55 protein-coding genes and 1 pseudogene (2 of these 56 cut by a window edge) are annotated in these 56,482 nt (G+C 60.8%); 28 read left to right on the top strand and 28 right to left on the bottom strand.

What is annotated here, in order from left to right:
- Positions 1-1,146: the 3' portion of an LLM class flavin-dependent oxidoreductase gene (locus FHT29_RS30845; RefSeq protein ID WP_168600890.1), read on the top strand. The gene continues 243 nt to the left of window position 1, outside the view; 1,146 of the gene's 1,389 nt are visible here — the last part of the coding sequence; the start codon falls outside the window, past its left edge; it ends in the stop codon at positions 1,144-1,146.
- Positions 1,147-1,182: 36 nt separating this feature from the next.
- Here FHT29_RS30845 and FHT29_RS30840 read toward each other — a convergent pair whose 3' ends face one another.
- On the bottom strand, positions 1,183-1,854 hold the full coding sequence (locus FHT29_RS30840; protein WP_092574301.1) for a TetR/AcrR family transcriptional regulator: 672 nt from the start codon (positions 1,852-1,854) through the stop codon (positions 1,183-1,185).
- A 106-nt stretch (positions 1,855-1,960) separates the two neighbouring features.
- On the opposite strand from FHT29_RS30840, the gene FHT29_RS30835 reads away from it, so the two are divergent.
- A complete protein-coding gene (locus FHT29_RS30835) occupies positions 1,961-3,328 on the top strand; it encodes a cytochrome P450 (protein WP_047555521.1) in 1,368 nt (455 codons plus the stop codon).
- A gap of 67 nt (positions 3,329-3,395) precedes the next feature.
- On the top strand, positions 3,396-4,400 hold the full coding sequence (locus tag FHT29_RS30830; protein ID WP_168600889.1) for a glycoside hydrolase family 5 protein: 1,005 nt from the start codon (positions 3,396-3,398) through the stop codon (positions 4,398-4,400).
- A gap of 85 nt (positions 4,401-4,485) precedes the next feature.
- Here FHT29_RS30830 and FHT29_RS30825 read toward each other — a convergent pair whose 3' ends face one another.
- On the bottom strand, positions 4,486-5,523 hold the full coding sequence (locus FHT29_RS30825) for a dipeptidase (RefSeq protein ID WP_092574296.1): 1,038 nt from the start codon (positions 5,521-5,523) through the stop codon (positions 4,486-4,488).
- Positions 5,524-5,737: 214 nt separating this feature from the next.
- On the opposite strand from FHT29_RS30825, the gene FHT29_RS30820 reads away from it, so the two are divergent.
- The 7 genes from FHT29_RS30820 (at position 5,738) to FHT29_RS30790 (ending at position 13,304) form a co-directional block, all read left to right on the top strand.
- On the top strand, positions 5,738-7,336 hold the full coding sequence (locus FHT29_RS30820) for an ABC transporter substrate-binding protein (protein ID WP_168600888.1): 1,599 nt from the start codon (positions 5,738-5,740) through the stop codon (positions 7,334-7,336).
- Positions 7,333-8,346, top strand: a complete 1,014-nt coding sequence (locus FHT29_RS30815; RefSeq protein WP_037191488.1) for an ABC transporter permease — start codon at positions 7,333-7,335, stop codon at positions 8,344-8,346. The genes FHT29_RS30820 and FHT29_RS30815 overlap by 4 nt, the downstream gene beginning before the upstream one ends.
- Positions 8,343-9,245 carry a nickel transporter permease gene (nikC, locus tag FHT29_RS30810; RefSeq protein WP_047555519.1) on the top strand — a complete coding sequence of 301 codons (903 nt, stop codon included), beginning with the start codon at positions 8,343-8,345 and terminating at the stop codon, positions 9,243-9,245. The genes FHT29_RS30815 and nikC overlap by 4 nt, the downstream gene beginning before the upstream one ends.
- Positions 9,246-9,248: 3 nt before the next feature.
- The gene (locus tag FHT29_RS30805; protein ID WP_168600887.1) at positions 9,249-10,076 is read left to right on the top strand and encodes an ABC transporter ATP-binding protein; all 828 of its coding nucleotides are present in this window, start codon (positions 9,249-9,251) and stop codon (positions 10,074-10,076) included.
- On the top strand, positions 10,073-10,822 hold the full coding sequence (locus tag FHT29_RS30800) for an ABC transporter ATP-binding protein (protein WP_168600886.1): 750 nt from the start codon (positions 10,073-10,075) through the stop codon (positions 10,820-10,822). The genes FHT29_RS30805 and FHT29_RS30800 overlap by 4 nt, the downstream gene beginning before the upstream one ends.
- A gap of 20 nt (positions 10,823-10,842) precedes the next feature.
- Entirely contained in the window at positions 10,843-12,351 is a 1,509-nt protein-coding gene (locus tag FHT29_RS30795; RefSeq protein WP_168600885.1) for a serine hydrolase domain-containing protein, read from the top strand.
- A gap of 68 nt (positions 12,352-12,419) precedes the next feature.
- A complete protein-coding gene (locus FHT29_RS30790) occupies positions 12,420-13,304 on the top strand; it encodes a LysR substrate-binding domain-containing protein (protein WP_037191495.1) in 885 nt (294 codons plus the stop codon).
- A gap of 25 nt (positions 13,305-13,329) precedes the next feature.
- Here the strand turns inward: FHT29_RS30790 and FHT29_RS30785 are convergent, their stop codons facing one another.
- The 3 genes from FHT29_RS30785 to FHT29_RS30775 form a co-directional block, all read right to left on the bottom strand.
- Positions 13,330-14,196 carry a D-amino-acid transaminase gene (locus tag FHT29_RS30785; RefSeq protein ID WP_168600884.1) on the bottom strand — a complete coding sequence of 289 codons (867 nt, stop codon included), beginning with the start codon at positions 14,194-14,196 and terminating at the stop codon, positions 13,330-13,332.
- Between the two features lie 39 nt (positions 14,197-14,235).
- Positions 14,236-15,279, bottom strand: a complete 1,044-nt coding sequence (locus FHT29_RS30780) for a P1 family peptidase (protein WP_168600904.1) — start codon at positions 15,277-15,279, stop codon at positions 14,236-14,238.
- 161 nt (positions 15,280-15,440) lie between these two features.
- Positions 15,441-16,322 (bottom strand): alpha/beta hydrolase, encoded by an 882-nt coding sequence (locus tag FHT29_RS30775; RefSeq protein WP_246703187.1) that lies wholly within the window; start codon positions 16,320-16,322, stop codon positions 15,441-15,443.
- 499 nt (positions 16,323-16,821) lie between these two features.
- Here FHT29_RS30775 and FHT29_RS30770 point away from each other — a divergent pair, with 499 nt between their 5' ends.
- The 3 genes and pseudogenes from FHT29_RS30770 to FHT29_RS30760 form a co-directional block, all read left to right on the top strand.
- Entirely contained in the window at positions 16,822-17,973 is a 1,152-nt protein-coding gene (locus FHT29_RS30770) for an AraC family transcriptional regulator (protein ID WP_037191506.1), read from the top strand.
- A 278-nt stretch (positions 17,974-18,251) separates the two neighbouring features.
- The gene (locus FHT29_RS30765; RefSeq protein WP_037191508.1) at positions 18,252-18,473 is read left to right on the top strand and encodes a hypothetical protein; all 222 of its coding nucleotides are present in this window, start codon (positions 18,252-18,254) and stop codon (positions 18,471-18,473) included.
- Between the two features lie 214 nt (positions 18,474-18,687).
- Positions 18,688-19,101 (top strand): annotated as a pseudogene (locus tag FHT29_RS30760) (VOC family protein); the annotation flags it as partial.
- A gap of 138 nt (positions 19,102-19,239) precedes the next feature.
- Here FHT29_RS30760 and FHT29_RS30755 read toward each other — a convergent pair.
- Complete coding sequence (locus FHT29_RS30755) at positions 19,240-19,596, bottom strand: hypothetical protein (RefSeq protein WP_047555513.1); 357 nt, start codon at positions 19,594-19,596, stop codon at positions 19,240-19,242.
- 313 nt (positions 19,597-19,909) lie between these two features.
- On the opposite strand from FHT29_RS30755, the gene FHT29_RS30750 reads away from it, so the two are divergent.
- On the top strand, positions 19,910-20,140 hold the full coding sequence (locus FHT29_RS30750; protein ID WP_168595914.1) for a hypothetical protein: 231 nt from the start codon (positions 19,910-19,912) through the stop codon (positions 20,138-20,140).
- A 9-nt stretch (positions 20,141-20,149) separates the two neighbouring features.
- On the opposite strand, the gene FHT29_RS30745 is transcribed toward FHT29_RS30750, so the two are convergent.
- From FHT29_RS30745 to FHT29_RS30705, 9 genes are all read right to left on the bottom strand, one after another.
- The gene (locus FHT29_RS30745; RefSeq protein WP_037191517.1) at positions 20,150-20,581 is read right to left on the bottom strand and encodes a hypothetical protein; all 432 of its coding nucleotides are present in this window, start codon (positions 20,579-20,581) and stop codon (positions 20,150-20,152) included.
- A 124-nt stretch (positions 20,582-20,705) separates the two neighbouring features.
- The gene (locus FHT29_RS30740; RefSeq protein ID WP_168600883.1) at positions 20,706-21,530 is read right to left on the bottom strand and encodes a hypothetical protein; all 825 of its coding nucleotides are present in this window, start codon (positions 21,528-21,530) and stop codon (positions 20,706-20,708) included.
- Between the two features lie 225 nt (positions 21,531-21,755).
- A complete protein-coding gene (locus FHT29_RS30735) occupies positions 21,756-22,613 on the bottom strand; it encodes a transporter substrate-binding domain-containing protein (protein WP_113118579.1) in 858 nt (285 codons plus the stop codon).
- A 35-nt stretch (positions 22,614-22,648) separates the two neighbouring features.
- Positions 22,649-23,416 carry an ATP-binding cassette domain-containing protein gene (locus FHT29_RS30730; protein ID WP_092574278.1) on the bottom strand — a complete coding sequence of 256 codons (768 nt, stop codon included), beginning with the start codon at positions 23,414-23,416 and terminating at the stop codon, positions 22,649-22,651.
- A complete protein-coding gene (locus FHT29_RS30725; RefSeq protein ID WP_168600882.1) occupies positions 23,413-24,150 on the bottom strand; it encodes an ABC transporter permease in 738 nt (245 codons plus the stop codon). The genes FHT29_RS30730 and FHT29_RS30725 overlap by 4 nt, the downstream gene beginning before the upstream one ends.
- A complete protein-coding gene (locus FHT29_RS30720) occupies positions 24,150-24,869 on the bottom strand; it encodes an ABC transporter permease subunit (protein ID WP_037191545.1) in 720 nt (239 codons plus the stop codon). Before FHT29_RS30720 ends, FHT29_RS30725 begins: the two co-directional genes overlap by 1 nt.
- An 81-nt stretch (positions 24,870-24,950) precedes the next feature.
- Positions 24,951-25,805, bottom strand: a complete 855-nt coding sequence (locus FHT29_RS30715) for a transporter substrate-binding domain-containing protein (protein ID WP_168600881.1) — start codon at positions 25,803-25,805, stop codon at positions 24,951-24,953.
- A gap of 64 nt (positions 25,806-25,869) precedes the next feature.
- Positions 25,870-27,546 carry a M28 family peptidase gene (locus FHT29_RS30710; protein ID WP_168600880.1) on the bottom strand — a complete coding sequence of 559 codons (1,677 nt, stop codon included), beginning with the start codon at positions 27,544-27,546 and terminating at the stop codon, positions 25,870-25,872.
- Entirely contained in the window at positions 27,539-28,963 is a 1,425-nt protein-coding gene (locus FHT29_RS30705) for a M20 family metallopeptidase (RefSeq protein ID WP_168600879.1), read from the bottom strand. Before FHT29_RS30705 ends, FHT29_RS30710 begins: the two co-directional genes overlap by 8 nt.
- Positions 28,964-29,142: 179 nt before the next feature.
- On the opposite strand from FHT29_RS30705, the gene FHT29_RS30700 reads away from it, so the two are divergent.
- A complete protein-coding gene (locus FHT29_RS30700) occupies positions 29,143-29,784 on the top strand; it encodes a GntR family transcriptional regulator (RefSeq protein WP_037191551.1) in 642 nt (213 codons plus the stop codon).
- Between the two features lie 13 nt (positions 29,785-29,797).
- Here FHT29_RS30700 and FHT29_RS30695 read toward each other — a convergent pair whose 3' ends face one another.
- Both FHT29_RS30695 and FHT29_RS30690 read right to left on the bottom strand, forming a co-directional pair.
- On the bottom strand, positions 29,798-30,211 hold the full coding sequence (locus FHT29_RS30695; protein ID WP_113108354.1) for a hypothetical protein: 414 nt from the start codon (positions 30,209-30,211) through the stop codon (positions 29,798-29,800).
- Positions 30,212-30,312: 101 nt separating this feature from the next.
- On the bottom strand, positions 30,313-31,356 hold the full coding sequence (locus FHT29_RS30690) for a LacI family DNA-binding transcriptional regulator (protein ID WP_168600878.1): 1,044 nt from the start codon (positions 31,354-31,356) through the stop codon (positions 30,313-30,315).
- 179 nt (positions 31,357-31,535) lie between these two features.
- Here FHT29_RS30690 and ltnD point away from each other — a divergent pair, with 179 nt between their 5' ends.
- The 6 genes from ltnD (at position 31,536) to FHT29_RS30660 (ending at position 37,008) form a co-directional block, all read left to right on the top strand.
- Positions 31,536-32,432, top strand: a complete 897-nt coding sequence (ltnD, locus tag FHT29_RS30685; protein WP_113102137.1) for an L-threonate dehydrogenase — start codon at positions 31,536-31,538, stop codon at positions 32,430-32,432.
- Between the two features lie 3 nt (positions 32,433-32,435).
- Positions 32,436-33,710, top strand: coding sequence for a 3-oxo-tetronate kinase (gene otnK / locus FHT29_RS30680; protein WP_168600877.1), 1,275 nt, complete (start codon positions 32,436-32,438; stop codon positions 33,708-33,710).
- On the top strand, positions 33,707-34,357 hold the full coding sequence (gene otnC / locus FHT29_RS30675) for a 3-oxo-tetronate 4-phosphate decarboxylase (protein ID WP_047555501.1): 651 nt from the start codon (positions 33,707-33,709) through the stop codon (positions 34,355-34,357). Before otnK ends, otnC begins: the two co-directional genes overlap by 4 nt.
- Positions 34,358-34,359: 2 nt before the next feature.
- Complete coding sequence (locus FHT29_RS30670) at positions 34,360-35,124, top strand: TIM barrel protein (RefSeq protein ID WP_168600876.1); 765 nt, start codon at positions 34,360-34,362, stop codon at positions 35,122-35,124.
- 124 nt (positions 35,125-35,248) lie between these two features.
- On the top strand, positions 35,249-36,235 hold the full coding sequence (gene denD, locus FHT29_RS30665; protein ID WP_168600875.1) for a D-erythronate dehydrogenase: 987 nt from the start codon (positions 35,249-35,251) through the stop codon (positions 36,233-36,235).
- The gene (locus FHT29_RS30660) at positions 36,232-37,008 is read left to right on the top strand and encodes an SDR family oxidoreductase (RefSeq protein ID WP_168600874.1); all 777 of its coding nucleotides are present in this window, start codon (positions 36,232-36,234) and stop codon (positions 37,006-37,008) included. The genes denD and FHT29_RS30660 overlap by 4 nt, the downstream gene beginning before the upstream one ends.
- A gap of 12 nt (positions 37,009-37,020) precedes the next feature.
- Here FHT29_RS30660 and FHT29_RS30655 read toward each other — a convergent pair whose 3' ends face one another.
- The 3 genes from FHT29_RS30655 to FHT29_RS30645 all read right to left on the bottom strand — a co-directional run bounded on the left by FHT29_RS30655 (position 37,021) and on the right by FHT29_RS30645 (position 40,937).
- On the bottom strand, positions 37,021-37,983 hold the full coding sequence (locus FHT29_RS30655) for a trypsin-like peptidase domain-containing protein (protein ID WP_168600873.1): 963 nt from the start codon (positions 37,981-37,983) through the stop codon (positions 37,021-37,023).
- A gap of 154 nt (positions 37,984-38,137) precedes the next feature.
- Complete coding sequence (locus tag FHT29_RS30650) at positions 38,138-39,721, bottom strand: diguanylate cyclase (protein WP_348644911.1); 1,584 nt, start codon at positions 39,719-39,721, stop codon at positions 38,138-38,140.
- A gap of 139 nt (positions 39,722-39,860) precedes the next feature.
- The gene (locus FHT29_RS30645; RefSeq protein WP_047555496.1) at positions 39,861-40,937 is read right to left on the bottom strand and encodes a LacI family DNA-binding transcriptional regulator; all 1,077 of its coding nucleotides are present in this window, start codon (positions 40,935-40,937) and stop codon (positions 39,861-39,863) included.
- A 220-nt stretch (positions 40,938-41,157) separates the two neighbouring features.
- On the opposite strand from FHT29_RS30645, the gene FHT29_RS30640 reads away from it, so the two are divergent.
- The 6 genes from FHT29_RS30640 (at position 41,158) to FHT29_RS30615 (ending at position 48,017) form a co-directional block, all read left to right on the top strand.
- A complete protein-coding gene (locus tag FHT29_RS30640; RefSeq protein ID WP_168595898.1) occupies positions 41,158-42,111 on the top strand; it encodes a sugar phosphate isomerase/epimerase in 954 nt (317 codons plus the stop codon).
- Positions 42,112-42,171: 60 nt separating this feature from the next.
- Positions 42,172-43,404 (top strand): ABC transporter substrate-binding protein, encoded by a 1,233-nt coding sequence (locus FHT29_RS30635; RefSeq protein WP_168600871.1) that lies wholly within the window; start codon positions 42,172-42,174, stop codon positions 43,402-43,404.
- A gap of 71 nt (positions 43,405-43,475) precedes the next feature.
- Positions 43,476-44,363, top strand: coding sequence for a sugar ABC transporter permease (locus FHT29_RS30630; protein ID WP_047639709.1), 888 nt, complete (start codon positions 43,476-43,478; stop codon positions 44,361-44,363).
- On the top strand, positions 44,363-45,247 hold the full coding sequence (locus tag FHT29_RS30625) for a carbohydrate ABC transporter permease (RefSeq protein WP_168600870.1): 885 nt from the start codon (positions 44,363-44,365) through the stop codon (positions 45,245-45,247). Before FHT29_RS30630 ends, FHT29_RS30625 begins: the two co-directional genes overlap by 1 nt.
- A 4-nt stretch (positions 45,248-45,251) precedes the next feature.
- Positions 45,252-46,334, top strand: coding sequence for an ATP-binding cassette domain-containing protein (locus FHT29_RS30620; RefSeq protein ID WP_168600869.1), 1,083 nt, complete (start codon positions 45,252-45,254; stop codon positions 46,332-46,334).
- Positions 46,335-46,364: 30 nt separating this feature from the next.
- A complete protein-coding gene (locus FHT29_RS30615) occupies positions 46,365-48,017 on the top strand; it encodes a GMC family oxidoreductase (RefSeq protein WP_168600868.1) in 1,653 nt (550 codons plus the stop codon).
- A gap of 160 nt (positions 48,018-48,177) precedes the next feature.
- Here the strand turns inward: FHT29_RS30615 and FHT29_RS30610 are convergent, their stop codons facing one another.
- A complete protein-coding gene (locus tag FHT29_RS30610; protein ID WP_037191599.1) occupies positions 48,178-48,426 on the bottom strand; it encodes a hypothetical protein in 249 nt (82 codons plus the stop codon).
- Between the two features lie 292 nt (positions 48,427-48,718).
- On the opposite strand from FHT29_RS30610, the gene FHT29_RS30605 reads away from it, so the two are divergent.
- A complete protein-coding gene (locus FHT29_RS30605; RefSeq protein ID WP_168600867.1) occupies positions 48,719-49,942 on the top strand; it encodes an ROK family transcriptional regulator in 1,224 nt (407 codons plus the stop codon).
- Between the two features lie 89 nt (positions 49,943-50,031).
- Here the strand turns inward: FHT29_RS30605 and FHT29_RS30600 are convergent, their stop codons facing one another.
- The 7 genes in view from FHT29_RS30600 to FHT29_RS30570 are tightly spaced (at most 27 nt apart) and all read right to left on the bottom strand, a layout consistent with a single transcriptional unit that may run on beyond the window.
- Complete coding sequence (locus FHT29_RS30600) at positions 50,032-52,053, bottom strand: beta-N-acetylhexosaminidase (protein WP_168600866.1); 2,022 nt, start codon at positions 52,051-52,053, stop codon at positions 50,032-50,034.
- 27 nt (positions 52,054-52,080) lie between these two features.
- On the bottom strand, positions 52,081-52,551 hold the full coding sequence (locus FHT29_RS30595; protein WP_168600865.1) for a GNAT family N-acetyltransferase: 471 nt from the start codon (positions 52,549-52,551) through the stop codon (positions 52,081-52,083).
- Between the two features lie 12 nt (positions 52,552-52,563).
- On the bottom strand, positions 52,564-53,490 hold the full coding sequence (locus FHT29_RS30590) for an ABC transporter ATP-binding protein (RefSeq protein ID WP_168600864.1): 927 nt from the start codon (positions 53,488-53,490) through the stop codon (positions 52,564-52,566).
- Positions 53,487-54,302 carry an ABC transporter ATP-binding protein gene (locus FHT29_RS30585; protein WP_047639700.1) on the bottom strand — a complete coding sequence of 272 codons (816 nt, stop codon included), beginning with the start codon at positions 54,300-54,302 and terminating at the stop codon, positions 53,487-53,489. Before FHT29_RS30585 ends, FHT29_RS30590 begins: the two co-directional genes overlap by 4 nt.
- Positions 54,299-55,201 carry an ABC transporter permease gene (locus FHT29_RS30580; protein ID WP_047555486.1) on the bottom strand — a complete coding sequence of 301 codons (903 nt, stop codon included), beginning with the start codon at positions 55,199-55,201 and terminating at the stop codon, positions 54,299-54,301. The genes FHT29_RS30585 and FHT29_RS30580 overlap by 4 nt, the downstream gene beginning before the upstream one ends.
- A complete protein-coding gene (locus FHT29_RS30575) occupies positions 55,201-56,181 on the bottom strand; it encodes an ABC transporter permease (protein ID WP_037191631.1) in 981 nt (326 codons plus the stop codon). Before FHT29_RS30575 ends, FHT29_RS30580 begins: the two co-directional genes overlap by 1 nt.
- Before the next feature lie 22 nt (positions 56,182-56,203).
- Positions 56,204-56,482 carry the final stretch of an ABC transporter substrate-binding protein gene (locus tag FHT29_RS30570; RefSeq protein WP_168595891.1) on the bottom strand. It continues 1,416 nt past the right edge of the window, so 279 of the gene's 1,695 nt are visible here — the last part of the coding sequence; its start codon lies off the right edge, out of view — the gene reads right to left on this strand; the stop codon is at positions 56,204-56,206.

The raw sequence follows: 56,482 nt of genomic DNA, 5'->3' as shown, positions 1-56,482 counted from the left end.
GTCAACGATCCGCTGCAGCTTATCCCGACCATGGCCTATGAGACGGAGCATCTTGGCTTCGGGCTGACCGCCTCGCTCTCCTTCGAGCATCCCTACACCTTCGCGCGACGCATCTCGACGCTCGATCACCTGACCAAGGGGCGGGTCGGCTGGAACATCGTCACTTCCTATTTGAACAGCGGCGCGCTGAATATAGGCCAGTCTGCGCAGACGCAGCACGATGACCGCTACGGCTTGGCGGAAGAATATCTCGAAGTCTGCTACAAGCTCTGGGAAGGCAGTTGGGAGGACGATGCGGTTATCCGCGACCGGGAAAAAGGCATCTTCACGCGGCCCGAGAAAGTGCATCCCATCCGCCATTCCGGCAAGCATTTCGCCGTTCCCGGCATTCATTTGAGCGAACCCTCGCCTCAACGGACGCCGGTGCTCTATCAGGCAGGAGCCTCCAGCCGCGGCAAGGATTTCGCCGGCGCGCATGCCGAATGCATCTTCGTGGCAGCACCCTCCAAGCCGGTGCTGAACCGCTATGTCGCCAATGTTCGCGAAGCGGCCGAGCGTGTCGGGCGCAACCCGCGCGAAATCCTCGCCTTCAACCTCCAGACCGTGATCCTTGGCGAGACCGACGCGGAAGCGCAGCGCAAGTTCAACGAATACCGGCAATACGCCTCCTTCGAAGGCGCGCAGACGCTGATATCAGGCTGGACCGGCATCGACTTCGGCCAGTTCTCGCCTGACGAGGTGCTTCGCCACCGCCATACCAACGCGGTGCAGTCCGCAGTCGAGACCTTCACCACGATCGATCCGAACAAAGAGTGGACCGTGCGCGAAATGGCCGACTGGGTCGGCATCGGCGGTTTCGGCCCCGTCTTTGTCGGCTCGCCGCAAACGGTTGCCGACCTGATGCAGGAATGGATAGAGGATACCGATGTCGACGGCTTCAATCTGGCCTACGCCGTGACGCCCGAAAGCTTTGAGGATGCCGTCGATCTTCTGGTTCCCGAGCTGCAGAAGCGCGGCGTCTACAAGACCGACTACCGCTCGGGAACACTGCGGGAAAAACTCGGCGGCAGCGGACCAAGGCTTGTCGCACCGCATCCGGCGACAGGCTATCGCAATCTTCGCGATGCTGTTGCGCGCGCATCTTAACCTCGCGGGTCACCCAGCTATGCCGGTATTCAGAGTTCAGGCAAGGGGCTCTGAAAGCATCTCCTCGAGATCGGCCTTTGCCTGGGGTGAAAGATAGGGACGCAAGAGGCTCGCGACCTGGCTCAGCCCCCAATGGACGTGCTGCGGGCTTAGGTCGCGAACGCCTTCCTGCAGCCCGAGATAAACGGCCCAATAGGTTGAGACGATCCAGACATTGGCCAATAGCGGCTTCCTGTCATCCGCAGCGACGCTGATGAGACCGGCTGTTTCCATGCGCTGAAAAATGACATCGACCGAAAGACGCATGCCGGCACTGACAGCCAGAATCGGCCCCCTCAATCCCGGCGCGGTCGCCAATAGGCCCGGAAGGTCGCGAAAGAGGAAGCGATAGGTCCAGACGAGGGAGAACCATTTGCGCAGAAAGCCGGCATAGGCTTTCGAGTCGGGCGCGGGCACGGCATCCGCCTCGGCGACGAGCGCCAGCGCATCGGCCTCGAACCGGGAAAACAGGGCCACTACCAGGGACTCCTTGGTGCGGAAATGGTAGTAGAGATTGCCCTGATTGATACGGACAGCCTCTGCGATTTCCGCCGTTGTCACTGCCTCGGGGCCTTTTTGGTTGAAGAGCGATAATGTCGAGACAAGGATCCGTTCGCGCGTACTGGGCCGTGCTGTCGGCTCCGTTCTTTTGCCTTTGTTTTCCGCCACGCTTTTTTCCTCTTGAATGCCTAAGGTATTCACCTTACCTGTTCTAAGGTAAATGCCTTAATCCTGATCTACAGGCATTCGTGGAACTGAACAAGGAGGCGGAAGGATGAATGCACGCGTAAACACGGCCGATCCATCGCCGGGCGCATTTCCCCTGACGCCACGGTCGATGCCGCATGTGCTCCTTTCACTGATCCGCAATCCCCTTGATGCGCTGCCACCCGAGATCTTCGATGAGCCAGTTGTCTTTACGCGGTTAGGCGGAAAATTACGGGTCTATCTCGCCGATCCAGAACTTATCTACCAGGCTCTCGTGAGGAATTCCGATGCGCTCGGCAAGGGCGAGGATGTTCGCCGCCTGCTCGGCCCAGCGCTCGGCGATGGCATCCTGACCTCGGATGGCGCTCATTGGAAATGGCAGCGTCAATCCGTGGCCGGTGCCTTTCGCCACGAAAAGCTTCTCGAACTTCAGCCAGCCATGATCGCAGCCGCCCAGCGCAGACGCGATCTTTGGCTCACGCATAAAGACGGCGCTCTCGACCTCTGCCAGGAAATGATGCGCACCACCTTCGACATTATCGTCGAGACGATGATGTCTGGCGGCGAAGGCATCGATGTCGACAGAGTCGAGCGTAACATCACCGACTATCTGAAGCCGACTGGCTGGAAATTTGCGCTGGGCCTGCTCGGCGCGCCGGAGTGGATGCCGCATCCAGGCAAGGAAAAAGCAAAAGCGGCCGTGACCTTCCTGCGGGCGACCCTTGCTAAAGTGATTGCCGAACGGCGGCGCAGTGGTATCGAGCGCAGCGACCTCGTGTCCATGCTGCTTGGTGCAGCCGACCCGGAAACGGGTCGCACGATGAACGACGAAGAGATCATCGACAATCTGATGACCTTCATCACCGCCGGACACGAGACGACGGCGCTCGGCCTTGCCTGGACGCTCCATCTCCTGGCCCGCCATTCGGACTGTCAGGCCAGGCTCTTCGACGAGATCGCCGCTGCCACAGATGGCGGCCCGCTTCTTGCCGAACATGTCGGCAAACTCACCTATGCCCGACAGGTCTTTTCCGAGGCCATGCGGCTCTACCCGCCGGCCCCGATCATCTCGCGCGCGGCACTGCGCGAATTTACCCTTGGCGCCTATACGATTCCGGCCGGAACGATCCTCTATGTGCCGATCTATGCCGTGCATCGTCACGCCTCCATCTGGGAGGACCCGCTGGTTTTCGATCCCGAGCGCTTCGAACCCGAGACTGCCAAGAGCCGCCATCGCTTTGCCTTCATGCCGTTCGGTGCCGGCCCGCGTGTCTGCATCGGCAATGGCTTTGCCATGATGGAAGCCGTTGCGATCCTTGCCGTCCTGCTGCAAAGGTTCCGCGTCACCGGTCCGAACGAACCTTCGCCAAAGCCGATCATGAAGGTCACGCTGCGGCCGATGCACCCTTTGCCGATCCATCTGGTCGAACGATAGGCGCTGGAGCACCCTATTTCGGACACAAGGCGGGCTGAAGTTCGCTTCAGATGTCATGGAGGTGAGCATGCGCCTGTTCCTGTCTGGCCTTTTTACGCTGCTTGCCATCACCGCCGCCGTTGCCGCACCTTCGATAAAAGCAGGCCAGGCCGCCACAAAACTCGGCCGAGGCGTCAACGTTCTCGGCTATGACCCTCTCTGGACCGATGCCGGGAAGGCTCGCTTCAAGCCCGCCTATTACAAGATGCTGCATGACAGCGGCTTTCAGAACATCCGCGTCAATCTGCAAGCCTTCTCGCATATGGATCAGTCCGGCCACCTCGACGCGCAATGGCTCGCAAAGCTTGATGACGTGGTGAAACAGGCGACCGGAGCGGGTCTGAAAGTCATCCTCGACGAGCACGACTATCGTGCCTGCGCTGAGAACGCCGAGGATTGCAGATCGAAGCTGATTGCCTTCTGGAACCAGATCGCACCACGCTATGAGGATGAACCTGATAGCGTTCTCTTCGAGATCTTGAACGAGCCGAACAAGGCGATAACCCCGGATATCTGGAACGGGTTGCTGCGCGAAGCGCTCACTGTCATTCGCAAGACGAATCCCGATCGCAGCGTGGTGATCGGACCGGCAAATTCCAACAACTTCCATTCACTCGACAAGTTGTCGCTTCCCGAAGACGACCGCAATATCATCGTGACTGTTCACTATTACGATCCCTTCGCCTTCACGCACCAGGGTGCGACCTGGACAAATCCAAGCCGTGAAAAGCTGATCGGCGTAAAATGGGGCAGTCCAGCCGAGCACGAACAGATCGCCCGAGACTTTTCAACGATCGCCGCGTGGTCGCGCAACCATGATCGCCCGATCCTGCTTGGCGAGTTCGGCGCCTACGACAAAGGCGATATCGCATCGCGGGCGGCATGGACCGCAAGCGTGGCGCGGGCAGCGGAAAGCAACCATTTTGCCTGGAGCTACTGGCAGTTCGAAGGCAGCTTCGGCGCCTACGATATCGCTACCGACAAATGGGTGGCGCCGATCCATCAGGCGCTGATGTCGAGCCAGCAGAACTGAGCCGAAGGGCAAGGCGCTACTCCCGCTTGGATAAGGTGCAGCGTCTCGCAGGTTCAAAGCTCTACGCGCGGCGCCGCCGCGGGTTTCAGGCGCCCCAAGTGCGTTCGAGCACGCGGATCCAGTTTTCATGGGCAATCATTCCGAGCGCCTGATCGTCAAAACCATGGGCGCGCAGGGCGTCGATGAGCTTCGGCAGGCCGCTGGCATCGCCAAGCGACTGCGGGATGGTCGTGCCATCGAAATCGGAGCCGAGCGCCACATGCTCGATGCCGATCCGCTCGGCGATGTAAGCGATATGACGGACGAGGAGCTCAATCGGCGTATCGGCATTTCTGACGCCATCATCACGCAGGAACAGCACGCCGAAATTGATGCCGACCAGACCGCCGGTATCGCGGATCGCATCGAGCTGCTTGTCCGTCAGATTGCGGCTGTGGGGCGAAATCGCGTGTGCGTTGGAATGCGAGGCGACAAGGGGCGCCTTCGACAATTTCGCGATATCCCAGAAGCCCTGCTCGTTCATGTGCGAGAGATCGATCATGATCCGCAGTTCATTGCAGGCGCGGATCAGATCCTTGCCGGCATCGGTCAGGCCAGGCCCGATATCCGGCGTCGAGGGAAAGCGGAAAGGCACGCCATAAGCGAAGACGTTCGGCCGGCTCCATACCGGACCGAGCGTACGCAGCCCGGCTTGATGAAGGACATGGAGCGCATCGAGATCGGCCGCGATCGCTTCTGCCCCTTCGATATGGAAAACAGCGGCGAACCGGCCATCGGCGATGGAACTACGGATGTCGTTGGCCGACCGGCAAACCTTTACTGCGCCATCGGACTGAGCCTCGATTGCGAGAAGAAGGCGAAACATCGCCAAAGTCTCGTTCAGCGCCTGAGGCTGCGAGGGAGCCGGAAAGTCACCATTCCCATCGCGGGGTTGATCCGGAGACGGAATGAACACCGCGCAAAGCCCGCCTGCAAGCCCGCCGCGACGCGCGCGCGGCAGATCGATATGCCCCGCAGCCTCGCCATTCAGAAAGGCGTTGACGGAATTGAGGCCATCGCGCCGCAGCCGCAGCAACACATCATTGTGGCCGTCGAATACTGGAATTATCGAGGATTCTGTCATGTCTCATTCCAAAAATTGTAGTGGATGCCTGCCTAGGCAAGCTCGGAGGGATGGGCAAATGCAAACCGCGCATAGGGTCTGCGAAAAACGGAATTAGTCGCTCGCAAGACGCGCTGTTAGAGAAGCTGGCGAAAATACGATAGCGACAGAACCGTACCAAGTCTCGCTATGCTTGGCATAGAGCTGTTGCCAAAAGAGTGAAAGGGGATTTCGCATGGTTTCCAGACGCCAGTTTCTCATCGGCAGCGGTACGCTGCCCTTCCTGTCCTATCTCGATCTAGCACAGGCCGCATTTGCCGCGACGCCGAAAGATGTGCTTGTCGTTGCCCAGCAGCTCGACAACATGACGAGCCTCGACCCTCATGAAAGCTTCGAGGCCGTTGGCGGCGAAGTGATCAGCAACATGTATCAGAAGCTGGTGCGTCCCAACACCGATGATCCCTCCAAGGTCGATCCTGTGCTCGCTCAATCCTGGCAGGCCGATGCGGACAGCAAGGTCTTCACCTTCAAGCTCGCCAAGGCAAGCTTTGCAAGCGGCGCGCCGGTGACGGCAGAGGATGTCGCCTTCTCGCTGCAGCGCGCGATCAAGATGAACAAGGGCGCAGCCTTCATCATCAATCAGTTCGGCTTCACCGCCGAGAACATCGAAAGCCGTATCGTCGCCAAGGATGCCGAGACGCTGACCCTGACGACCGAGAAGCCCACCGCGATCGCCTTCCTGCTTTATTGCCTCTCGGCCAACATCGCCGCCGTGGTCGAAAAGAAGACGGTGCTCGCCAATGAGGCAAATGGCGACATGGGCAATGCCTGGCTGCAGAAGAACAGCGCCGGCTCGGGCAGTTTCCAGCTTCAGGCCTGGAAGGCGAGCGAATCCGTGTCGCTCACGCTCAACCCGCATGGCCCCTACAAGGGCAATCTGAAGCGCGTCATCCTGCGCCATGTCACCGACCCCGCCTCGCAGCTTTTGATGCTGAAGAAGGGTGATGCCGATATCGCCCGCGATCTGACCTCCGAGCAGCTTCGCACCATTCAGAACGACGCCGACTTCACGCTGGTCACCAAGAGCATCGCCTCGCTGGTTCTCATGTCCCTTAATCAGGGTGTGCCGAACCTGGCAAAGCCTCAGGTCTGGCAGGCCGTCAAATGGGCGCTCGACTACAAGGGCATGCAGGAAAACATCGTGCCCTTGACCCATAAGGTCCACCAGAGCTTCGAGCCGGAAGGTTTCCCGGCAGCGATCAGCGACACGCCGTTCCAGAAGGATGTGGCGAAGGCGAAGGCGCTGATGGCCGAAGCCGGGCTTGCCGACGGTTTCGACGTGACGATGGATCACTACGCCGCACAGCCCTATCCTGACCTCGCCCAGGCCATCCAGGCGAACCTTGCCGAGATCGGCATTCGCGTGAAGTTGCAATCGGCGGAAAACCGGCAGGTGCTGACGAAGATGCGCGGCCGCCAGCACGAGATGGCGCTTTCCGCATGGGGCACCGATTATTTCGATCCGAACTCCAACGGCGAAGTCTTCACCATCAACAAGGACAATTCCGACGACGCCAAGAGCAAGCCCTTCCTGTGGCGTTCACGCTACAAGAACGACGATTTCGCCGCCAAGGCCGAAGCCGCCCGCGACGAGAAGGACCCGGCCAAGCGCATCGCCCTCTATGAAGAGCTCCAGCGCGAGCACATGCAGAACAGCCCCTTCATCTTCATGTTCCAATGGATGAAAACCGCGGCGTGCAGCAAGGCCGTCTCCGGCTTCCAGCTCGGCGCTCTCTCAGAAGCCAATTCCTATCAGGGGACCAGCAAGGCTTGACCCGACGGCTCAAATCCTTCTCCGCCATCCTGAGCAGCATCGTATTGACGCTGCTCGGACTGACGGTCGTCACCTTCCTTATAGGCCGCGTCATGCCGGTCGATCCGGTCATTGCTGCCGTCGGCGACAATGCGCCGGAGGCGGTGGTCATTCGCGTGCGGGCCGAAATGGGCCTCGACCAGCCTCTTCCGGTACAGTTTCTCCATTACCTGAATCAGCTTCTGCATGGCGATCTCGGCATGTCGGTGTTGACGAAAAACCCGGTGTCGCAGGATATTGCCCGCTTCTTTCCGGCGACCTTCGAACTGGCGACCGCAGCACTCATTCTCGCCGCGATCATCGGCATTCCGCTTGGCGTCTGGGCAGCCGTGCGGCAGGGAACCCTCACGGATCAGGCGATCCGCGTCGTCTGCCTCGCCGGCCATTCCATTCCGGTTTTCATGCTGTCCCTCATCTCGCTGCTCGTCTTCTATTCGGCGCTCGGCATCGCGCCTGGGCCTGGGCGGCAGGACATTATCTATGACGGAATGATCGCGCCGGTCACGGGACTGCTCTCCGTGGACACGCTGCTCGCCGGCGATCTCGACGCCTTCCGGGATGCGCTTGCCCACATGGCGCAGCCGGTCTGCATCCTCGCCTATTTCAGCATGGCCTATATCGCCCGCATGACGCGCGCCTTCATGATCGATGCCCTGAAGGGCGAATTCGTGATCACCGCGCGCGCCAAGGGCCTCTCGCTCAGCAGGGTGATCTGGGGACATGCCTTCCCGACCGTCGCCGTGCAGCTGGTGACCGTGCTGGCGCTGACCTATGCTGGCCTGCTGGAGGGCGCCGTCGTCACCGAAACGGTCTTTTCCTGGCCCGGCATCGGCCAGTATCTGACCGCCTCCCTGATGAACGGCGACATGAACCCGGTCATCGGCACCACACTCCTGATCGGCATTATCTATGTGGGGCTCAACCTCGTTGCCGATCTCCTTTATCGTCTGCTGGACCCGAGGGTGCGATGATGCTGGCAACCTTCCGCAATTGGGCGCTCGACGAGTCCCCCACTTCCCGGCGCCAAGCCGCCTGGGGCGATCGCTATCGCATCTGGCTGGGGCTGAAGGGCAACGCTCTCGGCATGATCGGCCTGTCGATCATCCTGCTTTTCATACTGCTGGCGCTCTTCGCGCCATGGCTCGCCACGCATGATCCGGCCACCCAGGATCTCGCCAATCGACTTGCCAAACCGAGCGCGGCCCATTGGCTTGGCACCGACGAGCTCGGCCGTGACATCTACTCGCGCCTGCTCTTTGGCGGCCGCGTGACGCTTGGCATGGTCATCGCCGTAGTAGTGCTCGTGGCGCCGATCGGCCTCGCCATCGGCTGCATCGCCGGCTATTTCGGCGGCGTGGTCGACACGGCGCTGATGCGGCTGACCGACATCTTCCTCGCCTTTCCCCGACTGGTGCTGGCGCTTGCCTTCGTTGCCGCCCTGAAGCCGGGTGTCGAAAGTGCCGTGCTGGCGATCGCGCTCACCGCCTGGCCGCCCTATGCTCGGCTCGCGCGCGCCGAAACCCTGACCGTGCGCGGCGCCGATTTTATCGCCGCCTATCGCCTGACAGGCGCCTCTTCCTGGCGCATCATCATGCGGCATATCGCGCCGTTGTGCATGCCAAGCCTGATCGTCCGCGTGACGCTCGACATGAGCTCCATCATCATCACGGCCGCAAGCCTTGGCTTCCTCGGCATGGGTGCACAGCCGCCGTCGCCGGAATGGGGGGCGATGATCGCAACCGCAAAGCGCTTTATCTTCGAACAGTGGTGGGTCGCAACGATCCCCGGCATCGCCATCTTCCTCGTCTCGCTCGCCTTCAATTTCCTTGGCGATGCGCTGCGCGACGTGCTCGATCCGAAGGGGAACTGATCCATGCTGGTCGAGATCGACAATCTGCGCATCGGCTTCAAGACGCGCACGGGCTTTGCCCCGGCCGTCAAGGGCGTATCGCTGCGCCTCAGTGCCGAGAAGCTCGGCATCGTCGGCGAAAGCGGCTCGGGCAAGAGCCTGACGGCACGCGCGCTGATGAAACTCCTGCCAAGGCAAACCCGCATCGAAGCCGACAAGCTTTCCTTCGACGGCATCGACATCGTGTCGGCCAGCGAAAAGCAGATGCGCACCATCCGCGGCAAACGGGCAGGCTTTATCCTGCAGGACCCGAAATACTCGCTAAACCCCGTTAAGACCATTGGCAATCAGGTTGCCGAGTCATGGCGCACGCACAAGGGCGGCAGCCGCCGGGAGGCGGCAGAAGCGGCCGCCAATCTGCTGGAACAGGTCAAGATCCGCAATCCGAAGGCGGTTGCCGCCTCCTATCCGCATGAAGTCTCAGGCGGCATGGGTCAGCGCGTCATGATCGCCATGATGCTTGCTCCCGATCCGGAACTGCTGATCGCCGACGAACCCACAAGCGCGCTGGACGCGACGGTGCAGGCGGAAATCCTGCGGCTGATCGAGGAGCTTGTCTCCGAGCGCTCGATGGGATTGATGCTGATCAGTCATGACCTGCCGCTCGTCTCGCATTTCTGCGACCGGGTGGCGGTCATGTATTCCGGGCGCGTTGTCGAGGAGCTGAAGGCATCGGAACTGTTGTCTGCTGCTCATCCCTATACGCGCGGCCTGCTGAACTGCATTCCTTCGCTCACCCACCCGAAAGAGCGGTTGCCCATTCTCGAGCGTGATCCGGAGTGGCTGAAATGACGATAGAGATCCACAATCTACGCATCCGTTTCGGCGAGCGTGAAGTCGTCAAGGGCGTTTCCTTCAAGGTCGAGGAAGGCGGCAGCTTCGGCATCGTCGGCGAAAGCGGCTCCGGCAAATCGACCGTATTGCGCGCCATGGCCGGCCTCAACACCAGCTGGATGGGGCACATCGCCTTCAATGGCGAAGCAGCTCCGCAACACCGCACGCCGGATTTCTTCCGCAAGGTGCAGATGGTTTTCCAGGATCCCTACGGTTCCCTGCATCCGCGCCAGACGATCGACCGCATTCTGAGCGAGCTGCCGCTGGTTCACCGCATGGGCGACGTCGACCAACGCATCGCAAGGGCGCTTTCGGACGTGGCGCTGCCGCAGAGCGCGCGCTTTCGCTATCCGCATCAGCTTTCCGGCGGCCAGCGCCAGCGTGTCGCCATCGCCCGCGCGCTGATCGCCGATCCCAGGATCCTGTTGCTCGATGAGCCGACAAGCGCGCTCGACGTGTCGGTTCAGGCCGAGATCCTCAACCTGCTGTCCGATCTGCGCGCTGAGCGAAAGCTCACCTATGTGATGGTCAGCCACAATCTCGGCGTGATCGCCCATCTCTGCACCGACGTCGGCGTTATGATCGATGGCCAGATGGTGGAGCAGGTCACGGCCGACGATTTGCGGCGCGGTAACGTCACCCACCCCCATACGCAGGAACTGCGCCGTCTGAGCATTGAGTTCGAGGAAGCGGAACCGGTCTAATCTGCATTTGCGAGGCATGCATGTCCGAAACGGGAAACTGGAAGGCGGCGCGGTCCTGCGCAGCCCAATTCGCGCAAAATTGGGGAAGCGATGAGCCGGGCGGCGGCGTCATCGGCTTCGATGCGCACGGCATTCGCTTTGCCGAATATGGCGGCGTGGAAAGCCTTTCGACGCTCGCCCCCTTCACCGCGGCAAGCGTGGTCCGCTATGCCTCGGTGACGAAGCACGCCTTTTGCGCCATGGTGCTCACCCATTCCGACAAGATCGGTCTCGGCGACCCGCTCGGACAGCATCTGCCCGAACTGCGGACCCCCCTTCGCGATGTCACCGTTGGCCGCGCTCTCGACATGAGCGGAGGCTTGCCTGACACGCGCGAATGCCTGACGTTGCTTGGCCTGTCTGTCTATACGGAGACGAAAGCCGGCCCGTTGCTCGATTTCCTGGCGCGCCAGACGCGGTTGAACTACGAGGCGGGCACGGAGATCTCCTATTCCAATACCGGCTACCGGCTCGTGGAAGCCGCATTCGAGCGTCGGCGTGTATTCTTTCGAGACTTCGTTCGACGGCTGGGTGCGCAAGCGGATGCCGTATTGGACGCGCCGGATGTCTGGAACGACCCCGTTGCCGGCCTGGTTCCAGGCTATTGGCGCGATGGTGAGCGCTGGCAGCTTTCGGCGGCCGGCCTGCATATTTCCGCCTCCGGCAGCATGACTGGCAGCGGCGAAAGCCTCGCCAAATGGTTGATGGGACTACTTCGCGGCGAAGGGGCTTTTGCCGGAGTACTCGACGAGTTGTCTGCACCACGGCAGCTCGCCGATGGCAGGCCGAGCGGATACGGCCTCGGCCTGCGCCGCACCATGCTCGGCAACCGCTCTCTTATCGGCCATGGCGGTTCCCATCCCGGCTACAAAAGCTATTTCCTGCTTGATCCGGTTCGGAAAGCCGGCTTTGCGGTCGTATCGAACCGCGAGGATACCAACGGCTATAAGATCGCACTGGAGTCCATGGCGGCATTGACGGGTGAGGCCTTGCCGCGCACCTCGACCGCCCTTCGCGATGGCACTTATGTGACGGAGAACGGGCCATGGTGGATCAAGGTCGCCGGCAGCACCGTGACCTATCTCGATGCCGACGAAACCGTCTACGAGGATGAGGGATCCTGGGTTTCCTCCCGCTCGGCCTCGTCGCCGATGCGCCTGATGATGGAGGGCGACGCGATCGTCGGGGAAATCGGACATGCCCAGCACTGCTTCCTGCCTGTCGGAGAGCAGGAAGTGTCGGCCTCGTTATCCGGTGTCTGGGACTCGCCGGAGGGCGCGCATCTCGAGATCGAAGGCGGCAATGTCGTCATGGGCGTCGGCCCGGTGCGCCAGCGCATGCCGCTGCGCGCGCTGGGTGCCGGACGCTATCTGTTCACGCTGATGGATGGACCTTGGACCAAGCGGGTCTGCCTCCACCTTCTAGGCGAGGATAGGCTCGAACTGGTGCTCGCTCGAGCACGAATGATTGAATATCGCCGCGCCGGCTGATTGCATTCCCCGCCCTTTCGGGCCAAGGAGATGCGGGCTTTGACAGCCGGTTTCTTTGGGAGCTTCGAGTGGAAGTCAAATGGCTTGAAGATTTTCTGGCGCTGGCGCGGACGCTGAACTTTTCCAAAGCGGCCGACGAGCGCCATGTGACGCAATCCGCCTTCAGCCGCCGCATCCGGCAACTGGAGGGCTGGGTCGGGACGAGCATGATCGATCGAGCCACCTATCCTTCGCGGCTGACGGCCGCAGGCGAGCGTTTCGTACCCGTGGCGGAGCAGACGCTGCAGGCGCTCTATCAGGCGCGGCGCAACCTTCAGCACGAGGATGGCACGGATGCGCGTACCGTGACCTTGACCGCGCTGCATACCCTCTCCTTCACCTTCTTCCCTGATTGGCTAAGCCGGCTCAACACGCGCATCGGACCGGTGGTCTCGCATCTGCGCCCGGACTCCGGCACCATGGAAGAAAACCTGAATTCCCTCATCGACGGGGACTGCGATTTCCTGCTCACCTATCAGCACCCGCATGTGCCGATGCTGCTCGATCCGCAATTCGAACATCACACGCTCGGCCGGGAAACCATCCTGCCGGTGAGCGCCGCGGGCGCCGGCGGGGTGCCGCTGCATCGCCTGGAACCCGGCTTCTGCCATGTCAGCTATCAGAAGACGTCCTTCTTCGGGCAACTGGTGGCCGGCGCCTTCGGGGAGCGGCTGCCCGCGGAAAACCGGGTACATGTCGGCAGCATGTCCGTGGGGCTGAAGGGCATGGCCGCAGCCGGCTTCGGGCTTGCCTGGATCCCGGAAAGCCTGGTCAATACCGAGCTTGCCGATGGCCGGTTGGTGCGTGCCGCCGATCCCGAATGGAATATCGAGGTGGAAATCCGCCTCTATCGCTCACGCGAGAACCGCCGTCCGATCGTCGGGCGTGTCTGGTCGATGCTCGACAAGCCCTGACGATCGGACGATCCTTGCGGCAGGCTTAGATCGCGGTGCGCCGGGCGTTTTCCATATAGAGCGTGCGAAGGCGCTTGAACATCGGGCCAGGCATCCCGTCACCGACGGCAACGCCATCGATATTGGTGATCGAGACGATGAAGTTGGAGGCGCTCGTCAGCCAGGCTTCGGCGGCGGTCTTGGCCTCTTCGACGGAGAAGGGCCGCTCCTCCAGCACCAATCCCGCCTCGCGCGCGAGGTCCAGCACGGCAAGCCTGGTGCAGCCGGGCAAAGTCGCGTGGCTGTTGGCGCGCGTCACGATGCGGCCGTCACGCGTCACGACATAGGCCGTCGACGACGCACCCTCCGTCACCATGCCATCCTCGACCAGCCAGGCCTCGTCGAAGCCTTCCGCCTTGGCGGCGCGCTTGGCCAGCACCTGCGGCAGCAGGCAGACGCTCTTGATGTCGCGCCGCGCCCAGCGCTGATCCGGCATGGACTTCACCTTGAGACCCTTTTCGACGGCTGCGACATGTTCGAGCGTCTTTGCCTGCGTGAAGAGCACCAGCGTCGGCTCCAGATCCTCGGAGTAGAAGAAATTTCGGTCTTCGGCACCACGCGTGTACTGCAGATAGACGAGCCCTTCAGTGAGGTGGTTTTCTTCCACGAGACGCTTCTCGATCACCACGATCTCGTCAGTCGTGATAGGCAGATGGCCGCCGATCTCACCTACGCTGCGCTCGAGCCGGGCCATGTGCAGGGCGCTGTCGATCAGCTTCCCGTCCAGCACGGCAGTGACCTCGTAAATGCCATCGCCGAACAGGAATCCCCGGTCGAAGATGGAAAGACGCGCCTCGTTCTCGGGCAGGAAGGCACCGTTGAGATAGACGGTGCGGATCGTCGCGGCAGACATGAAAACTCCGTATGATGCGAAATCAGAAAATTACGGTCATCAATGACCTGGATGGGGAAGGCTGATGGCACCGACAACCGAACCTTTACCGGTCGCGGCGTTGAAACCTTTGGTCTCCGCCGCCATGGCGAGGGAGTTGAGGATTGCTTCCTCGGTAGCTTCGATCGCGGCTTCGAACAGCGGCGAGACAGCATCATTGCCCAATGTGGGGATCAAACTCACGCCCTTGCGGCGTTCGGGAGTACGCCGCACCGCCTCTGCCGTCGAAAAGGCGAGCGCGTAGTCGCCCGAGCCATTGCTCAAAGCCGCGCCGGTGCGGGCAAGCCCGCCGAAACAACGGCGCGCCAGCCTTTCGAGATTGCGCGGACAGAGCGGCGCGTCGGTCGCTAGCACGATGACGATGGAACCGTCCTTGTCGTGCTCCGCCAGCGCGGCATAATCACGTCCGGCGACAATAAGGCGGCCGCCGTAGTTGGATTGGACAAGCACGCCCAGCCGATAGGCCTCCGCGCCGACAGGCACGAGGCGCGAGCTCGTTCCGATGCCGCCTTTCAGGCCGAAAGCGACCGTTCCGGTTCCGGCACCGACCACACCCTCTTCTACCGGCCCTGATGTCGCGGTATCGATCGCAAGTAGAACTTCATCGACGCTCGGGCGAGCGGCGCGAATATCGTTGAGACGCGAATCGTTGGTCTCGCCGACCACCGCATTGACCGACACGACCTTTTCGTTACCCGGCTGCGCGAGGGTGTGGCGGATGATAGCCTCTACGCCTCGCCCGACGGCCAGCGTGTTGGTCAGGACGATCGGCGTCTCGATCTCGCCGAGTTCGACGATCTGTGTGGCGCCGGCAAACTTTCCGAAGCCGTTGAAGACGGCGAGTCCGGCAGGGACCTTGTCCTGGAAAAGATTGCCGCCATGCGGCAGGATCACGGTCGCCCCGGTGCGTGTGCGCTCGCCTTCCCGGCATGTGACATGCCCGACATGCACGCCGGCAACATCGGTGATCGCGTTCAGGGGCCCGGGTTCGAAATGACCGGGCGCGAAACCGAGCTCGCGTATTCTGTGGCGCTTGTGGTCCATCATCCATGCCTCAAGAAGATGATGGCGACCTTACTCCGCCAGCCCGCTCGAAGGCACAACAAAAACGGAATAGTTTCAGACCGGCTTTGCAAAGGGCCGCGAAAGGCGCCCTTTGCTGCATCGAGAAACATCGACAGCGCAAACGCCGTCCGTGCGGTTCCTCATGACAGAAGACGATTGGCGCGCAGCCACTGCTTCCACCAATCGGGCCAGGCAGCACTTGGCGTCCCCGGCTTTCCCATGCCGAAGCCGTGGCCGCCGCTCGGAAGCCGATGCAGCTCGACCGGAACACCCGCTTTTCGGCAGGCATCCGCCATGATCAGCGTATTTGCCGGATCGGAGATCGGATCATCCTCGGCCTGCACCAGGAAGACTGGCGGACAGCCGGAGCGGACATGCGTCTCGACCGACCACTCCGCGCTGGCTTCCGCATCCGGATGACTGCCGATCATTGAACGGCGGGCGGAGGTGTGGTCATAGGGTGGCTCAAGCGTGATGACCGGATAGATCAGCGTTGCCAGATCCGGACGCGCGGATTGGCGATCGATCGTATCGATCGGCTGGTAGGACGCGAAGGCCGACCGCGCCGCCGCCAGACCGATCAGATGACCGCCGGCCGAGAAACCGAGAGCCCCTATGCGCGAGGGATCCAGCCGACGGCGCTCCGCCTGGGTTCGAATGATGCGCAGGGCGCGTTGTGCATCCTGAAGCGGCGCCAGCGGGCCGTCATTCCATCCTTCTCTCGGCAGGCGATAGGTCAGAACAAAAGCGGTGATGCCGCGGTTCGTCAGCCAGCGGGCAGCCGGATAAGCCTCCTTCTCCATCTCGATACGCTTATAGCCGCCGCCGGCGGCAATGAGGATGCTGGCTCCGTTCGCTTGCGCAGGCGAGAAAACCTCGAGACTTGGCACGGCTATATTGCTGACGGCGCCCTTGCCATCGCTTTCGAAAGGTCCCGATGGTCCGCCGCCGCCCGGAGGCAGGCCTGGCCATAGCGGGATGCCGGTATCCGATGGTGCCGCCCGTACCCTCGTGGACATCATCGCAAGGGTTGTTGCGATCAGGAAGGAGCGCCTATCTATCATCATATGTCAGATGCCTTCGCGTCAGGTGCAGGTAGCCGGCATGTCGGCCTTAACGACAAGCGCGCCTGTGAATGCATCACTCCCGTTTGGCGGCAATATGGTCGACATGTTAGTATTCTTCAGCTGGCGGCAGGCGGCAACGAATCGGGCCGACCTATCGAAACCTTCGGGCAATTCCCGTGGGAGCGATAGGCTAACATTCCCTCCAGCCTTGTTTTTTTCAAAGTCCGCAACAAATGAATGTGTGGGAGGCGTAATATGCGAGGCCTCAGCACAACTTACGGCAGGCTGTCTCTGCGAAAACGACGACCCGGAACAGGCTTGGACGACCTCCGATTTAACAGAGTGCGATTTTGCGCTAACAATGGATGCGGATTCACGATGACGATTCTGTTCTGTCCTGACGCCATTTGGGGAGGCCAGATTGCCTGACTTTCGACGCGAAGAAGAATCTCCCGTGGTCGAAACCAAGAAAGATGCGCGGAGCGAGGAGACGAAGACCTCGCCGCGCGATAGGCGTCGCTTTCCGCGTCCGCCGAAAGTTGGCGGCGAAGAGTCACAAGCACCTTCAATACTGAAGCCGTTGCTGTTCTCCACACATGATCTTGAACCGGAAACACAATTTGCTGCATGGCAGGCGTATGTGGCGCCCCTCGTAGACACTCGGCTTCCAGACAACGCCCCGCGGGAAACCGGATTTGTCGCCGACCACACGGCATGGAATTTGGGGGGCATGCTGATCGTTGAGCAGAGTGCGCCAGCCCACAGCTACATGCGCTCGCAAGCGAAGGTAAAAGCGGATCTCATCGATCACTGGCATGTTTCCGTGCTGCGCAGTGGCCGGACATGGACGGAGGTGGATGGGTATGTCAGCGAAGGCGAGCCGGGCAAGGTCGAACTGCGATCGCTAGGACACCCCTTTCGGGGGCGTTCCACCGACGCCGAAACTCTGTCGCTCTTTTTGCCGCGTGCATTGCTGTCCGACGCCCCTGCCGCAGTCGAGATCAAAAACAATACTGCTCTTTCGGGGACCTTCACCAGATTGCTGATCGAGTATCTCGATAGTATCGTAGCCAATCTTCCAAACTTTGTAGCGACGGATTTGCCCCATGTTGTCCAAACCGTGCGCGGGATAATTTGGGCCGGCGCTGCAGCTTCGGCGGCACAGTCTGCCGACACTGAACACCATAGCACCCTTGCCCTGATGGAGCGGGTGCGGCGGTTCGTCGAGCGCAATCTTGCCGCGAGCGATCTGACGGTGGAGCAGATATGCCGCGAGCTCGGCATGTCCCGCACCAGACTGTATCAGATCTTCGAACAGGATGGCGGTGTGCATCACTATATTCAGCGGCGCCGCCTTCTATCCGCGCATGCCGCGCTCAGCGACCCCTCCAATCGGCAACAGATCCTCGACATCGCCTATGCAGTCGGCTTTTCGTCCGCCGCACATTTCAGCCGCGCCTTCAGCAAGGAGTTCGGCTACAGCCCGCGTGAGGCCAGGAATCTTATCTCGCAGCCCTATCTCGGGCGCCCATTCCCGCTATCGCAAGACGACGAGGGGGCTCATTCTTTCGAAGAATGGCTGAGAACGCTTGGTCACAGCCGCTGAACGCTGCGGGCATCTCATATAGATCATCAATTCACCGGACGCGCCGATGTTTCGCGTGGCATGAGCGCATGCATTGACGACCGCTCCCCTCCAAAGCCTCCGGATCATAGTTAAGTGATTGCGAAAATGTACGCTGCTGCAAGTTTCCGGATGCGTGGCTAACGACAGGCTACGCGTAACCCATTAAAAAAGAAGCAGAATAACCGTGCAGCTAAAAAGGCTGAGTACATGACGAATGTACTCTGCGTCCAGTAAAACGATCTTTGGGGAGCATATTAATGGTATCCGCCCGTCAGACAATACAGATCAGCAGGCCGCAACATTCCACCACCGACGCCTACCGCGCTGTCGAGCGGGAGGAAGTCCTTGCAGTAGCATTTCGAGACTTCGTGCAGGTGGTGCTTGCCGCAGGCTGGAACGAGCCGGAGGTCGCTCTGACCTTGGCAGATATAGCAGACGACTACGTCATGGCGCTTGCTGGAAGAGTTACGGGAAATTAGTTCTGCATAGCCGTCCGCGCGTCGCAGGGGTGAGCGCGCACGGGTTCCGGTAACTCTTCTGTCATGCCGCCGGCGCCGCCGCTCAACAAAACCAACAAGAAAGCGGCCCGTCGGCGGCATGAATTATAATTAAACGACCGCTTTCCCTCAGCCCGCGTGCCAATCCAGGCCGGGTCACGAAGGAGGAAGCCTCCGATGACAACATCTCTGGTTTCGGCAGGATATGGAAGCGGCGATCGCATTCTATACGTCGCTGATCCCTGGCTCATCGATCGGGTGGGTGTCGAACATTCTGGACAGCGATCCAAACGGACCGGCCCTTAGCGTCAAGTTCGCAGGCTTTACGCTCGGCGATCGAGCATATGTGGGCTTAGAGGCGGGGCCATTCGATTGCTTCGACCACAACTCCCAGATTACCGTCGAATGCGAGGCGCAGGCTGAAGCAGACCGACTACGGGATGCGCTCAGCAAAGGCCGTTCGACGGAGCCATACGGCCGGGTGCGGGATGCCTGGGGTGTCTCTTGGCATTTCATGATCAAGTGGCAGGCCGACGGCATCGACGTGCCGGTCAAATCCCGGCATGACCCCAGCACGGACCCTGCGAAAACAAAATTCGCCATTGCCTAAGCTTTGCCCGCGCCACGAACAACCATAACTGAAGAGCTAGGGCCAAGCCCATCCTTCCAGCCAATGGAAGGGGTGTATGTGCGGAGGTAAGCGGAAGCCGATTTACCATCGGCTCCAGCTTACAACACACTTTGAGCATCAGTTGAGAGACGGGCAACCGCGCCGGTTGGCGAAGACCATGCGGTCGGGGCCGCCATCATTCCAGCCGCGAACGACTATGCGTCGGCCGTCGCTTTGGACCGAATCGATGCGCCGAAAACCTTCCGCACGCGCGGCCCGCATGAGTTCGCCGCGGTCACAGCCGCCCCGCTCGCGATCGCGATCCCAGCCTCTTGGCGGGCGATTCCAATCCCGGCCCTGGTCACGCTGCCATCGCGGCGGTCCGTAATCATCGTCGCCGCCGTAGTATTGCGCCATTGCGACCGAGGTCATCAATTGCATCGCGGCCAGCCCTACCAAGGCGACGCGAGAGAGTCGTACCAAACGTTCAAACATTCCCTTACCCCCATTTCCTATCTATTGGACACAGGTAGCAATACGACGGTTCGCCTGAACTCTGCCTGAACGCGATCGCGGCTGTGCAGAGTTTTAAACGGGGCGCATCATGGCCCTAGCGTCACATCAACCGATCTCGACAGAATTGCCGCCGGCATGAGTAGCAATTCAGCGTCGCTTAATCGCCGCACCGTACCATGGCATACTGGGGTCTATTCGCAATATGATAAATTGCTGATATGGTAACGGTCCACGCCTGATGGACACGTTGCGAGTGGCTGGAAATAAACAATGGGACAGCGACGGGGGGTCTATGTCTTCAGTCTATATCAAGGTCGAAATGGTGGGTGACGGCCAACCACCGGATGCCGCTCTCATGGATCGTATCCGCTCGCTGATCCTGCAAAGCTCCGAGGTCGACTCGATATCTTACAGGTCGACCAGCATCGTACAGACGCTGGAGGCCTTTCTGACGATCCCTCATGCCAACACAACGGACGGAGCGGCAAGAGAACCGATCCAACCCAAATCACATCGAGAATAGGCACTCGCTTTATCCGAGACCCTTGCCCCGGTGGCGCGACCATGCGACGGGGCTTGAAGATGCGCGCGATGACTTCCGCGGTGGCTTAACGGGATTGATCGCTACGGCGCCAGTCCGCCATCGCCGAATGAACCGATTTTGAAGCAGCATTGCTCCAGCCAAACAATATAGCAGCAGGACGATTGCCGCCTCAAAGATAAGCGGCAAAAACACAAAACGCGCTCCTGGGCTTTCTTCCTCCTCGGGAAGCAGACCGGGCAAACCGAGGATCATCGCCGTCAAGGGGGAGAGCAGGATAACGAAGCAGGCGAGCCCATGAAAAACCAAACGCATGCGTGGATATTTTCCCGTGGCCCAAAAGGCGGCGAGCGAGGCGATGATGTTCCACATCAACCCCAGCACCACGGCGACATCTGCAGGCAGAATCGAATTGGCGTACATGAATCTCCGAATTCCTATCCCGTACAGATTAGCCGCTTGCGCGAGATAATGACAACTCGCCTATATGCAGTAGCTACCTACAAAATGCGGATGCGGAGTCCGTCGCTAGCGCGATTATCCGCCATTATCGCCACCAGGCCTCGCGCCGGTTCCATTTCAGATCGCTCCTGCGGCTCTTTCCGGCCTGCTTCCTGTCTCCCTTGAGGTGATCCATGTAGCTGCCCAGAACGCTATTGATGAAGACATGGGTCTTCGTCAGGTTCGAGCCGAGCCGCTTGAAACGAGCTTCCCCATCGCCCTCCATCTGCTGGAGCACCTTCCAGAAGACGAAGCTGTCGTGGCTTTCCTTCAGGGTCAGAAAATAGCCCAACGTGTAGGCGCCTTCGAAACGTTCGACGAAGGTCAATATCTCGCGATGGCGCAAATTGTAGCCCACCCATCCGCACTCCGGATATATTCTCCGGTTCAAATAGGCGGCAAGCTGGTTTCCACGCGGCGCGATCTTGTCGATGAAGTTTCTTGGAATGTCCCTATGGGTGATCGTATCGGCATCGAGCCATATCAGTTGATCGACCATGGTATGATAGCGCCTGATGGCATCGGCGACCGCAAAAACCTTGTTGGAAAACCGAACGGCGTCCCAGCGAAAATCGCGTTTCAAGCCATTGGCCGAGGGGCGCAGTCCGTTGGCTTGCGGATTTTCACCGTAGGCTTTGCGAAAATCACGCAGCCGCGGCAAGGTTTCATTGTGGTCGAACACCAGAAGGCGGCGATCCTTCTCCTCGATCACGACATTCTCGGCATAGACAACGAGGGAGATGTCCTTCGGCCAGTGAGTGAGGAATGTCTCTATGCATTTTTTGCCGTAATCGCGATAACCCTCCTCGTGAAAGGTCGTCACAACGATATGGCTCAGCTTTTCTCGCCGCCAGGGATTTAGAAGAAGCATCGGCGATCGGACTCCGCAACAAAGGTGATTTCTCTGCGTGGGTAATTATCCGATCATTTGGCTCCGATTGTTTCCGAATGTTTCTAACCGGTGAAATTTATGGGAAATCTTGTTGCAGAATGTAGGGCGGAGCAACCGGTACATCGCTGAAAAGGTCACCGAAGTAACGGCCCGACGGCGGTAACGGGCCGTCAGGTCCATCACATTCACCCCACCATGGAAGCCTCACTTCGGCGTGACGTCGAAGCCGAACCATTTCGCCGACAGCTTGGCGATCGTGCCATCGGCCTTGGCAGCCGCGATCGCATCATTGAACATCGCTTTCAGCTGCGTATCCTCCTTGCGCAAGCCGACGGAGCTGCCACGGCCGAGAAGACCGCCCTGGAAGCGCGGCCCGGCAACAATCATGTCCTCGTTGCCCGGCTTTGCCGCCGCCGTCGAGAGATAGGCCATCGACGCCATGATGATATCGACGCGACCGGCCTTCAGATCGAGATCGTGCTGCTCGGTGGTCTTGTATTCGCGGATATCGGCCACGCCCTTGAGGTATTTGTCGAGAAAGGTCGCTGCGATCGATGCCGTCTGCACACCGATCGTCTTGCCCTTGAGCATCGGCTCGAGCTGCTTTACCGCCGCAGCCGCTCCGGCCTCGTCCGTCGCCAGTGAAAAGACTTCGCCCTTCAGCGGCAGGCCGACAAGCGGGGAATCTTTCAGCGTCGCAAAAGTCTGGCCGGTCGTGCCGTAGGAATCGCTGAAGGCGATGACTTCCTCGCGCTTGGCGGTTGCCGACATGCCCGAAATGATGGCATCGAACTTGCCGGCATTGAGCGCGGGAATCATGCCGTCGAAGGGCTGGATGACGGTCGTGCATTCGACCTTCATATGGTCGCAGAAATATTTGATCAGCTCGATTTCATAGCCATCCAGGCTTCCGTCGGCCTTGGTGAAGTTCCATGGCCGGAAAGCGCCTTCGGTCGCAATCGTCACATGCGTCCATTTCTTTTCCTCGGCGCGCACGACCGTCGAGACGGCAAGTGTGGCGACCATCATCACGGCCGCGAGAATTCCGGTAAGGTATTTCATTATCGAGTTCCCCTTTTCTGATTGAGCTTGACTGGTCATTTGCTGATGAACTGGCGGAAGCGCTCGGAGCGCGAGCCGGCAAAGACATCCTGTGGCCTGCCGTCTTCCTCGACGACGCCCTTATGCAGGAAGATGACGCGGCTGGAGACATCACGCGCAAAGCCCATCTCATGCGTGACGACGAGCATGGTGCGCCCCTCTTCGGCCAGCGCCCGCATCACGCGCAGGACTTCCCCGACGAGCTCCGGATCGAGAGCAGAGGTCGGTTCGTCAAAGAGCATGACCTTCGGCCGCATGGCGAGCGCCCGCGCAATGGCGGCGCGCTGCTGCTGACCACCCGAAAGATGCCCCGGATAGAAGTCGCGCTTGTCGGCAATGCCGACCTTGGCAAGCAAGGCTTCCGCTTCCTCGACGCACTCGGCCCGCGAGCGCCGCTGAACGTGAATCGGCGCCTCGATGACATTTTCGAGGATGGTCTTGTGAGACCAGAGATTGAAGCTCTGGAACACCATTCCAAGCTGGGAGCGAATGCGATCGACCTGCCGGCCATCCGCCGGACGATGCGCACCGCGGGCGTTGCGCTGCATGCGGATCGTTTCGCCAGCCACCCTCACTTCGCCGGAATCGGGCATCTCCAGAAGGTTGATGCAGCGCAGGAAGGTGGATTTGCCCGAACCGGAAGAGCCGAGAATGGAGACGACGTCACCCTCGAGAGCATCGAGTGAAATGCCTTTCAGGACTTCGACCGGCCCGAAGCTCTTATGCATGTCGCGCACGCTGAGTGCGACTGGTATGGCGATCATTGCGGATCTCCTGCGGCAACTGCCTCGGTGGTGGAGCGGGTACTGGAGGGAGGGGGACGCAGATGCGGGCTCAACCTGTATTCGGCAAGCTGGATGAGACGCGTCAGCACGAAATTGATCAGAAGATAGATGGCGCCGGAGACGACGAAGACTTCGATCGCGCGATAGGTCTCCGAGATGATCTTGGCGGCAACACCGGTCACCTCCATCAGCGTAATGATCGAGGCAAGCGAGGTCGCCTTGACCATCGAGATCATCTCGTTGCCATAGCCCGGCGAGGCCTGACGAACGGCGAGCGGCAGCACGATGCGGCGAAACAGCATCATGCGATGCATGCCGCAGGCACGAGCGGCCTCGACCTGCCCGTGCGGTACCGAGAGCAGGGCGCCGCGAATGATCTCACTGGCATAGGCAGCGGTGTTCAAGGTCAATGCCAGGACCGCGCACCAATAGGGCTCGCGCAGGAATGGCCAGAGGATACTATGGCGTATGGCGGGAAACTGGCCGAGGCCATAGTAGATCAGGAAGATCTGAACCAGCAGCGGCGTACCGCGGAAGACGAAGACATAGAGGCGCGCGAACCAATCGAGGACGGCGATGCCGGAAAGACGCGCCAGCGCCAGCAGCAGCGCCAGGATGGCGCCGAGGCAGATCGATGTCACGGCAAGCTCGATCGTCAAAGGGAGCGCGCCGATGAGACTTACGAAGGTCTCTTCAAGGAATTGCCAATCCATCAGCGCCTCCTCACACCGCGCGACAAACGCCGCTCGGCCTGTTGAAGGATGAGGCTCGAAAGGGTCGAGATCATCAGGTAGATGACGCCGGCAATCAGGTAGAAATCGAATGGAAGCCCGGTCGAGCCGGCACCGACCTGGGCCTGGCGCAACAATTCGGCGACGCCGGTGATCGACACCAGCGCCGATTCCTTCAGGACGACCTGCCAGACATTGCCGAGGCCGGGAAGCGCATGCCGCAGCGTCAGCGGCGCAATGATGCGGCGCAGGCGCAAGCCGCGCGACATGCCGCAGGCAATAGCCGCCTCGATTTCACCGGGATGCACCGCCTTGAACCCGCCCCGCAGCACCTCCGTGAACTGGGCTCCCGAGGTGACGCCCACGGCAAGCGAGCCGGCAAGAAATCCGGGAAAACCAAGAAAGCCTTCCGCCCCGAAAAGCTTGCCGATCGCCGTGACGACGGCGCTTCCGCCGAAATAGAAGAGGTAAATGACCAGCAGATCGGGAATGCCGCGCAATACGGTCGTGTAGGCATCGGCCACCGTGCGCGCAAAGCGATTGCCGGCAATCTTCGCCCAGGCACCGAAGGTCCCGATGAAGGCGCCGACCGCATAGCCGGCAATCGCGACAAGGATGGTCATCCACGCCCCGGCGAGAAGGGCATGCCCCCAGCCGTCCGGGCCGAAGCCGGCAAGTTCGAATATGCCTGGCTGGTTCATGGTGCTGCCCGAGTGGAGCAGATTCTGGCAAATCGTATCATTGTCTAAGCCTCAGCTGGGGACGATGTCTCGCGAGGGCATTCAATTGGCGTCGAACGTCGGCGTAAGGTCGATCTTGCTCCATTTTTCCGAGAGCTGCTTGATCGTCCCATCCTTAGCGGCTTGCTTGATGGCCTCATCGAATTTGGCCTTCAGATCCGTTTCGCCCTTGCGCATGCCGAGCGCCACTTCCGTCGCAAGCATCGCGCCCTTGACCATCGGCCCCGACATCATCAGGTCCTCGTTGCCCGGTTTGCCCAGAACGGAGGTCTCATAGACGCCGCTGTCGAAACCGGCATCGACACGTCCTGCCTTCAAGTCGAGATCGCGCTCGCCGGAGCTCTTATAGGCACGCACGGTGACATCGGAACCGAAATAGGCGGTGATCAACTGTTCCTGGCTGGTCGACTGGACCACGCCGATCGTCTTGCCCTTCAAGGACTTGCCGATTTCAGCCATTACCGGATCGGCCTTGGCCTTGTCGTTCAGGTTCAGCCGTTCGCCCGTCATCGGCAGCGCGGAAACCGGGCCATCCTTCAAGAGGAAAAAGCTCGCGACGCCGCTGGCATAGGGAACGGTGAAGTCGACGACCTGCTTGCGCTTCTCGTTGATGCCGAGCGTCATGACAAGATCGAACTTGCCGGCATTGAGGCTCGGGATCATCGCATTCCATTCGCCGGCGATCAGCTCGCAGTCGACCTTGGCGCGGCTGCAGAGATTGTTGATCAGATCGACGTCGAAACCGGCAAGCTTGCCGCTAGAGTCCATCAGGTTCCAGGGCGGAAAAGCGCCCTCGATGCCGACTTTGACATGCGTCCAATCCTTGGCGCCGGCGGCAAGTGGAGCCAGAACGGCAATAGCCCCGAACACGGCGGCAAGCAGGCTTTTGTTCTTCATTTTCAGTTCCCTTTTTTACAGCCACTTTGCGCAGCCGGTTGTTAGATTCGGCGGCCTGTCGCGATCAGTCGTTCAGCGCCGATCCGAGCGCCGCATTGGCCTCTCTCAGCGCGTGAGCAACACGATTTCTGACCTGGCGCGCATGAACGGCATAGAAGGCCGTCTCCGGCGCCCCCTTCGGCAACGAGGCCAGCGCACGCAGCCCCTCCAGTGAAGGCCAGGCAGGGTGCGGCAGGGCGGAATCGTGGTGAAAGCGCTCGCCGCTCGTATAATTCAGCGGCACCAGATGGCGCGCGGCGCGCATCATCGAAGCATTGATGTGCTCCGCCCTGTCGACGGAGACATGGCCCGCCTCAAGAATGGCCTTCGCATTGGCGTTCAGCTCATCAACCGCCTTTACCAAAACGGAAATGTCGATCCGGCCCCCAAGCCCTGTCTGCAGGCGCGCGATCTGTTCACCGAGCGCTGCGGCATAGACGGTGTAGTCCAGCGGCAGGACGGGCGACGCCAAGAGCCGCCACAGGACCTCGAGGACGATTTGTGTGTCGCGGATCAGATTATCGGGGTCGATATGTGCGGCCGTGTCATGCGGCGTATGCCACCACCATCCGAGCGCCGTCAGCATCTTGACCGGACCGGGCGGCTGATGGCTGAGGCTGCCGAACATCGAGGGGATGCCGACGCCCCAGAAGGATTGATCCGCAGCCCGTCCATGCCTCCTGCCGGCATGCTTCTGCCCCGCGACACGTTCGATCACGTCCGAAGCGAGGGGCCGCAACTCGTCGATCACGCCGGAATTGGTGAGCACTGTTGCTCCCTCGCCGCCGGTGGAGTCGACATTCACATGAACGGCGCAACGGCGATCGAGATCGTCGAAATATTCGTCCGCATACCAGGCTGAGCCGGAATAACGGCCATGCGAATGGCCGGACCAGAAGCATATGCGCAGCCCTCGCCGCCAATCAGCCGCGTGAAGGGCAAGCAGGCGGGCAGCTTCCAACATCGTCGCATTGGCACCGCCATTGTCCATGACGCCGAAATGCCAGGTGTCGTGATGCCCAGAAAAGAGGACGAATGGCGCATCCTCGCCGGCCGGCTGAAGCTCAGCCAGCAGCAGCGGCGTCTTGCGCCACCCGGTATCCACCTCCGCCGTCAGCGTCGCCTGCACTTTTTCGCCGTTCGCAAGCCGCATGCGCAAGCGATCGCCGTCTTCCTTGGCTATGGTGCAGATGACCGTGGTCGGCAGATTGACCAGTGTATGCTGCGACGGGCTGCCCCAGACCGGCGACACGCACATTTCGTAGAGATGCTCGTTCGGACTGACATGAAGCTGGCCGAGAGCACCGGCAGCACTTGCAAGTGCTGCCACTTCCTCGGTCGCGATCCCATCCACCAGAAGAATTTTCCCGGTGACGTCCTTGCCCGCGAAATCCGCCTTACTACCTTCGCCGACATAGACGAGAACGCCGGTTACTCCGGCCGCGGATGTCGGCACCGACATGGAATGCGTGATGCAGCGGAGGCTCTTGCCGTCGATCTCCACTTTCGCCGCGCCAGGCAGACTGATGTAGGCGTCGTGCGACAAGAGCTGCGTGCGATAGCCATAGCTATCCATCTGCGCCTGAAGATAGCGAAAGCTTTCGAGCTCCTCAGGCGTCCCCGAGAGCTTCACCCGGCGGGCAAACTCTGTGATATGCGCCATCAGGCGCTCGCGATCGGGCTTCAGGGCCAGCTCAGCCATTGGCCGTCTCCGGGAGCGGCGGCTTGACGTCGTCCGGGATCGGATTGACGAAAGGCGTGCCCTCGAGCCGCGCCTTGTGGTCGGCCTTGGCGGCCTCGATGAGCTGCAGATTGCGGATGAGATCGGTAGCCGTGCTCGCCATCACCTTGGCTGCATGCTCGGTTCCCTTGTGCGCCACGGGCAACTTACCCTGGGCGACAAGCTGCCAGGAATGCCCCGGCGTGCCGATCGCATAAGTGGCGCCGCGCATCTGGACGGTCGGGACGACCCAGCTGACGGTTCCGACATCCGTGGAGCCGACCAGCGTGCCATCACCGGCATTCAGCGGAAAAATCTCCTCGCAAAGCGCTTGGCCCTTCTTCGGCTTCAGTGCGAAACGACCATAGGAGGCTGCGATATCCTCAGCACTGAAGGTCTGCTGGAATTTGCGCGCCGTCTCCCGGTCCTCGTCATCGAACACCGGCGGCCCAAGACGTTCGAGGTGAGAGAACATGCACTCCTCGAGCGGCGTGTTCCCGACCAGATTGGCATCGCCGCTGATGATCTCGCTGCGAACGGTCGTCTCGGTCATCAGCGCGGCGCCCTCCGCTACTTTCTTGACCCGCGCAACCAGCACCAGAAGCTCCGGCAAGGTCCGCGCGCGAATCAGATAGCGGACTGTCGCCCGCGCCTGCACGACATTCGGCGCCGCACCGCCCGCATCGGTGATGGCGTAATGAATACGCGCCGTCGAGGGCATGTGCTCACGCATGTAGTTGACGCCGACATTCATCAATTCGACGGCATCGAGCGCGCTGCGACCGAGATGAGGTGTGGCCGAGGCATGCGAGGCGCGGCCGGAGAAGTGGAAATTGATTTCATTGCAGGCGAGCGAGATCGGATTGTTGACGCCGGCAAAGGCTGCCGGATGCCAGGAAATCGCGATATCTACGTCATCGAAGACGCCAGCCCGCACCATGAAGCCCTTGGAAGAACCGCCTTCTTCGGCGGGGCAACCGTAATAGCGCACCCGGCCCTTCAGACCGTTTTCGGCAAGAAAATCCTTGACGGCGGCAGCCGCCAGCATCGATCCGGAGCCGAGCATGTTATGACCGCAACCATGGCCATTGCCGCCGCTGATCAAGGGGCGCTCTTCGGCGATCCCGGCCTCCTGGCTCAATCCCGGCAGCGCGTCGAATTCACCCAATATCGCGATGACAGGTCCACCCTCGCCTGCCTCTCCCATGACTGCTGTCGGCAAGCCGGCAAGTCCGCGCTCGACCCGGAAGCCCTCGCTCTCAAGCATGCGAGCATGTTCTTCGGCGGATTGATATTCGAGATAGTTCGTCTCTGGGATATCCCAAATCCGATCGCTGAGCGCAAAGAACGCCGCGCGTTTTCTCTCGACGATTTCCCAGACCGCATCAGAATTTTGCATGGACTTGCATCCGCCTCGTGTAATGGATATCAAATTGGCACCAATTTATGTGCCAATTGAAATGGGTGCGCAAGAGATGTGCATGAATATTTTTTCGGCAGGGACAACGGGCACGTCGTTGTTGATGAGCCGGAACCTATGATAGTCATCGCGGAAATCCGGAGGCTTGGGAGAGCTACATGAATTCGCTGGAAGCTGAAGCGACAGCGCGAGCAAAAGAGGCGGAGACGCCGGATGTGACCGAGCTCATTCTCCAGGATATCCTCGCCGGCAGGCTTCCGCCCGGAACATGGCTGAAGCAGATCGATCTCGAACGACGATACAACTGTACGCGGCCGGAAGTGCGCCGCGCGCTCGACAGGCTGGTGCAGAAGCGGCTGGTGGAGCATGTTCCCAATCGCGGCTATCATGTGCACGAGCAGGACGGGCGCCGCGCTCAGGAAGTCAGCGACATCCGCGTCATCCTCGAAACGGCGGTCAGCGACCGCATCGTCGCAAACGCCGGCGAGGACGATGTCGCGAATTTGCGGGCGCTCGCCTCGCGCTTCGACGAGCTGGTACTGACGGGCACCATGCTTGAGCTCTACGAAGCCAATCTTGCCTTTCACCGGCATTTGCTGGCGCTCGCCGGCAATCAGGAACTCGTCGAGCTGATCACGGAGATCCGGCAGCGGACGTCATCGGCGCCCGTATCGCAATGGCGCACCCGCGCCCGCATCGAGCAGTCGGGCCACGAACATCAGCTGATGGTCGACGCGATAGAGAAACGCGACGTGGACATGCTCAAGGAGCTGACGCGCAGGCATATACTGCAGGCGTAAACAGCCCAGGGCCCTATTTGACGGCGAAACCGACCGACTCCATCGGCTTGCCGTCGACAGAGAATTCGATCTTGTATGTCCCGACCGGCCAGCCACTGTTCGGCTTGGTCAACGCGGAATCGACGTGATTGATTATCGATGTGATGTCGAGATTGACCTCATCGATCTTGTAGTTCGGTGGAGCGGCGCCTCCGGAATCGACGGAAATCCAGGCGATGTTCACCTTGCTTCCGGCGGGGACGTCCTCGGTGAGGTCAGCCGAAACAAAGATTTTCGGTGTATCCGGGGCAAAGCTATCCTGCGTCGTGTCGGCATCTTTCTCCGTCGAGACGATAATGTTCTCAAAGCCGGCGGCCCATACGCTTGATGAAACGGCTGTCATGGCAGTGAAGGTAAGGGCAAAAAGCAATTGTTGGGGGCGATGCATTCTCAAATATCCTCGGTTTGAGAAGATGGATGTAGTGCCAATATCACCATCGATCTAACAAAGGCTGAAACAACAACCGCGCCGGACCCACATGATGCTGGTCATGAACGCAAGCGCGCGATCTCCGGCTCGTCCGGCGCATCATTGTAGCCGTCAATTCCTGTAATTACCGGCTTGAACACAACCGTTTTCTGGCGGGCATCCTGAGCACCCGCCACCGCCTGACGGACCAGCTGCGCCGCAATCTCACCCATGGCGCGCCTTGGCGAACGAGAGGTCGCGATCGGCGCCGGCAGGGAGTTGACGAGATCCAGCCCGTTGAAGCCTGCAATCAGGATCTTTTCGGGTACAGCAACCCCCAGCTCCATGCAGGCGAACAATCCGCCGCTCGCCATATCGTCGTTGGAATAATAAATGCAATCGAGATCGGGAACGGCCGCGAGCATGGCGAGCGTCAGCCGCTTCCCCAAGGCGATCGAGGAAAAGGCGTCATCGACCGACTGGTTTACGAAGTGCAGGCCGTACGAGTGCAACACCCGCTCGAAGCCGGCCTTGCGCTTGCCCGCGCGCAGATCCTTCTCGAGTGCGCTGCCGACATAGCCGAACCGTCTGCGGCCGGCCCCAACGAGCGCCCTTGCCATGTCCTCACCCGCCCCGCCATGCGATAGCCCGACATTGAGATCGATGGGCGTGCCATCTAGATCCATGAGCTGGATGACCGGAATATTCGCGTGCTGTAGCAATTTCACGGTCTCCTCCGGCTGATCCAGACCGGTAACGATGATGGCGCAAGGCTGCCAGGAGAGCATGTCGCGGATGATGTCGCGCTCCTTGGCGACGTCATAGTCGGATATGCCGAACACGGCCTGCATGCCGGAGCCATCCAGCCCGGCGGAAATGCCGGCCAGAACTTCGGGAAAAACGATGTTCGACATGCTGGGCACGACGACGGCGACCAGATTGGTACGCTGAGAGGAAAGCGAGAGCGCCAGCCGGTTGCCCACATAGCTCATCCGCGTCGCCGCCTCGATGACCCTCTCACGGGTTTCCTTGGAGACATCGGCGGAACCGCGAAGGGCGCGCGACGCCGTCATTTTGCTGACGCCTGCCTCGATCGCGACTTCTTCCAGAGTGGGTTTGTGCATTCCCAAGCAGCCCTCGATGACAAGCCGCACCTTGGCTGGCGCCGCTCTTCTTCATAGGATGTTTCAACCAAAATGCAAACTGCCGTCCCTTGACAATCAGAAGGGAAATTGACCATGGTATCGATACCGGTACCGGTAACATCATTGATATTTGCAGAGGTAGCGCCGTGCAGGACGCAATGAAGACAGCCGTCATCGGGCTGGGATCGATGGGTTGGGGCGCAGCGATATCGCTTCTCAAAGCAGGTTTTGCTGTCCAAGGATGCGATGTTCGCAGCGATGTCCTCACGCGCTTCACGGAAGCGGGCGGGGACGCCTGCACCACGCCGGCCTCGGCGGTGGACACGGCCGATGTCGTCCTCATCTACGTCATCAACAGTAAGCAGGTCGAAGACGTTCTCTTCGGGCAGAACGGTGCGCTGGAGACCGCGCGCCCCTCGACTGTCTTTCTGCTTTGCACGACCATGGCGCCAAGCGCCACGACGGCCATTGCCGAAAGATTGGAAGCAGCCGGCATGCAGGTCATCGATGCACCGGTTTCCGGAGGCCATGTTCGCGCGCTGGCGGGCGAGATCACCGTCATGGCATCCGGCCCGCAAGAGGCCTTCGACCGGGCATCCGCCGTCCTCGACGCCATTTCGGCAAAGGTGTTCCGCCTGGGGGATCGGCCCGGCGCCGGTTCCCAGGTGAAAATGATCAATCAGCTTCTCGCAGGCGTGCACATTGCGGCAACCGCCGAAGCCATGACGCTTGCCGCCAAGGCGGGCATCGACCTGAAGACGCTTTATGAGGTGATCCGCGTTTCGGCGGGCTCGTCATGGATGTTCGAGAACCGGGGCGAACACATCGTTTCGGGTGATTACACCCCACGCTCGGCGGTCAACATCTTCGTCAAGGACCTTGGCATCGTCGCCTCCGAAGCCGAAAGGGCGGGAGCCCTCACGCCGCTTACAGCAACCGCACTCAGCCTCTTCGTTGAGGCTTCCGAAGCAGGTCTCGGCCTCGAGGATGACGCTGCCGTCGCAAAGATCCTCGCCCGCAAGAGCGGCGCCATCCTGCCGGGCATGGAGGGCTAGAGGATGGCACTCCTGCTCGGCTGCATCGCCGATGATTTTACCGGGGCGACGGACCTTGCCGCGCTGCTCTCACGCAGCGGGCTGCCGGTGTCGCTGCGGATCGGCGTGCCGCAGAGGAAACGCGACGACACCGATGCAGCCGTCATCGAAGTCATCGCCCTGAAATGCCGGACAGCGCCGGTCCAGACTGCCGTGGAGCAAGCGCGACAGGCGCTGGAATGGCTGAAAGACGCGGGCGCGACCCGATTCTTCTGGAAATACTGCTCGACCTTCGACAGCACCCCGGAGGGCAATATCGGTCCGATCGCGGAAATGCTGATGGCAGAGATCGGCGTCCGGCAAACGATCTACTGCCCGGCCTTTCCCGAAAACGGCCGCAACATATTCATGGGCCATCTGTTCGTCGGCGAGCAGCTGCTTTCGGAAAGCTCAATGAAGGACCATCCGTTGACGCCGATGCGCGATTCGAGCCTGGTGCGGCTTCTGGCGCCACAGGTGCGCGGCACGGTCGGTCTTGCCAACCGCATCGCGGTTTCCGCGGGGCCGGCGACGCTGAAAGCGAGACTGCGAAAGCTCACGGAAGACGGTGTACAGCATGTGATCGTCGATGCCGTTTGCGACGATGACCTGCGCACGATCGCCACCGCCACGGTCGATTTTCTCCTGTTGACCGGCGGCAGCGCGATCGCCGGCCAGCTTCCGCGGCTGTACATGGAGCAGGGCCTTGCGGCGCCACCCAAGGTCCGCCAAACATTGCCAAACGTCGCGGGCGGCCAGATCGTCCTGTCGGGAAGCTGCTCTGCCATGACACGCAAACAAGTCGCCGACTATGCAGGGCGCAGTATCAGCTTGAGGCTTGACCCTCTCGCCCTTGCGGAACAAGGTGCGGCGGCAGCCTGCCGGTGGCTGCAGAAGCAACCCGCCGACGCTGCGAAAATCATCTACGCCACCGCCGAACCCGACGACGTGCGCCGGGCGCAGGAGCGATTGGGGCGAGACAATGCGGGCCAAGTGGTCGAACAAGCGCTTTCAGAGCTCGCGCAGGAAGCCTTCCGCCTCGGCACACGCCGCTTCGTCGTTGCCGGCGGTGAGACATCAGGTGCGATCACCCAGGCGCTCGGGGTTACCCATCTGACGATCGGCCCGGAAATAGCACCCGGCGTTCCCTGGACCTTCGCGGAGGTGGAGGGCGAGACGATTGCACTTGCGCTGAAATCGGGCAATTTCGGCGGCGAGACCTTCTTCGCGGATGCCTTTACCCGGCTGGAGACGGCATGAGCGAGGAAGCCAAGCTGCGCGAGCAGATATGCCAGATGGCCAAATCGCTCTACGACAGGGGCCTGACCGCGGGCTCGTCCGGAAATATCTCCGCCCGTCTCAGCGATGGGCGCCTGCTGGTGACGCCGACAGGCAGTTCCTTCGGCCGCTTGGATCCTTCACGCTTGTCTCTGTTCGACGCCAATGGACGCCTGATCGGCGGAGACAAGCCGACGAAGGAAATGCCGCTGCATGCCGCCTTCTACGAGACAAGACCGGAGAAGACAGGTGCCGTCGTGCATCTCCATTCCAGCCATTCGGTCGCGCTGTCTGTTTTGCCCGATATCGATAGCGACAATATGCTGCCGCCGCTCACGGCCTATTCGATCATGAAGCTCGGCAAGGTGAAACTCCTGCCCTATTTCATGCCCGGTGATCCCGCCATGGGCGATGCGATCCGTGGCCTTGCCGGCAAACGCAGCGCCGTGATGCTGGCGGCACACGGACCGGTCGTCTCGGCAAAGGATCTGGAAGCGGCGATCTATGCCATCGAGGAGTTGGAAGAGACGGCAAAACTTGCCATCCTGACGCGAGGGGCCAATCCCTCCCTGCTGACCGACGCACAAATTGCCGATCTGGTTCGCACCTATGATGTGGAGTGGGACTGAACATGCTGCGCTTTTCCGCCAATCTCGGCTTCCTTTGGCAGGAGCTTTCGCTTCCCGACGCGATCCGGGCCGCCAAGGCAGCCGGCTTCGATGCGGTGGAATGCCATTATCCCTATGACATTTCGGCCGAAGCCGTGCGTCAGGCGCTCACCGAAACCGGTCTTCCCATGCTTGGTCTCAACACGACACGCGGACGCGTCGAGGACGGCGACAATGGGCTGGCGGCCTTGCCGGGGCGTGAGGAGGAGGCACGCCGGGCGATCGATCAGGCATTCGACTACGCCTCCGCCATCGGCACGCGAAACGTGCATGTAATGGCCGGAAAGAGCAATGGCGAAGAAGGGCGCAGCACCTTTATTCACAATCTGCGCTATGCCTGCGAGCGTGCAGACAAGGTCGGAGCGAACGTGCTGATTGAGCCGCTGAACCACCGCGATGCACCGGGATACTTCCTGCAGACGATGGAGCAGGCGCTCGGCATCATCTCCGCGGTCGGAGCGCAGAACATCAAGCTGATGTTCGATTGCTATCATATCCAGATCATGCAGGGCGACTTGACGCATAGACTGCAAGAGCATCTGGACGCCATCGGCCACATTCAGATCGCGGCCGTCCCGGACCGGCGTGAACCGGATCACGGAGAAATCGACTACCGCTATATCCTGCGCTTTATCGAAAAGCTCGGTTATGACAGGCCCATCGGGGCCGAATATCGGCCGGCAACCACTACGGAAGCTGGCCTGGCCTGGCTACAGGCGTATCGATGAGAGCAGCAATTCATATCTGAACCGTTTTGACCGCCGTCGATTGGGCCGAAGCAAGGGGATTGGCGAGGAGAAGGCGGCAACTATCTTTGAAGACCGACGCCAGTCCTTGGGAGGAAGAGCCGAAATGCATGTATTGATATTGGGCGCCGCGGGCATGATCGGCCGCAAGCTTGTCGACAGGATCGCAGCCGAGCCGAAGACTCTCGGACAGTCGATCGATCGCTTGACGCTCGCGGATGCGGTGCAGCCGCCGGTGCCGGAGGCTCTCAAGGACGTTTCGAAGGCTGTCACGGTGGATCTCGCGAATGCCGGCATCGCAGACAAGCTCATCGAAGACCGTCCCGATGTCATTTTCCATCTTGCCGCCATCGTCTCGGGCGAAGCGGAAGCGGACTTCGATAAGGGCTACACCGTCAACCTTGATGGCACACGGGCACTGTTCGAGGCCATCCGGCAGCAGGGACTGAAGACTGCGTACACACCGCGCGTGATCTTTGCGTCGTCCATCGCCGTATTCGGCACGCCTTTCCCCGAAATTATCGGCGACGAATTCCTGACGGCACCGCTTACAAGCTACGGCACGCAGAAAGCGATCGCCGAGCTGCTGCTCGCCGACTATTCCAGGCGCGGCATTTTCGACGGCATTGGCATCAGGCTGCCCACCATCTGTGTCCGCCCCGGCACCCCGAACAAGGCCGCCTCAGGCTTCTTCTCGAACATCCTGCGCGAGCCGCTGGTCGGCAAGGAGGCCATTCTGCCGGTTAGCGATACGGTGCGGCATTGGTTTGCCAGCCCACGCTCCGCAGTCGGCTTCTTTGTACATGCCGCAACGCTCGATACTGCGAAGATCGGGCCGCGACGCAATCTCACCATGCCTGGACTGTCGGCGCTGGTTTCCGATGAAATCGACGCGCTGCGTCGGGTGGCCGGCGACAAGGCTGTCGCCCTTATCCGGCGGGAACCCGATCCGGTGATCGAGCGGATCGTCGCCGGCTGGGCAACGCAGTTCGATGCGCAAAGGGCTCGCGATCTCGGCTTCAAGGCGGAACAGAGCTTCGACGAGATCTTGCAGGTGCATATCGAGGATGAACTGGGCGGGAGGCTTGCATGAGCGAGGTTTCATCCAGCACACACAATGGAATAGCATTGGTGACCGGCGGCGGCACGGGTCTCGGGCGCGCCATGGCGAAAGCGCTCGGTGCAGCCGGCTACAAGGTCGTGATCTCCGGGCGGCGGACGGATGTTCTTGAAAAATCCGCCAAGGAGCTTACGGAGGAGACCGGCGCGGAATTTTTCGCGGTTGCTGCCGATGTCAGCGATCCGGTATCCGTCCGCGCCCTTTTCGATGCCATTTCCAGCCGATACGGCCGCCTCGATCTTCTGGTCAACAATGCCGGCATGGGCCTGCCCGCAGTTCCGATGGAGGAACTGACCTTCGAACAGTGGAACGCCATCGTCGGAGCGAATTTGACCGGCGCATTCCTCTGCACGCAGCAGGCCTTCCGGCTGATGAAGAACCAGGTGCCGCACGGCGGCCGCATCATCAACAACGGTTCGATTTCGGCGACGACGCCGCGCCCGCTTTCAGCACCCTATACGGCCACGAAGCACGCCATCACGGGCCTGACGAAATCGACGGCGCTCGATGGCCGGCCTTTCGACATCGCCTGCGGCCAGATCGATATTGGCAATGCCGCAACCGACATGACGGCACGAATGAGCGCCGGCGTGCTGCAGGCGAATGGGGAAATCGCCGCAGAGCCGACGATTTCGGCCGAGCACGTGGCGCGCGCCGTTGTCTACATGGCCACCTTGCCGCTGGATGCCAACGTGCTTTCGATGACCGTCATGGCGACGAAAATGCCATTGGTCGGCAGAGGGTAGCAATCGGCGACCCTATGTTGCCGGGCGAGCCGACGGCTTCACTTGCCGTCGCTCAATCAGGCCGCCGACGCTGAAGATCAGAACCTCGATCTCGGTATCGATCTTATCGCCATCAAGCAGCCTGACGACATCATCTATGCCTGACACGGCATAGTCATCGATGGCGAGCAGATAGTCGCCCTCCTGCAAGCCACCCTTTTCGGCCGGGCTGTCCTTTTCGACGCGGCGCAGGCGCACGGCGGTCGAGTGCGTGACGCCGGCTTCCAGGGCAATACGGCGATGCAGTTCCACCGTGTCGGCAGCAATGCCAATATAGGCGCGCCTGACATGACCGAACCGCAGGATCTCGGACACGACATGCTTCGCCGTATTCGAGGCGACCGAAAAGGCGATACTCTGGGCGCCCTGGATGACAGCGGTGTTGACGCCGATCACCTCGCCCGCCGAGGACACCAGCGGGCCGCCCGAATTACCCGGATTGAGCGCTGCATCCGTCTGGATGATGTCTTCCATCAGCCGGCCACTGGCCGCGCGCATCGACCTGCCGAGCGCCGACACGATACCGGCCGTGACGGTCCATTCGAAGCCGAGCGGATTGCCGATGGCAATCGCGATATGACCGCGCTTCAGCGTCTTGGAATCGCCGAGCCTTGCCCATGCACCGGGCCAGTCATTGGCGCGGATCAGCGCAAGGTCGGTGTCCGGATCGCGGCCAAGCACCCTGCCCTCGATGGTCGCGCCCTCGGGCGTCTTGATGCGCACGGCTTTCGCGTCGTCGACGACATGGTTGTTGGTGACGACGAGACCATCCGGCGAGATGGCGAAGCCGGAACCATGCCCGGCGCGGCCGCCCAACCGCTCGATCCGGCTGACAGCCGGTCCGACGACATCGACGGCGCTCGATACCGATTGAGAATAAGCATCCAGCAGCCCGGCATCAGATGACGGCTGGATGTCGCGATCAATGAATCCCATAAAAAACTCCTGCGACGCGGACGCGCGTCGCTACGAGGACCGGCAGCAACTGTGAAAAAGCGAGAGGCTGTCAGTTCGACAGATTGAAACAGTTGATAATCAGATGAGGGGTCGCCGGGCCAAGTTCAAGAGCCGCGCGCAAGCGCCGCCAGCCTCACCTTCGACGTCTCGGAACATTGCGATGTCGATAGCTGTCGGACGCCATCTGCCAGGTATTCCGCCCATTGGCTTTCGCCCTGTAGAGGGCGTGGTCGGCCTCCAGAACGAGGGCTTGCCCATCCTGACCCTCCGCAGGTGCCGCCGAAACACCGACACTGATGCCGATATCGACCGGGACACCTTCGATGAGGAAGGATGACTTGAAGGCAGCGATGCAGCCCTGTGCCAGCTCGGCCACATCTCCCTCGTCAGCCTCCATAAGGATGGCGAATTCGTCGCCACCCAGCCGCGCCACCATATGACCCCTCGCCGCCCCTCGCAGGCGCTCGGCGACCATCTTGAGCACATCGTCACCCGCGGCGTGCCCGAAGGTGTCGTTGACCGGCTTGAAGCCATCGAGATCGAGGCAGAAAACGGCGACACGCTTTCCATCATTCGCTCTCAACGCTTCGCCAAGGGCCTTGTAGAAGCACATCCGGTTTGGCAATCCAGTCAGCATATCGTGCGCGGCGAGACGGTTGGCTTCCGCTTCAGCGAGAATCCGGTCGCTGACATCGGCAATGGTCAGCAGAAGACGGCGTTCCTTGCCTTCGTGCAGCACGCGAACATAGATGAGCACGTGACGCTCGGTGCCATCAGCTATTCTCTGCCGCCAGACCGTTCTGGCCTCGCAGTCGCCTCCGAGTTCGAGAAGCGCTCTTGCAAACCGATCGGCCTCGCTTTCGACATGCATGTTGGATGCTCTCCAGGAAAGCAATGCCTCTTTCCCGAAGCCGTAGAAATCCAGCGCGGCCCGGTTCGCCTGCAGGATTTGAAGGCTGCTGCCGTCGCACAGGAGCATGGGCATCGGATTGGCGTCGAACAGCTGGCGCAGCCATTCCTCGCGCTGTTTCAAATCGGTGATGTCTACCCGCGTGCCGATGGCGCCGCCATCGGGGGTACGTCGATCGTCATGCCGCAGCCACCGTCCGTCGCGCAGTTGCTGCTCTTCCTGTGAAACGGGCTGGTGAAATTTCCGCATGCGCTGTCGCAGCCAGGCATCCTTGTCTTCGACAACCTCCCGCATTCGGTTGCTCGCAAGGCTCACCTTCAATATGTCCTCGAAAGCGACGCCGGGTTTCAGATGATCCGCGATGTCCGGGTAGAGTTCCGCATATCTCTCATTCCAGAGAACGTAACGGTCGTTTGCGTCGAAAACGCAAACAGCCTCCGGCAGCATCTCGATGACGTATCGAAGACGCAGGTTCGCCTCGCGTGCCGCGAAAGCCGCCTGCCGCTCTTCGCTCTCCGGTTCGACAAGAACCGCAGTCATCACGTCAGAGGCCGATTGCCAGGTGATGACTTTGACATGACAGTCTCGCCGATGGCGATTGCCGGCCACGACAAGCGGCTGTGCTGGGGCGGCGGCCAACGGCCAGTCAGGCAGCAGATCCGAGATGACGGCGGCGAAAGGCTGGTCTCCAAGGCCAAAGAAATCACGAGCTTCGGCATTCGCCGAGACGATGGCACCTGTGGTGTCGATCACAAGTGCCGCCATCGGACAGGCTTCAAGGAATGCGACGATTTCCGCGCCCAGCATCTTATCCAGTACAGGCCTTTCGAAGTTAGCATCTATACCTGATTGTAAGACCTGATGGTAAAAGAATATCCTAAGCTGGATTCCGATATCTCGCCCCTCAAATATCGGCGATTTACGCGTGGGGAGCGAGATGCGGCCGTCAGATACTCGGCCGCGCCGGACCGAAGCTTTCACGCCGAATGAGCTTGCTCGAGATGACGTGACGTGTCGCCGCTCCCCTTTCCGGCGCATCGATCCGTTCCATCAGCAAGCTCACAGCCAGCTGCCCCATCTCCTCGACCGGCTGCTCGATCGTCGAAAGCGGAGGAGAGGAATATTCGCATACCGGTGCGCCGTCGAACGACACGATGGAAAGATCCGCCGGAATTTTCCAGCCCATTCGTTGGACGCAACTCATGAATGAAATAGCCATGTCGTCGCTCGTGGCAATGACGGCGGTCGGCTTCTGCTTGAGATCGGCAAATTCGGCGGCCGCAGCGACGCCGATCTGGAAACCGTGCTGATAATCGAGGGTGCCTCCGGACCTGATGACCGCCTTTTCGGACAGTCCTGCCTCGGCGAGCGCTTCGAGAACGCCAAGATAACGCTCGTTGTCGTGGTAGTTGCCCACCGGCCCGGCAAGATAAAGAAACCGCCTATGGCCGAGAGCGATCAGTTCGCTCGTCGCATCCCGAACGGACTGCCGATCATTGGTGACCACGCTCGGCAGGGCCGCGTGGCTCATGTCGAACAGGAGCGAGACGATCGGCAGGGCCGAATCCTTGAGCGACCGGCCGCCATCGACGGGCAGATCGGAGGAGAGAATGATGGCGCCGCGAACCGTGCCGCCGAAGGCCAGATCGAGGATGTGACGCTCCGAGGTCTCGTCGCGATCGAGGTTCGCGATCATCAGATGGTAGCCATTCTGGCTCAGGGACCGGTTGATGCCCTGCAGGACCTGCGGAATGACCTGCGAGACGCCATAGTAGAGCGAACCCGGCAGGACAATCATGACGACGTTGGATTTGCCGACGCGAAGACCTCGGGCCATGGCATTCGGTGTATAGCCGAGCTGCTTGGCAGCGGCATCGATCTTGGCGCGCGTCTTCTCGTTCACCCGACCCGGATTGGCCAGCGCCCGACTGACCGTCGAGATGGCGACCCCCGCCAGCCGGGCGACATCCGCCATCAAAGGTCCCGAATGCTCCTCCACGAGCAGATCCTTGTTATTTTTCACTTTTTTAGGTCCTTCCCGATGCCTGCTGCGCGGGATGCTACGGCAATCCCAGAGGTTTAGCAAACGATTGCCAAAAACTGCTTGCATATAAAAACGACTTGTCTACTATCTAGGCACGGCAAACGATTGCCAGTTGTAGTGCATTGAAATCATTATGGATTATTTGCCGTGGAGCAAAGCTCCGCGAACGATCTTCCATGCCTTAGGAACGGATAGTCTCATGACCTCAACGGAACGGCTTCGCTTTGGCGTCGATCTCGTCACTTTCTTCCACCCCGGATTTTGGGGCGTTGGAGATTATGACGGCATCATCGCCCTGTCACGCAGCGAGCCGCGCGCGTTTTGGGACAAGATTCTCGATGCCGTGCAAGCCTCCGGCGTCACAGGCGTGGAGCTTACCTTCTCGCCGTTCAACTGGCAGGATGCGACAAAGACCTATGGCTCGGTCGAAGCCTTCGCCGCCGAGCTTTCCAAGCGTGGGCTGACACTGGCGAGCGGCTTTTTTGCCGAGCTCGAAGCCGCCGGCGATTTTACCGAAGCATCCGCGCAAGCCGCCATCATCGACAAGGCCGAGAAATACGCCGAGTTCCTCAAGGCCTGCGGCAGCGACATCATGGTCATCGGCGCGCCGCTTCGCCAGACGCTTGGCGCCCAGCCGACACGATTCTTCGATTTCGAGCAGGCGCGCAAGATTGCCGATTTCCTCAACCGCCTCGGCGCCACCCTCTACACCAAGGGCGTGCGGCTGGCCCTCCACACCGAGGCGCACTCGATCTTTGCAGCCGCGCGCGATGTCGATCTGCTGATGCTGCTGACGGATCCGGCCTACGTGCATATCTGCCCGGACACGGCGCATATCATCGTTGCCGGCTCCGATCCGCTGCAGCTTGTCGACCGCCACCATGAGCGCGTCATCATCGCCCACTGGAAGGACGCGCTCGGGCCGATGCCCGCCGACACGCCGATCGACGAGCATATCCACGATCGCCATCGCCCCTATTTCTGCGGCTTCGGCCTTGGCCGCGTCGACTGGCCAGGCTGGGCCAGGCTCCTGCGCGACCGTGGATATCAAGGCTGGGCCATTCTCGAGCTCGACGCTGCGCCCGATCCGGTCGCCGACATCGCAAACGGGTTGACGCTCGTACAGCAGGCGCTTCTGCCGATCTATCGATGATGCCAATGATCTGAAGACCAAACGGCCCCGCCAAGAGGGCTTTCTTGAAGAGGTGGAACAATGAAAAACAGAATGAAACTGCTGTTGGTGGGAGCCGCCCTCGTCGCGGCATCCACCCCGACCTATGCCGAAGACAAGCCGAAGGCCGAGGTGATGACCTCGTGGACCTCCGGCAGCGAAGCCGCCGCCCTCAGTGTCATCAGCCAAGAATTCGAAAAGCGCGGCGGTGTCTGGAAGGATTCCTCCATTGCCGGTTTCGGAGCGGCGGACGCCGCCTTCCAGAACCGTCTGGTCGCGGGCGATCCGCCGGCTGCCAAGCAGGCCGTGATCGGCCTTGCCAATACCGATTTCGTCAATCAGGGCCTTCTGAACTCGATCGACGACGTGGCGAAAGCCGGCAAATGGGCTGATGTCCTGCCAAAGTCGATCTATGATCTCATCTCCTATAACGGCAAGGTCTATCTTTCGCCGAGCGATGCCCATGGCGAAAGCTGGGTGTTTTATTCGAAGGATGCCTTCGCTAAGGCCGGCGTGACCGAGGAGCCGAAGAGCTGGGACGAATTCTTCGCCGCTCTCGACAAGCTCAAGGCTGCCGGTGTGCTGCCGGTCGCCTGGGGTGGCCAATCCTGGCAGGAATCCAAGGTTTTCAATATGATCCTGCTGACCCAGGTCGGCATCGACGGCTTCCTCAAGATCTATGTCGACAAGGAAAAGGGCGACGCATCCGTCGAAGGCGTGAAGAAGACGCTCGATATTCTCGGCAAGCTGCGCGCCTATGTCGATGAAGGGGCTGCAGGACGCAACTGGAACGACGCGACCGCCATGGTCATCACCGGCAAGGCCGGCGTGCAATTTATGGGCGATTGGGCCAAGGGTGAATTCGTTGTGGCCGGCAAGCAGCTAGGCAAGGACTATGGCTGCATGCTCGCCCCGCAATCGCCGGGGATGGTCTATGTCGCCGACTCCTTCTCCTTCCCGAAGATCGCCGATGCGGCATCCCAGAAGGGCCAGACGCTGCTCGCGGAGGTCGCCATGGATCCGGCCGTGCAGGTCGAATTCTCCCTGAGGAAAGGCTCGGTGCCGATGCGCACCGATGTCGACAAGTCGAAGCTCGACATATGCGCGCAAAAGGGGCTGGAACTGATGAGCGCGGGCAAGATCGTGCCGGACCAGGCCCTGATCCTCTCGCCGCAGCAGGCTGGTGCGCTCAACGACTTCGTCGACGAGTTCTGGACCAACCCTTCCGAGGACAGCGCCTCCGGCGCCGAGAAGTTCTTCGCGATCTTCGAATAGGGCCTCGCAACGGGCCGATCGGAGGCCTCCCTCCGATCGGCTCTGCTCAATCCTTTTGAAAGGGTTTGCTGATGCAAGCCAAGCGCAGACGTCCCCTTGCTGCGACCTATGCCCTCCTGCCGACGTGGATCGCCGCGATCTTCATCTACATCGGCACGATGGTCTGGTCGGTGCGCCTGTCCTTTACGGATTCGACGATCTTTCCGTCATCCAACTATGTCGGCTTTGCCCAGTATGCTAAGCTGTTCCGGACGTCGAGATGGCTCGCGTCCCTTGAAAACGTGCTGATTTTCGGCGTGCTCTATGTGGGAGGTTGCCTCGCCCTCGGCTTTGTGCTGGCGGCAGCACTTGATCGTAAGGTCCGCTTCGAAAGCGTGTTCCGCACCATCTTCCTCTATCCCTATGCCATGTCCTTCGTGGTCACCGGCCTCATCTGGCAATGGATGCTGAACCCGACCTTCGGCATCCAGGCGACGGTCAGGGCGCTCGGCTGGCAGAGCTTCGTCTTCGACTGGATCGTCAATCGCGACATGGCGATCTACACGGTCGTTTTCGCCGGCGTCTGGCAAGGGGCAGGCCTTGTCATGGTCATTGCGCTCTCCGGCATGCGCGGCATCGGCGAAGAGCAATGGAAGGCGGCCCAGATCGACGGCATTCCAGTCTGGCGCATCTATCTCTCGATTATCCTGCCGCAACTTGGGCCAGCGCTTGCCGCGTCGGGCATGCTGCTCTCCATGGGCGTCATCAAGACCTACGACCTCATCGTGGCGCAGACCGGCGGCGGCCCCGGCTATTCGACCGAGGTGCCGGCGAAATTCATCATGGACAATCTATTCGAGCGCCAGAACCTCGGGCTCGCCAGCGCCGGCGCCACCGTGCTCGTGCTCTCGGTCGTCATGGCCGTCGCACCGTTTCGATACGCGCTTTACATGCGTGCCAGAAGAAGGGGAGCACACTGATGGCAGCTCTTCATCCCCGCGGTCCGAAGCCTTCGCGACTGTCGTCCGGCCAGATCGGGCTCTATGCCTTCCTGATCCTGGCCGCGCTGTTCTTCCTGCTGCCGCTCTATACGATGCTCGTCACCTCGCTGAAGACGATGGAGGAGATCCGCCAGGGCCGCATCTTCGCCTTGCCGGATACCGTCGATTTCAATGCGTGGAAGATGGCCTGGTCGGGAGCCTGCATGGGCACGCAATGTCTGGGCGTGCGCATCGGCTTCTGGAACTCGGTGAAGATCACCGTGCCGGCCGTGGCGATTTCCGTCTTCATCGGCGCGATCAACGGCTATGCCCTCTCCTTCTGGCGGCCGAGGGGGTCAAACCTTCTATTCGGCCTGCTGATGGCCGGCGGCCTCATCCCATACCAGATCTTCCTTTATCCGCTGGTTCGGCTGCTCGCCAATCTGAGCCTCTATAATTCGGTGGCCGGCGTCGTTCTGGTCCATGTCATCTTCGGCCTGCCGCTGGTGACGTTGTTGTTCCGCAATTATTTCGTCGCCATCCCCGAAGAGCTCTGCAAGGCCGCGCGCGTCGATGGCGCCGGCTTCTGGCGAATCTTCTTCGAGATCATGCTGCCCATGTCCGTGCCGATGGTCGTCGTCGCTTCCATCTTCCAGTTCACCGGCATTTGGAACGACTTCCTGATCGGCCTCGTCTTTGCCGGGCGCGACAATCTGCCGATGACGGTGCAGCTCAACAACATCGTCAACACCACCATGGGCGAGCGCGCCTACAACGTGAACATGGCTGCCACCATCCTGACCGCCGTCGTTCCGCTCGCCATCTATTTCTTCTCCGGCCGCTGGTTCCTGCGTGGTGTCGCCGCCGGAGCTGTGAAGGGGTAACGCCATGCAGCCTGCCGTGTCAGTCAAGGACCTCAAGATCGCCTATGGCGATCACACCGTCATCGAAAAACTGTCGATCGACATCGCTCCGCGCGAATTTCTCGTGCTGCTGGGGCCGTCCGGCTGCGGAAAGTCGACCCTGCTCAACTCCATCGCCGGGCTGCAGGAGATCAGCGATGGCGAGGTCTGGATATCGGACAAGAACGTCACCTGGGCCGAACCGAAGGATCGCGGCATCGGCATGGTGTTCCAGTCCTATGCGCTCTATCCCCGCATGTCGGTACGCAAGAACCTGTCCTTCGGCTTGCGTGTGGCCGGTCTTCCCAAGGCCGAGATCGAGGCGCGCATCGCCCGCACGGCTTCGCTTCTGCATCTCGACAAATTGCTCGACCGCCGACCCTCGGAACTGTCGGGCGGCCAGCGCCAGCGCGTCGCGATCGGCCGTGCCCTGGTGCGCGAAGTGAACGTCTTCCTGTTCGATGAGCCGCTTTCCAATCTCGACGCCAAGCTACGCAACGAATTGCGCGTCGAGATCAAGAAGCTGCACCAGAGCCTGGGCAACACGATGATCTATGTGACGCATGATCAAGTGGAAGCGCTCACGCTCGCCGACCGTATCGCCATCATGAAGGATGGCGTGATCCAGCAGCTTGCCAGCCCATCCGAAATCTACCATCGCCCTGTCAACCTCTTTGTTGCCGGCTTCATCGGCGCACCGGCAATGAACTTCATCAAGGGCGAGATTGTTCTAAAGTCAGGCACGCCGGTCTTCGAAAGCAACGGGCTTGCCATTGATCTGGCCAGCTATCCCTTTTTGACTGCCGTCAAGGAGGGTCCCGCCACGCTCGGCATCCGGCCGGAACATATCGCGCCGGACAGTGTGGCAAGCGGCTCGCCCACCATTCCGGGCATCGTCTCCGTCGTCGAACCGATGGGAGCGGACACTGTGCTGTGGTTCGACTGGGCAGGCCAAAGCCTATCCTATCGCATCATGGGCGACGCCGCGCTCCAGCCGGGCACGGCGATCGCACCCGGGCTCGATATCGCCAAAGCCTCCCTTTTCGACGCCGATGGCGCCCGCCTCTGAACCCGCTTTCACAGCATACGGAAATGACTCATGTCTCAGACTATTTATGACGCGCTGGTGATCGGCTCCGGCGCCGCCGGCTCCTTTGCCGCCAAGGAATTGACCGCCCAAGGGCTGTCGGTATTGCTGCTGGAGGCCGGTCCCGCCGTCACGCAGAAGGATTTCGATCCCAATCGCAAGAAGGCGCCTGCAAGCAGCATCAATATCTGGGAGCGAGCCCGCGCCACGCTCAACGGCCAGCCCATTCAGGCGCGCGCAGCCTTCTTTACCGAGCGCTTCAGCCATTTCTTCGTCAACGATCGCAAGAACCCCTATACGACGCCGAAGGATGCGCCATTCCTGTGGATACGTGGCCGTCAGGGCGGCGGCCGCCTGCACAGCTTCGGCCGCGTGCTGTTGCGCTGGACGGACGATGACTTCAAGATCCGCTCGAAAACCGGCAAGGGTGAGGACTGGCCGGTTTCGTACGAAGAACTCGCGCCCTATTATGCCGAGATCGAATCCAGCCTCGGGCTTTATGGCAATCCGGACGGCATCAAGACACTGCCCGACGGCGTCTACGCGCATCCGGCAAAGCTGACACCGGCCGAGGAGACCTTCAAGACGGAAGTCGAGGGACGTTGGCCCAAGCGGCAAGTCGTTTCCTGGCGCTATATCGCTCCTGATGCCGAGCGCACGCCGAAGCCGCTACGCGAGGCATTGGCAACCGGTCGGCTGACCATCCGTCATGACGCCATCGTGCGCCGCATCACGACCGATGATCGCGGCGAGCGGGCAACGGGCGCGGAATTCATCGATCGTGTCACCGGCAAAGTCGAGACCGCGCGCGCGGCCCTCGTGGTGCTTTCGGCATCGCCGATCGAAAGCGTGCGGCTGCTTCTCAATTCGGCGACCGCCAGCCATCCCCAGGGACTGGGGAATAGCTCGGGCACGCTCGGGCGCTTTTTCATGGACCAGCTGCCGTGCCTGGCCTTCGGCTCCTTCTCGAAAGCAAAAGGCTGGGCAGTCGACGACTCCGCTCCAACGGACCCATTCTACAATCCCTCGGGCGGCATCTTCGTTCCGCGCTTCGGGGAAGGCGATGCGGGCCGCGATGATTTCGACTATCAGGGCAGCATTGGCCGGGCACCGACGCCGGATAACGAGCCTGCACGGCTCGCCTTCTTCGGCTTCGGCCGCATGCTGCCCTATGCCGACAATCGCATCACGCTCGATACAAGGCGCAAGGATGCCTGGGGCATTCCGGTTCCCCATATCCGTTGCGTCATGGGCGAGGAGGAGCATGCGCTGCTGCGCCAGCAGGAAGAAGTGCTGATCGAGATGGTGCGCGGCGCCGGCGGCGAGCTGGAATTCATCGGTTCGCCCACCGGCCTTATGGAAATGGGCCGCGGCGCCTTTCCCGATGCCGATCCGTTCAGCCGTTTCATGTTCCGACAATGGTTCCGGAAGACCATGTGCATGGGAGCCGCCATCCACGAGACCGGCGGCGCGCGTATGGGTGCTTCAAGCAAGGACTCCGTCCTCAATGCCCATAATCAAAGCTGGGACGTTCCCAACCTGATCGTGACGGATGCCTCCGCCTTCCCGGGCAGCGGCATTGCCGGCACCACGCTGACCGTCATGGCATTGACCATTCGGGCCTGCAGAAACCTCGTCGATCAATATCGAGCCGGACGATCGTAGCCATCCATTCTTGGAGGGTGGGGCAGCCGGAACCTGGAGAACGGGTCCGCCATCTGTCGAAAGGGTGACCAATCAGATCGTCGTGCACAAACATCATTCCACTCTCGGCCCAGAGAACAACCGGGCCGGGGACCTCTGATCAAGAGCTTGATGTCAGCGATCAACCGCCGACGGCATCGGCAGTGCACTTCTTGACAAAGCTCGTCTTGGCGGCGCCGGCCAGTTTCTTGGTAGCTGCTTGGGCATCGCAAGAACTTGCTGCATCCTTCGCGCACTTGTTGCTGAAACTGGTCAAGGCTGCTCCCGCCAGCTTCTTGTCGGCTGCCTGTGCCTTGCAAGTGGCATCGGCGGCCATCGCTCCGGTGGCAAGGCAGGTTGAAAAAATCGCAAGTCCGAGCAGCCTGATCATCGAAGTCCTCCGGGCAACCCTCTGCAGAACGCTGAGGTAACCCGACTCTAACCTAACGGCGGCTGTAGTAAAGGCTTCTCCGATCGCCGATGGAGCAAAAAAACCTCCTGTGGGAGCCAACCTTTCGCCCATTGATCCATCTCGTATTGAACCAATCGATAAAAGTATGGAAAGTGGTTATATACCGCGAGAGCAACGGCAAATTACGCCCCGCCCTCCCCGTCACGCAACAGCAGCCCGTGACAAGCAACAACGCTATCCGAACGCTGATCCAGAAATTCCCGATCATCTCATGAAGACAATTTCAGGCACGAATCTCGAACAGGCCAAATCGCATAACCGGCGTGTCGTGATCGAGGCCATTCGCACCAACGGGCCGATGTCACGCGCCGCCATTGCTCGCATCACGGCGCTGACGACACAAACCGTATCCAACATCGTCGAGGAACTCGCGCGTTCGCATCTGCTGATCCCGATGGAAGCACAAAGAATTGCCCGCGGCCAGCCGATCATTCCCTATACCATCAACCCGAATGGGGCCTATTCCATCGGCCTTGAACTCGGCCGCCAACGGGCCGCCGGCGTACTGACGGATCTTTCCGGCTCGGTTCGCGCCCGCATCGAGCGCCATGTCGACAAACCGGGCCCGACCGAGGCGATGCCGGTGCTTGCCGACATCGTTAGAGATCTCATGGAGGCCTTTTCCTTTGATCGTGACCGATTGCTCGGCGCCGGCATTGCCTTGCCCGGACGCTATGCGGATGGCGGCGTTACATCGCTCAGCCCGCTCAACCTGCCGGGTTGGCAGGATTTCCCGGTCGCTCGTGAACTGCAGCGGTATATCAAAGTGCCTGTCATTGTCGAGAATGATGCGACCGCCGCGGCGATCGGCGAACGGCTTTACGGCGTTGCGCGTGGCCTTGGGAGCTTCGTCTATCTCTTTCTGGCAGGCGATGGCGGCATCGGCGCCGGCATGTTCCTTGACGGCCATCTCTACAAGGGCAGCCGCGCCAATGCCGGTGAAATCGGCCATATCATCGTCGAGCCGCACGGCAGGCTGTGCAGCTGCGGCAAGCGCGGCTGCCTCGATCGCTATGTATCGCCATCCGTCGCCTACGAATGTCTTGGCATCGAAAACGCCCAGGAGCTTTCGCCTGACGATCTCGATGCGATGATCGCGGCCAATAGCCGAGGGCTCGAGGTCTGGCTGGAACAAGCGGTGCGGCCGCTGCGCCAGACAATCGACTTTCTCGAGCTTGCCTTCGATCCGCAGACCATCGTGCTTGGCGGCAGTGCGCCGACAACCCTGATGGCACAGCTTGCGGCGCGCCTGGAACCGCTGCACATCCCCGTGAACCCTGAGGAAGAGCGCACGATCCCTCGCCTGATGGTCGGGGCGACCGGCAAAGATACCGCCATTCTCGGCGCCGCCGCCCTGCCGATCTTTTCGGAAACGAACCCGCAATTCGATGTCCTGCAGAAGCCGATCATCCACCGCACTGTCCAGCAACTGTGACGAACGGTCAGGGCCATTGAGCTTGCAGATCACTGAAACGCAATCGGGCGCGGCACAAGTGCCGCGCCCGAGGGCCATGCATCAAGCTGTCAGAATTGATGCAGGCCGTATAGCAGCGGCATCGTGCCGACAAGCGCCTTGAACCGCTCCCAGGATTTTGCCGATGGCTTTGTCCAGCCTGTTTCGGCAAGCGCCGAGAGACGCGGGAAGACCAACCGGTCGAAGATGGCTCGGTCCGTCATCGACTCCGACCAGATGCAGGCCTGAATGCCTCGAAGCTTTTCTTTCTGGGCGTCCGTCCAGCCACCGACGGGATCGAAGGTGTAGAGTTTCTCCGGGTCCGAATGGCCCGCCCAGCTTGCGCCGGGCTCGTCCCAATCCGGGCGCATCGCCATGTCGAGATAATAGACCTGCCCCGGGCAAACCACGATCTCGTATCCGCGACCGGCAAGCTCGGCCGCGACTTCGACATTGCGCCAGCTGCAGAGATAGCTCTTGTCCTTGTCGATCCTGTCGCCATGGGCAGCTTCTTCCCAACCACCCGTCACGCAGCCCTTTGAGGCCAGAAATGCCTGGATGCGCTCCAGGAACTCCGCCTGCAGGAAGGCCGCGCCGGAGCCGTGAATATCGTCGGCTCCATGCGTATTGGTGATGACGTTCAATCGCTTGGCATGTGCTTGTGCAATTTCATCACCAGCGAGTTCGCACAGCCGCGCCAGCGCCTCCGGCGAGCCGGACCAGGCGCCCAGCGGCACTTCGTCGGCACCGATATGGATCGTCTTGAACGGGAAGAGCTCGATCAGTTCGGAGAGGATCGTCTCGATCACCTCATAGGTCTTTTCGCGCGCCGGGTTGATGCAGTTATCCGGAAAACCTTGAACCGAATAATAGCTGCCAGCCTCATTGGGATCGCGAAGCTCGGGAATTGCCTGCAGCATGGCGTAGCAATGGCCCGGCATATCGATCTCGGGCAAGACCTCGATGCCGAAACCCCCAGCATAGCTGACGATGTCACGCACGGCTTCCTTGGTATAATAACCGCCGGTCCGAGCCGGGCTGGAGCCGAGAAGTGGCGGCAGCGGCAGGCCGTGACCACGCCAGGCTCCGATCTCGGTCAATGCCGGATAAGCGTCGATTTCGACACGCCAGGATTCGTCATCCGACAAATGCCAATGGAAGCGATTGAGCTTGTTCCAAGCAAGCACCGCCATCAGCTTCTTGATCTCGGCGGTGCCATAGAATTGGCGTGCGACATCCAGATGCAGCCCGCGCCATCCCATGGCCGGCTCGTCGACGATCTCGCCACCCGCCGGGAAATAAAATGCCTGTGGATGCAGACGCGCACCGCGCCAGATCTGGCCGATGGTGACGAGACCATAGACGAAGCCGGTCTGTGTACTCGCTTCGACCGTGATGCTCTCAGGCGAGAACGCCAGCCTGTAGCCCTCGGCGCCGAGACCTTCAACCTGGTGCAGGTCCACCGGCACTGCCCCCTCCGCCTCGGAGCGGATGAGACCTTCGGCCGAGAAGAGATGCTCGACAAGGGCTGTGAAACTTGCAGCGGCGGCCTGCGCTTCCGGAGCGATAGCCTTCAAGGCAAAGCCTGCCGGCAGCGGGCGGCGGGAGGAAACGGCAACGCGGTTCGGCCAGGGAATGATCGACAGCGGCACCGGCGGATTGGCCGGCACCGGGTAGATTTCAGCACCGCGCTTCAACGGCGCATTGCTTGACGATGTTCGCGTCGGCTCCGTGCCAAGTGAAACCGTGGTGCCATCGGGCAATGCGAGATAGGCGCTATTGGCCCCATCGTTCCAGTGGCGAAACTGCCAGCTCAGCGCACGGACCGTGATGGTCCATGTATCGCCGGCGGCCAGCACGAAACCATCAGGCGGCTGGAACTCGGTGAAGTTGGACAGTCGTTTGGAGACCGTGGCACCTTCGACGATACCAGCCGGATCGACGCGGCCGGGGCCGCTGACGCAGAGCGAGAAGCCCGAAAGCTGCTCGGATGAAAGGTTCTTGAGCCGCAACACATAGGAAAATTCCTTGCCGTCGGCCGGCGGGTTCCAGGTTGTTTCCAGCCGCAGAGCCAGGGATCGCGGTATCGACATGAACATTCTCTCTTTATCTAAAATCGTTCAAAGCTTGAGCATGCCGGCATAAATGCCGGGCGCGGAGTTGGGGATCGGCATCGCGCCGACCGCTTTCTCGTAGAACTCCGATGGACCGACATCGCCGATGACAGCATAGGCATAACCCATGGCCTTCATGTCGGTGAGGGAGGCAAACAGCAGCGCCCGGCCGATGCCGAGACCCCGCACCTCCTCCGCAACGCCGGTCGGGCCGAAGAAACCGCGCGCCGTCGCCTCATGGCAGGCAAAGCCGACAAGCTCCTGATTGCGCGTGGCAATGAAGCAGGTCGGCGGCTGACGCGTCATCGCCACGGTCGTCTCGCTTGCCCAACCCTGACTGAAATGGTCACCGACCCAGCCGATGATCAGCCGCAGCTCCGGCGGCAGGGCACGCCGGATGGTGATGCCGGCTTGCGCCATCCGCTCGGGTGACTGCGTATCCGGCGGCAAGGTCGACAGATTGACCAGATAATCCAAGGTGAAATCCCCCTAGTTCGATGCGACTAGCGCACGCATGAAATGATTGGTGCCGACCTGCTCGACCACGGTCGAGATCGGCCGGCTGAGCGCGCGGACTTTCTCCGCTTGCTCGAGGAAGCGGGCGCTGCCGCCGGTCACGAACCGGCGGCCGCCGTCCGGAACCGCGGATAGCAGCAGCTGCGTATAGGGATGCTTCGGAGCGGCGAGCACCGTAGCGGTGTCGCCCCACTCCACCATCTGACCGGCAAACATCACGACAATCTCCTCGGCGACATGGGCAGCCGTGGCGATGTCGTGGGTAATGTAGAGCATGGCGAGGTCGTTCTCCCGCTTCACGCGCGCGAGCAGTTCCAGGATGTCCTTGCGGATCGAGACGTCAAGCATCGAAGTCGGCTCATCGGCCACCAGAATGCTCGGCGAAACAGCCAGCGCGCGGGCGATATTGACGCGCTGGCGCTGACCACCCGATAGCTCATGCGGAAACTTCTGTCGCGTCAGCGCCGGATCGAGGCCGACACTTTCCAGAAGCCGCATTATGTCTTCGCCGCGCCCGGCCTTCGGCCTGTTCTGCCCGTGCAGTTGCAGCGGCCGCGACAGATGATGATTGACGGTAAAGGCCGGGTTGAGCGAGGAGAACGGGTCCTGGAAGACCATCTGGACATCCTTGCGGTACAGCCGCTCGTCGTTGCCGGAGCCGCGTGCGGTGCGATCCTGTCCCCGAAAGAAAAGCTTGCCGCCGGTCGGCCTGTCGAGCCGCGCGATGATCCGGGCGCAGGTAGTCTTGCCGCAACCGGATTCACCGACCAGAGCCAATGCACGCCCCGCAAACAACGAGAAGGATACGCTCTTGAGCGCCTGCACGGGACCGAAATCGCGCTGAATGTTCTCGAGCTGGATGACGGGTTCGGCAATCGATGCCTGTGTCTGCGGTTTCATGCCAAAGCTCCGGAAAGGTGGACGTTGCCTGGAAGCTGCGGAATGGCGTTCCAGAGCTTGCGCGTGTAGTCATGAGCGGGCGCTTGGCTGACCTGCGTGACGTCACCGACCTCGACGAGCTCACCCTTCAGCATGACGCCGATGCGCCCGCAAAGCTGGGCCATCAGATGCAGATCGTGGGTGATGAACAGCACCGAGAAACCATAGGTCTGCTGGAGGTCGAGGACCTGCTCGAGAATTTCGCGCTGAACGACGACATCGAGTGCGGTCGTCGGCTCGTCCATGATGATGAGCTCGGGTCTGAGCGCCAGGCATATGGCGATGACGATGCGCTGGCGCATGCCTCCGGAAAACTGATGCGGATAATCGCCGACGCGATGCGCGGGAATGCCGACCAGCTTGAACATTTCCTCGGCGCGGGCGCGGGATTCCTGACGGGAGCAGCCAGTATGGCGGTGCAGGACATCATGAAACTGTGCTTCTACCCGCATCAGCGGGTTGAGCGAGTTCATGGCGCTCTGGAAGACCATGCCGATCCGCTTCCAGCGGATCTTCTGCAGGTCGATCTCCGGCATCCGCAGCAGATCCTGCCCATCCAGGCGGATACTTCCACCGCTGACCCAGGCCGGCGCCTTGGAAAGCCTGGTTATGGCATAGGCGATGGTGCTCTTGCCGCAACCGGATTCGCCTGCGAGACCGAAAATCTCGCCGCGGCCGATGTTGAAGGAAACATTCTTCACCGCCCGGAAGTCACCCTTGTCGACCAGATAGTCGATATTGAGGTTTTCAATTTCCAGCAGATTGTCGCTCATTGGCCAGCCCTCATCATGCGGTTGCGGGCTCGGGTGAGACGGAACCACCGGGTCAATGCCGGGCCTGAGCGCAATTGCGGATTGGCGATTTCGTCGAAGGTGAAGTTGATCAGCGCCAGGCCGAGGCCCGTAAGCGCAATACCGGCGGCGGGAACGGCGATATCCCACCATGCGCCAACCATGATGGCCGAGGCATTCTGGGCATTGTAGAGCATAGTGCCCCACGTGACCTTCAGCGGATCGCCGAAGCCGAGATATTCAAGCGTCGTCTGCGCAACGATGGCATAGATGATGCTGCCGACGAGGTTGATGCCGATCAGCGGCGTCAGATTGGGCAGGATTTCAACGAAGATAATGCGCCAGGCCGGCTCGCCGATCATCTTGGCGGCAGTGACGAAATCGCGATTGCGCAGCGCCATCGTCTGCGACCTCGTCATGCGCGCACCCCAGGGCCATGAGGTCAAGGCGATGATCGTCATGATCGTCATCGGCCCGACCGTGCCTGCAAAGGAGGCAAGCAGGATGAGCAACGGCATATTGGGTATGACGAGCACGGCGTTGGTCGCGAGATCGAGCACCGCGTCCGTCTTGCCGCCGGCATAGCCGGCGATAAGCCCGATGGCAGTTCCGATCACGGTAATGGCGATGCCGGTCGCAAAGCCCACCGAAAGCGAGCTCCTGGCACCCCAGACGAACTGCCGGTAGACGTCGCGACCCATCTTGGTGGTGCCGAAGACATGCTCGACCGATGGCGCCTGATGCGAACGGCCGACGCGTGCACCAGGCTCGCCCGGCGCGATGACCGGCGCAAAAATGGCCATCAGGCACAAGACGGCAATGATGACGAAGCCAAAGAGGGCCTTCTTCTGGCTGAAGATTGATTTCAACGCGAAGCCCATTACGTCCCCTCCCTCAATCTCGGATCGACCAGGCCGTAGATGATGTCGACCAGGAAGTTCGCTGCGAGGGTCGCCATTGTCATCAGAAGCAATTGGCCCTGAATGACGGGATAATCGCGGGCCACGCTGGCGGTGAACAGCGTCAGGCCAAGGCCCGGATAATTGAAAACGATCTCCGTGACGATCGAGCCGCCAAAGACTGCACCGAGCATCAGCGCCAGGTTGGTCAATACGGGCAGAAGGGCGTTGCGGGCGCCATAGCTGAACATGACGGCGAGATTGCTGAGCCCTTTCGCGCGGCCCATGGTCACATAGTCCTCCCCCAGTATGACGATCATGGAGGAGCGCATGGTCGTCTGGAATTCGCCGATGAGGAATGGCGAGAGCGTCAGGACCGGCAGGATGGCATGCATGAAGACGCTGCCGGCGAAGGTGAAGTTGAAGCCCGGATCGAGATTGGGATCATAGGCGTACCCCACAGGGAACCAGCGCAGCGATACCGCAAAGACGAACAGGATCGTCAGGGCGATGATCACGGGCGGTATCGAGAACATGATCACGGCGAGAGGCGATACGACAGTGTCGAACCGCCCGCCGCGGCGCCAGGCCGAGATCGCCCCGAGCACGACGCCGACGCACAGCGAAAAGATGATCGCCGTCACCACCAGGAAGATCGTCCAGAGCGTGGCACGGCTCAACACCTGCACCACGGTCTGCGGATAGTATTTGACCGAAACGCCAAGATCGAGCGTCGCGAGGCCTTTGAGATAATCGACGAACTGCATCATGATCGGCTGATCGATCTCGCCGAAGCGCGCCTTGATTGCCTCGACGGCGGCGGGCGTTGCCCGCGGCCCGAGCTGGGCCACCATGGCGTCGACGGGACTCCCCGGCATGAGCCGGGGAAGAATGAAGTTCACGACGATCGCGAAGGCCAAAGCCACCGCATAGACGCCCAGGCGTCGGCTGGAAATACGCATGTCCGCTTCCCTTGCTTAGGTCTTATTGGACCGGCTTCAGACGCAAGAGATGCATGAGGCGCATGCGGTTGTTGTCGTGATTTTCCGGGTTCATGACCGGATCCTTGTCGGTGACCCAGCCCGTAAACCGCTTGCTGGAATACTGGTACCAGGTCGGTCCGTTGAAGACCGGCACGACGGGGAAGTCATCGGCGATCAGAACCTGGATATCGTTGAAGATCTTCTTGTGATCGTCATCGGAGGACGACTTCCGATACTGATCGAAGAGCGCGTCGAGCTTCGGGTTGGAGTAGCGCGGCGC

The organism is Rhizobium sp. SG741 (genome assembly GCF_012275435.1).
Lineage (GTDB): Bacteria > Pseudomonadota > Alphaproteobacteria > Rhizobiales > Rhizobiaceae > Rhizobium > Rhizobium lusitanum.
The sequence above is the reverse complement of the archived record's forward strand: the minus strand, read 5'-3'. Positions and strand labels throughout refer to the sequence as shown.

Coding starts and splice junctions, on each gene's coding strand:
- FHT29_RS30835 (WP_047555521.1), top strand. CDS start 1,961: ATGAATGCACGCGTAAACACGGCCGATCCATCGCCGGGCGCATTTCCC.
- FHT29_RS30830 (WP_168600889.1), top strand. CDS start 3,396: ATGCGCCTGTTCCTGTCTGGCCTTTTTACGCTGCTTGCCATCACCGCC.
- FHT29_RS30825 (WP_092574296.1), bottom strand. CDS start 5,523: ATGACAGAATCCTCGATAATTCCAGTATTCGACGGCCACAATGATGTG.
- FHT29_RS30820 (WP_168600888.1), top strand. CDS start 5,738: ATGGTTTCCAGACGCCAGTTTCTCATCGGCAGCGGTACGCTGCCCTTC.
- nikC (WP_047555519.1), top strand. CDS start 8,343: ATGATGCTGGCAACCTTCCGCAATTGGGCGCTCGACGAGTCCCCCACT.
- FHT29_RS30805 (WP_168600887.1), top strand. CDS start 9,249: ATGCTGGTCGAGATCGACAATCTGCGCATCGGCTTCAAGACGCGCACG.
- FHT29_RS30800 (WP_168600886.1), top strand. CDS start 10,073: ATGACGATAGAGATCCACAATCTACGCATCCGTTTCGGCGAGCGTGAA.
- FHT29_RS30795 (WP_168600885.1), top strand. CDS start 10,843: ATGTCCGAAACGGGAAACTGGAAGGCGGCGCGGTCCTGCGCAGCCCAA.
- FHT29_RS30785 (WP_168600884.1), bottom strand. CDS start 14,196: ATGTCTGCCGCGACGATCCGCACCGTCTATCTCAACGGTGCCTTCCTG.
- FHT29_RS30780 (WP_168600904.1), bottom strand. CDS start 15,279: ATGGACCACAAGCGCCACAGAATACGCGAGCTCGGTTTCGCGCCCGGT.
- FHT29_RS30775 (WP_246703187.1), bottom strand. CDS start 16,322: ATGATGTCCACGAGGGTACGGGCGGCACCATCGGATACCGGCATCCCG.
- FHT29_RS30765 (WP_037191508.1), top strand. CDS start 18,252: ATGGTATCCGCCCGTCAGACAATACAGATCAGCAGGCCGCAACATTCC.
- FHT29_RS30755 (WP_047555513.1), bottom strand. CDS start 19,596: ATGTTTGAACGTTTGGTACGACTCTCTCGCGTCGCCTTGGTAGGGCTG.
- FHT29_RS30750 (WP_168595914.1), top strand. CDS start 19,910: ATGTCTTCAGTCTATATCAAGGTCGAAATGGTGGGTGACGGCCAACCA.
- FHT29_RS30745 (WP_037191517.1), bottom strand. CDS start 20,581: ATGTACGCCAATTCGATTCTGCCTGCAGATGTCGCCGTGGTGCTGGGG.
- FHT29_RS30740 (WP_168600883.1), bottom strand. CDS start 21,530: ATGCTTCTTCTAAATCCCTGGCGGCGAGAAAAGCTGAGCCATATCGTT.
- FHT29_RS30735 (WP_113118579.1), bottom strand. CDS start 22,613: ATGAAATACCTTACCGGAATTCTCGCGGCCGTGATGATGGTCGCCACA.
- FHT29_RS30730 (WP_092574278.1), bottom strand. CDS start 23,416: ATGATCGCCATACCAGTCGCACTCAGCGTGCGCGACATGCATAAGAGC.
- FHT29_RS30725 (WP_168600882.1), bottom strand. CDS start 24,150: ATGGATTGGCAATTCCTTGAAGAGACCTTCGTAAGTCTCATCGGCGCG.
- FHT29_RS30720 (WP_037191545.1), bottom strand. CDS start 24,869: ATGAACCAGCCAGGCATATTCGAACTTGCCGGCTTCGGCCCGGACGGC.
- FHT29_RS30715 (WP_168600881.1), bottom strand. CDS start 25,805: ATGAAGAACAAAAGCCTGCTTGCCGCCGTGTTCGGGGCTATTGCCGTT.
- FHT29_RS30710 (WP_168600880.1), bottom strand. CDS start 27,546: ATGGCTGAGCTGGCCCTGAAGCCCGATCGCGAGCGCCTGATGGCGCAT.
- FHT29_RS30705 (WP_168600879.1), bottom strand. CDS start 28,963: ATGCAAAATTCTGATGCGGTCTGGGAAATCGTCGAGAGAAAACGCGCG.
- FHT29_RS30700 (WP_037191551.1), top strand. CDS start 29,143: ATGAATTCGCTGGAAGCTGAAGCGACAGCGCGAGCAAAAGAGGCGGAG.
- FHT29_RS30695 (WP_113108354.1), bottom strand. CDS start 30,211: ATGCATCGCCCCCAACAATTGCTTTTTGCCCTTACCTTCACTGCCATG.
- FHT29_RS30690 (WP_168600878.1), bottom strand. CDS start 31,356: ATGCACAAACCCACTCTGGAAGAAGTCGCGATCGAGGCAGGCGTCAGC.
- ltnD (WP_113102137.1), top strand. CDS start 31,536: ATGAAGACAGCCGTCATCGGGCTGGGATCGATGGGTTGGGGCGCAGCG.
- otnK (WP_168600877.1), top strand. CDS start 32,436: ATGGCACTCCTGCTCGGCTGCATCGCCGATGATTTTACCGGGGCGACG.
- otnC (WP_047555501.1), top strand. CDS start 33,707: ATGAGCGAGGAAGCCAAGCTGCGCGAGCAGATATGCCAGATGGCCAAA.
- FHT29_RS30670 (WP_168600876.1), top strand. CDS start 34,360: ATGCTGCGCTTTTCCGCCAATCTCGGCTTCCTTTGGCAGGAGCTTTCG.
- denD (WP_168600875.1), top strand. CDS start 35,249: ATGCATGTATTGATATTGGGCGCCGCGGGCATGATCGGCCGCAAGCTT.
- FHT29_RS30660 (WP_168600874.1), top strand. CDS start 36,232: ATGAGCGAGGTTTCATCCAGCACACACAATGGAATAGCATTGGTGACC.
- FHT29_RS30655 (WP_168600873.1), bottom strand. CDS start 37,983: ATGGGATTCATTGATCGCGACATCCAGCCGTCATCTGATGCCGGGCTG.
- FHT29_RS30650 (WP_348644911.1), bottom strand. CDS start 39,721: ATGCTGGGCGCGGAAATCGTCGCATTCCTTGAAGCCTGTCCGATGGCG.
- FHT29_RS30640 (WP_168595898.1), top strand. CDS start 41,158: ATGACCTCAACGGAACGGCTTCGCTTTGGCGTCGATCTCGTCACTTTC.
- FHT29_RS30635 (WP_168600871.1), top strand. CDS start 42,172: ATGAAAAACAGAATGAAACTGCTGTTGGTGGGAGCCGCCCTCGTCGCG.
- FHT29_RS30630 (WP_047639709.1), top strand. CDS start 43,476: ATGCAAGCCAAGCGCAGACGTCCCCTTGCTGCGACCTATGCCCTCCTG.
- FHT29_RS30625 (WP_168600870.1), top strand. CDS start 44,363: ATGGCAGCTCTTCATCCCCGCGGTCCGAAGCCTTCGCGACTGTCGTCC.
- FHT29_RS30620 (WP_168600869.1), top strand. CDS start 45,252: ATGCAGCCTGCCGTGTCAGTCAAGGACCTCAAGATCGCCTATGGCGAT.
- FHT29_RS30615 (WP_168600868.1), top strand. CDS start 46,365: ATGTCTCAGACTATTTATGACGCGCTGGTGATCGGCTCCGGCGCCGCC.
- FHT29_RS30610 (WP_037191599.1), bottom strand. CDS start 48,426: ATGATCAGGCTGCTCGGACTTGCGATTTTTTCAACCTGCCTTGCCACC.
- FHT29_RS30605 (WP_168600867.1), top strand. CDS start 48,719: ATGAAGACAATTTCAGGCACGAATCTCGAACAGGCCAAATCGCATAAC.
- FHT29_RS30600 (WP_168600866.1), bottom strand. CDS start 52,053: ATGTCGATACCGCGATCCCTGGCTCTGCGGCTGGAAACAACCTGGAAC.
- FHT29_RS30590 (WP_168600864.1), bottom strand. CDS start 53,490: ATGAAACCGCAGACACAGGCATCGATTGCCGAACCCGTCATCCAGCTC.
- FHT29_RS30585 (WP_047639700.1), bottom strand. CDS start 54,302: ATGAGCGACAATCTGCTGGAAATTGAAAACCTCAATATCGACTATCTG.
- FHT29_RS30580 (WP_047555486.1), bottom strand. CDS start 55,201: ATGGGCTTCGCGTTGAAATCAATCTTCAGCCAGAAGAAGGCCCTCTTT.
- FHT29_RS30575 (WP_037191631.1), bottom strand. CDS start 56,181: ATGCGTATTTCCAGCCGACGCCTGGGCGTCTATGCGGTGGCTTTGGCC.